We start from the raw sequence: 57,671 nt of genomic DNA, 5'->3' as shown, positions 1-57,671 counted from the left end.
TGTCTATACCAAGGGCGAGGAACACGCCAGGAGCCACGATACTGCAACGCCGGAGTCGGCCAAAGATTGCCGGATCATTCACACGCTGGTCAAGAATATGGACGGCGAGGTCATTGATACAGTGGCGCCCTTGCAAGATATTGTACTGGAGCTGAAGGCTGAAATTCTCAATGACAACGTGAACTGTTATTTCGGTTTTGCCCTGATGAAAGATCTGGAAGAGGTGCTGTCTTCCTATCTCGCAACCGACCGGCCAGATGTTGAAAGCGGCCCGTTCCGTAAAGGCGAAATAATCACCGTGCGTGTTACGCTTAGAAGCATGTGCATGCGAGTCGGGAGTTTTCATGTGTTAGGTGGTGTCGCCGACAGCAGCGGATTGCTGTGGTATGAAACTCGCTTGAGCAAGGAAGTGAAAATACAAGCCAACAAAGGTCTCGGTGCGTTTGTTATGAACGCAGACTGGTCAGTTATTCGCGATTGAAGATGTGCCTGTGGCCAAAGGGTCCTCCGCCCTGGCCGGCGCCACGTCTGGCAGCACAGCATAAGGATTGACTTTGAAAACTCGCGCCCGACTCTCTGCAGACACCACTTCCATCAATTGCATGTAGGCTCTGTTGTCCTGGACACGCTGCTCTGCTGATTCTTGATTATCGGTCCCGGCTTGCGAATCTTGCTCTTCCATAGCAGGATGGACATAGACAGAATAATACCGGGATGTGTTAAATCCCAACCAAGGTGACAGTTCTACCATTTTTTCCAATGGCACGATTTCGCCAATTTCACGTATCGTCCGAAAGTCCCTTTGCTCGCGGTAAGCAAAAATCTGCTCGACCAGCTCCTCGTCGACGCCAGGCAGTAGAAGTAATGCCTCCCGTGTAGCAAGATTGGGATTAACAGCTGCGGCACTGCCGTAAACGGTGAAGGCTGCGTCCAGGTTCACATCGGCAAAGAGTTCATCAAAGCCGCGAATCAGGCGAATCTCATCTACGGAATCGAGATCAGGCGTATTGCGTGGCGTGTAAGGCGGGTCCAATGACTGATAATAATCATCTTCTGCACCGCCCGGGGTTAACAGGCTGTTAAGGTCTGTCCAATCCGACCAGGCCGCCAGCAGCTCCTGAACCCGCCTGGGATCGAACGATGGTCCCAACTGCTTTTCGATAAGTAACTGTAACCTTTCGCGTGGAATGCGGTTCAGGTTAATTTTACCTGCATGATCAAAAACTCTGATTGTTATATTGTCATCAGAGGTATAATTCAATTGCAGTGATTGCCCATTAAACCGATACATGGGTATGCGAAACTCTCCCGTCTCAGTCAGCGTCATCTCCTGACCAACGGGCACCGGCATCCGCTCCATAATCAATTCCATCTCAGCGCGCGATAAGGCCCCCATTATGGCGGCCAGATCCTGGCTGCCTGTTTTGTGATGCATGGCGGTGGTAGCGGACAAGCGAATATTAGTAGCTAATACCGTCACTAGTACCGTTAACACCACGGCTGTCCACAGCACCATTATCAGCACGGCGCCACGCTGCCTGAGCGACCTCATCGAATCAGCTCCATATTGGGCCTGACCGTGCGGTGTTGCTGCACAGCCACGATAGCTACAATGTCGATTGGGTCTGTGTCATTGCGCGCTGTAGATTCCAGTTGAATATGCACCGCCAGCGGCAGCATATTGAAATCTGATCCCGGCCAGTCGTTACGCCAGACCCGGTTAAATTCCAGGTCTTCGTACAGATAGGTTACTCTCATTTGATAGCCCGGCAGCAACAGGCGCGCATCGGATTGCTGCAAACGATCCGCCGGGTTGTCAGTTAATGCCGGCACCAATTGCAAGAAGACGCCCTCACGCGGCTCCTGATACAAGCGCCACGCAGTCATGCCCGAGGTACGTTCTGGAGAAACGCTGGATACCCATGACAGCTCGCCCTGCTGCCCATCAAAATAAACACGACGCGCCAGAGTTTCAGTATCCCGATAACTGTGAGCAAAGGCACCGTGTAATGCCCGCTCGATCTGCAGGATTGCCACGGCTTGATCCAGATCACGCTCCAGTGCTTCAGCATTGTTATCCCAGTCATTAACAACACCATACACACCGGCTGTCAGCATCGATAGCAGCATGGCTGTCAACGCCAGGGCGATGAGGATTTCTAGCAGTGTGAAGCCTCGTTGTCTGACCATCTGCATCACCGAACTACCTTGGCAGATCTGATCGCACCCAGCGCACACCGGCGATTTGTTCGCCAGTCTGGGGATTGATCAGTTGAAAGGATTCAAGCAGGTCGTTCATCGGCTGGGTACGGCGCAGCGGATCTTCAAGCAGCCCGTGTGATTCTGTCGTGAAGCGCTCTTGTGAAAAAGCCGGCTGGATATCTCGATACTGGTTATCCAGCATGGCGAAATTGACGGCAGCGCGGGCGGCTGCGGTTTCTGTCAGCGTATCTTGTGTCCGAACGGCCAATTGCTTACTACCGGCTGCCAGTGTAAACAGGCCGCCAAGCACCATGGCTGTGATCGTCAGTGCAATAAGCACTTCCAACAAAGTAAAACCCTTCTCAGTATCAGTCATCAGCTTGCCTCTGCCGCACACGACCGGTAAAAGGATCGACATACAGCTCCGCATGGCGCTCGCCCTGCCGGAAGTGCAGAGTACCACCCGAGCTTCCCCCTTCAGGATAGAATTCCACGGTCACGGCCTCTGTGATTAACTCCGTGTCAAAATCAACCCAGGTAGTTTGGCCCCGAACAACCGCCTGCCTGCGCGCGCTGTTGAGCTTACCGATAGCTTCACGAATCTGCGCATTGAAACCAGGCGATTCCAGGGTGCGCAACCCCGGTCCAATCAGTGTTGCCAGCATAGCCATAATGCCTAGCACCAACAGCAGTTCCAGCAAAGTGAAACCCCGCTGCTTAACTGCCAATATCCTCGTCATTGCCTTCGCCACCTGAACGGCCGTCAGCACCATAGGAAATCAGGGTATAGTCACGACCGGTAGACTCGTAAACATAGGCATTGCCCCATGGATCAAGGGGCACATCACCTCGAAGGTAGGGTCCGTTCCAGGTCGATCGTCCACTGCGGTTAGTAATCAAGCCTTCCAACTCATCCGGATATTGTCCAACATCCAGACGATAGGCATCCAGCGCGCTGCCCAATGATGAAATCTGCGACAAGGCAGCATCGCGACGCGCGCCATCAGCCTGATTAAACAGATTGGGTGCCACCATAACTGCCAGCATTCCCAGAATGGCCATGACAATCAATAGCTCTATAATGGTGAAACCGGCTGCTCTTTTCATAGTCATTTCTTTTTCCTCTTCAATTCAGAAGTCTTCAATAAGCTCTACGGCCAACTCGAATCGTTCCAGAACCTCACGATAGCGATCTCTGCTGCGAGTATTCAGATTAATGATCTCGGGGCGAAGAACAATAAACAGCTCGCGGCGCTCATTATTATCCTGTTGATAACTGAACAGTCGACCAATCCCTGGCACTCTGTTCAAATAGGGAACACCGGTATTAAGTTGATCATTGGAATTTTGAATCAACCCACCTAAAACGACGTTCTCTCCATCTCTGACAACAACGGATGTCTCAATTTCCTGATTCTGGAATATAGGATTTTGATTAACCCCGGACGATCCGGAAACCGAAGACAACTCCTGCCGAATGGTCAAATTAACAACACCATCTTCATTGATACGGGGGGTGATCTGTAACTCAATGCCTGTTGGGCGATACTGGATATTGGTGGTTGCGGTTCCGCCGACACCTACCGTCTCACCCAACTGCACGGGAACTTCCGCGCCAATCCTGATTAAACCTTCCTGATTATTGATTACGGTGAGTGACGGCCTGGCCAACAACCTCACATCATTGTTAATGGCAATCGCCTCAAGGGTCGCTTCCACCCGTGCGGCTCCATCCAGGAACGCCCTGTTAAACAATAGTCCGCCCAGCCCGCCACTGCCATCTTCGGCGCGACCCGGCATAAATCCAGTGTCTATACGCGTCACACTCCCGCTGCTGGCATTTTCCAGAACGCGCGACCAATCCACACCAAAAGCGGTGTCGTCAGTTAGCACCACCTGCGCGATAACCGCACTGATCATTACCTGCAACGGTGCTGTATCAAGCTGGTTGATGGTTGCCAGCAACTGACGATAATCGCGAGGGTTGGCGCGGATCAACAAGCTGTTGGTCGACTCATCGGCCACGATCCCCACATTCAGATTTGCGGACACTGTCATACTGTTACTGGTTGCCGCGCTTGTTGTGCCCGTCGATGGCGCGGCCTCACTGCTCTCGGCTGTTTCAGCACTTGCGGTGTTTTCGTCAAAATTGCGATCGGGGCGACCAGGTTGATTGTCGTTTTCTTCCAGCCGAAATACTTCACTGAGCGTCGCAGCGAGGTCGATAGCATTCAGGTTCTTAACGCGGTATTGGAAAAGCTGCTCTGATTGTTCTTCGCGATCAGCATCCAGAATTCTGATCCAGCGACTGATCTCTTCAAATCCGCGGGTAGCAGGCGCTGTTACCAGCAGGGCATTGATACGATCCAGTCCCTGTATCTGGTAGGCAGGGTTATCACCTTCAATCAAAACAAGGATATCTGTCAGCTCCTGAGCGACGTCGGCGGCCAGAGCGTTTGAAAGTGGGTACAGTTGTAAACCTTGATTCAGGAAGGGATCATCATCTATAACATTTAACAGCTCATTCAGCCTGGATAATTGAGAACGGCTTGCGGATATCGCCAGAGTGTTGCTGTTTGAGAGACGAAGAATTCGGCCTGTAGGTTCCAAAAGAGGAGACAGAACCTCCAGTGCGCTGTCCGCATTGACATAACGCAGTGGGGTTATTTGCATGACCTGTGCAGCACTGCCTTCAGACAAAGTATCTGGTGTCACAATTTCAGTTGGCACAGCATTTCCATTAAGTGTTGCGTACCAGATTGATCCGACCTGCTCTAACGTGACCCCGTGAGATCGAGCTAGTAATCGAACCAATGGCCAGACATCATCGAAGTTCAAAGGGCGGTTGGCGGCGGTGCGTAAACTCACGCGTGCATCAATGGCCGGATCAATGATGATGGAGAGATCCAGCGCATCTGCCAATTCTTCCAGCACCTCACGCAAATCGGCCTGTTCGTAATTCAGTTCCAACGTATTGTCTGCTGGTGGCAGAACCGGCGCAGGCACAGCCTCGCGTCTGCCTTGCGACGGACTGGCACGACCATCACGATTAATTTCATCAATCAGAGCCTGCCTCTCCGCGGCCTCTCTGGCCGCCAACTCGACCAATGCGTCGTTATCCGGCTGCGTGGAATTGTTGCTACCTGCAGACTCTGACCATGCCTGGCGGCTCTGTTGTGCATCCGACGCAGAACTCGCAATGACATCCGGCCGGCTACTGGTAGCTGTACAGGCAGACAGCCAAAGCACGGTAAATGCCAGGCCTAATGGCGCTATTGTTACTCTCACAAGCGTGATCTCCTCATACACTGCCTCAGAATTGCACAGCGTTCATACTGAATACCGCGGACAGCATCGTGATGGTAATGCCACCGACTGCGATGCCCAGAACCAGAATCAGCGCAGGCTGCAACGCTGATACCAGTCTGTCCATTTGATTTTTTACGTTCTGATCAAAAGTTTCTGCGGTTTTAACCAGAATGCTCCCAGTGCGACCAGTCTCCTCACCCACGGCAACAAGCTGATGTAGTAACACTGGAAACACTGCCGTTTTTTCCAGTGCGGCTCCCAGACCAGTACCGGATCGCACATCTTCTTCGACTTTTTTGAGTGATTGCGTGAGCTCAGTGTTAGCCACCACTTCCTGGGAAACTCTTAGTGCCCGGATCAGCGGCACACCAGCCTGCAGCAAAGCACCCAGTGTCCTGGAAAACACCGCACATTCACGGTATAACAGCAATTGGCCCAGGATGGGTGTCGACAAAAGAAATCGATCTTTACGCTGACGATTCTGCGGATCTTTGTCTTGCCAGCGCCACCAGGCCAACATCCCTATTAACAACACTGGTATCAGCCATCCATACTGTTTTATGGCATCACTCATTGCCAGCAGAAAGGCGGCCGATGTCGGGATGTCCGTGCCAGCATCTTCGAACATGATGGCAAACTGCGGGATCACAAAAACCAACAACAGTAAAACTGAAATAATACCGGTGAAAACCAGCACAATGGGGTAGATCATGGCTGACAGAATAGCCTGGCGATTTCTGGTGCTGGTCTCAAGAAAATCAGCCAATCCTGGCAATAACTGGTGCATGATGCCACCTTCCTCTCCAGCACGTATTATGTTGATGTACATTTTTGAGAACACGTCCGGGCGAAGCTCCATTGCGTCTGCCAGACTCTGACCTTCTTTGACTTCCTTTCGCAGCGCCTCAACCAGTGTACGCATCTGTTCGGATTCCGTAATACCAGCCAGCAGGCGCAGTGCCTTATCAATAGGCACACGCGCCTCAACCAGCGTACGCAAACCGTTGGTAAAATCCAGCACATCGGTCGGGCGAATCTTACCGCCTTTACTCCGGCCAAGCCCTCGACGGGTACTTGCTGAGGCCAATTTTACCGGAACGAGCTGACGCCCCTGCAGTTGCCGAACGGCCTCTTTCTCTGACTCAGCGCTGATCTGCCCGGTCTGAATCTGGCCGTCTGCATCATACGCCTGATATCTAAAATGCAGGACACTCATGTTCCGGACACCGCGCGCGTGACACGTACAATCTCTTCAGGCGTGGTAATGCCGGCCGCGAGTTTCTCCAGAGCGTCTTCGCGCAGCGTTTTCATACCTTCTCGAATGGCCTGTTCGCGTATGACATTAGCATCTGAACCTATCGCAATCTCATGGCGGATCGTATCGCTCATCACCAACAGTTCATACAACCCAACGCGCCCCCGATACCCGGTACCGCCACATCGCTCACAGCCGCTGCCTTTACGAGCACCAGCAAAGTGCTGCGGCTCTACCCGCAGTACACGCAATTCGTCTTCAGTAAGCTGATGCGAAGAAGAGCAGTCCGGACAATTACGACGCACCAGGCGCTGAGCCTGGACACACAACAAACTTGAACTGATCAGATAACCTTCAACACCCATGTCCTGTAAACGGGTGATAGCGCCAGCAGCGTCGTTAGTGTGCAGTGTAGAGAATACCAGGTGTCCGGTCAGCGCAGACTCGATAGCTATTTCGGCTGTTTCATGGTCACGTATCTCACCCACCATGATGACATCCGGGTCCTGGCGCACTATTGACCTTAAGCCGGCAGCAAAACTTAAGCCAATCGCGGAATTTGCCTGGATCTGTGTAATACCTTCCATCTGGTATTCAACCGGATCCTCAACGGTGATTATTTTTGTAGACTGATCGTTTATCTTTTCTAGCGTCGCGTACAGTGTGGTAGTTTTACCACTGCCGGTTGGGCCGGTGATGAGAATCATGCCGTGAGGCTGGCTAATAAGGCCCTGATAGGTTTTTAGAATGTTCTCTGGCATGCCAAGTTGTTGCAGGCTCACCGCCGTATCACCGCGATCCAGAATTCGCAGCACTATGGATTCCCCGTGCACCCCAGGGAGTGTTGAAACCCGCATATCCAGATGTTTGTTACCCAGCTTGTAGTCTATACGACCATCCTGTGGGAGGCGTTTTTCACCAATATCCAGTTTTGCCATGAGCTTCAGGCGAGAAGCGACAGCCGTATTTATACGTGCTGGTAATCGTTCAATACGATGCATGATGCCATCAACCCGGCAGCGCACTTCCAGATGATCTTCGTTGGGTTCGAAGTGAATGTCGCTGGCGTTCAAGTCCAGAGCGCGAGCGAACAGATGATTGACCAGACGAATGATTGGTGCTTCCGATGCCAGGTCCTTCAGTTCTTCATCATCTTCGTAGCCGGATACAAACACATCTTCGGCGCCGGGGCCTATATCAGGCGACAGTTCAGCGCGCCAATGCTTCAACAAACGACGAATTTCGTCTGGCGCCGCCATTCTGAAAGTCACCGGCTGCTGCAGAGCAAAACGAATACGATGCCGCAACTCAACATCAGGCGCCACCTCGCACATCAATACCGGTTTATCCTGATAATCCTGCGCAGGTACGATGCCGGCCGGCTCGAGGAGCTGAGAGAACACTGGCAGGGTCATTGAGTAATCAGGCATCGCCAGCCTCCCGGCTGAAGCCAACCACCGTCAATTCACCAGTGAACTGATTACGTGCGCGTCGTAGGCTGAAATCAACGACGCCAAGATAAGGCTGTGAATTTTCCAGCTGCTGCAGCAGGCGCATAATCGCTGTCTGGTCAGTCGTTGTAAATGAGACGCTCTGCTGCATTTGGAGCCAGTCTCCGGACTGACTGGTCTCAGCGAGGCGGGTAGAAGTGATATTGACGCCAGCCTCACTTGCCAACTGTCGTAACTGGCGTTGAATCGCGGCAGTGAGCATTGCGGTTGAGCTGCCACTGAATACTTTATTCTGAAGATCTGGTTCCTGCGCCTCAGTTGACTGCCGACGTTGTGCCCACTGCTCAGCATCGTCAATCAGACGTTGTTCTCGGTCAATGCTGTCACGCAACTGACTAATGTTAAGCGCTCGTTCCTGATGAATAGACCTGAGTTGCGGGACACCATTGCTCACCAACCATAGTAAGGCCACCACCAGCGCGGCTCTCAATATGGTTTTTTCCCGGGCTGTTAACTGACGCATCATCGTTGATCTGACTCCGGGAAATACCATTCCTGATAAGCAGGGAAATTGACTGTGGCTAATCGCAGGTCGATATAATAGCGAGTATTGTTGGTCGCCCGGGCAAAATCCACCTCTGTAAACAGCTCATTCTGCTCCAGTCGCTCCAGCAGGTTCTGTGGATCCTGGCTGTCGCCTTCGATACTGATATACCCCGATTCAACATCGATTGCTGTCAGATATCCCGGAGCGATTACCTGTTGCAAGGCGATCATCACCTGGTCGAGATTCTGTTTCGGGAATTCGGTTAGCGCGCCCCATTCGGTCTCAAAGTTTCGAATGTAACGCTGATCTTCGCGTGCCGGTGCCGCCTGTTCTGCAAGGCTGTCATAAGCGCTCTCCAGCCGGTAAAGCTGCAGACTTTGTATGACAAAAGGCAAAGCACCTAATAGCAATATTGTTACGGCAGCAACTGCCAGCTTGCTACGCCATTTACCTATTGAGAATCGATAGGTCCTTTGCAGGGCGGCTCCGGGTATGATGCTGTAGGGAGCTGACAGATCAATCAGGCGCCGGCTTTCAATTCCACGCAAACTGGTTATTATCTGTTCGGCTGTATTACGCTCCGTGCTGTCGGCACGGTTGTGGTCTTCCAGCAACTTCTGCCATTCGTCTGCAAACTCGGCGTCAGCAAGGTCACTGGTCTGAGTCTGACGAAACGTCTTTACCACTCCTCCTTTCAACGTCAGCATTGAGCTGGTTTGCTCGTCTGACTCAATCAACAGCCATTCAGATTCAGACCGGCTACGGTTATGCTCAGCCATGGCCAACGCTACAGCTCTCGGTGTTATGGTCGCAAGTAAGAGCCCTTGCTCTGAAAAGGCTGTGAACAGGTCATCAACAAACGGCTGTGAGGCCCAGATAGCAATATCTGGCGTCTGCGTGTTAACAGCAAACACCAGTGGATCTTGAAATACTGGCAGGACATTGTGGCTTTGTAGTTTCAGAGCTGCCTGGATAGCGCCAGGGGCCATGCCCGGAAAGTTGACCTGCGTGCTAATGAACGCTGAGCTGGGAAGCAGGAGAGCAATCGTTCTGATTTCTTCACGATGTGCTTCAGCCTGGCTAAGCAGTTGTTTAGCGGCAGCGGCCAGACTATCTGATGATAACGAGTTGTCACCTGCAACAGTCACTGTGAGCCCGGCGCCCAGCTCTACCAGCTTGTCATCGCAGAGAACCAGTATATGGTCGATCTGCCGCAGCAGTGCATCTGCCGCCAATTGGTTACGCCGGGTTCTCATGTTGATCAGTATGTCGTCAAGCGTCATCCGCTGTTCCCTGTTGTTTTAATGCTTCAACATTAGTCTGACGCAGCCATCCACTGGAAAGTTTGACCGACAAACTCACCTCACGCGATGCACCCGGTTGCGGCCTTCCTGTTTGGCTTTGTACAGAGCCTGATCAGCGCGCTCAAAGATTGACTCTGGCGAGTCATCACGCTCAGCGGCAACCAGACCAAAGGACAAAGTAATTTCCACTTTCTCATCCTTGAAGTGGAAAGGAATAGCCTGAATCGCCTCACGTATTTTATTTAACACATGCTCCGCATCGGGCGGCCGCGTGTCGCTGAGGATAATAACAAACTCTTCACCACCATACCGAGCCGCAAAGTCACTGTCACGCAGGCGAGCGGCCATCTCTCTGGCGACTATCTTAAGAACTTTGTCCCCGGCCAGATGACCATAATTGTCGTTGATGCGTTTGAAATGATCGACATCTGCCACCGCCAGGCACAGGGCACGGTCGTCATCACGACGCTGGTTTGCAGCACCCTGGCGCCAGTTGTCCAGCAGTATCCGGATTCGCTGGTTGTAGGTATCACGATTGGGCAGCTCGGTCAGGGTATCGGTTGCGGCAGCCTCCTGTTGCCTGGCAAGGTGCAGGCGCAGTTCCCGCGATTCATCTTCGAGAGCGCCGATGCGCTTTACCAGTAACTGAATCTCTGCTGCCAGGGGTTCGGCCTGCTCCAGGCGCTGAGATTTAAATCCATCCAATGAGCTGATAATACCCTGAATCTGGGTCTGAACAGTTTGTTTGACCAGATTAAGGTCCAGACTTTCATTATCAATAACACTGGCAATCTCGGCGATCTGGGAGCGGACGGCCTTATCCATGGCATGATCTGTTGCGGTTGCCTGCGCTGAGCGTTGTTCTGAACTTTCGACAAAAATCTGCACTTGAGCCAGGCTTTCAGTCACTTCTGTGAGAAAACCCTGAAACTCCACTCGCTGCTCGTCGGCCGCCTGTCGTAATATTTTCAGAATTTCTTCCAGCACGGCTACAAAGTCGTACCAGTTAAGTCCTTTCAGGATATTCCGTCGGATGGCGTCGGCCAGGGCAAAAGACTCAGCACTGATATGAATGGATTCCAGGATGCGCAATAAAATGGGTTCGACATGGCCTGCAATGTAGGAGAACGCCGGCTCCTGCAAACCTGAGCGGTCGCGCAGTACTTCGCCTTCCAGACTGACCGTCTCCTGAGCCACCTGGATATCTGCTTCCTCTACCGACTCCAGTTCTGCCAGGTCTTCAGACGAATTATCACCGGCAGATTGATGATGAGATTCATGCGCCGGTCGCCTCGCATCATTCGGTGTTGCCTGCTGCTCTGCAGACACTTTGTGAGGAACCTCGGACTCTGTGTTGTCGGCCCTGGTATCTGATCGCGGACTGAGAAGCTCTCCTTCTATTGCCTGATCTGCCTGGTCGTTGCGTGCGTCAGGTGCTTCGTCATGCCTGAGATTATCACTACCGCGAGTACTGAAGATGCGCTGCCAGAAACCGTTCTGTGAGTTATCCTGATTATCTTGCTGTTCGCGTTGCTGCTCTCTCTCTACCATTGCAGAAATCGCTTCACGCAGCAGCTCGACAAATTGACGGATCAGGCCCTGATGCTGCTGCGGGTCATCCAGGCGAGGGTTGAGGCTACGGGAGAACTTCTTTAGCTGCCGTCGGGTGGAGGCGGGCAGGGGCAACTTTTCAAGCTCAGCGAGGCTGCTTGAAAAGGCTTCTTGAAGGGCTATATTGCTGGAGGTTTTTTCGTTATCCAGGCGGATAATGGACTTTTCGATATGCCCGAGTAACAATTCCAGTCCGGATTCGCGATCGTCCTTGCGGAGAATTTTGCGAAGCTGTTCGAGCTGTTTGTCCAGCTGTGGGTCATGGCCATCGCCCGCCAGGCTGACCCCAAGCAGACCTCGTCGCAACAGTCGGATTCTGTTGGCCAGCGTTTTTTCGCGCTGCTCGCTGTCTTCCAGCGCATCCAGAAACTTGCGCTTCCAGCGCTGCGCTTCTTCGCTGTCGTACGATCGCTGACCCATAGATGTGACACTCCGTATTCATTGATGTCTCAGTGAATACCTGGTCGGCCAGCCAATGAGTCATCCAGGGGCCGGCCGCCAATGTCACCTCAGCGTGCAGCGCGCTCCTGAGCGACCAGGAAGTCAACCACCGCCAGCATGTCCTGCTGAGTACGGACGGCCTCATTGGTTGTCACCAGATACTTACCATTCACGATGACATTCGGTGTACTGCGAATCTGGTAGTCGCGCATGCGAGCTTCTGCCTGATTCACCTTGGTGCGCACTTGAAACGAGTTAAAGGCCCGTGAGAAATCCTCTTCGCTCACACCATGACGGGCAAACAGAGTTGCCAGCTGGCGCTCATTCTGCAGACGGTTGTTTTGCAGATTAATCGCTTCAAAGATGGGCGCATGTACTGTATCGACCACTCCCAGACTTTCTGCAGTGTAATAAGCCTGAGCATGGACCTTCATCAGCTCATTCCAGATGGCCGGGTAGCGCAGGTAGTCAACGTCATCAGCAGCATTTTCTGCCCAGTGATCTACCAGCGGCTGAAAACGGAAGCAGTGTCCGCAGCCGTACCAGAAGACTTCCAGCACTTCGATTTTGTCGGCATCATTGGTACGAACGGCAGCTGGCAGCTCTTCATAGTGCGTTCCCGCGACATACAGAGCAGGCTGTGCCGAGACACCCGAACTGAACAGTCCCAGCAGGGCGGCGGCGGCTAATAGTTTGCTGAACGGCTTGATCATGTGCTACTCCAGGTTGATATCAGAGTGATCGGTTGTCATTGGTCTGATTACAGCGCAGTGTGCCTGAACTCTTGCTGAACAGCCAGACGGTTTGACTCTCGGGTCACACCGCCTGGCGTGTGATAAATTTAGTGCAGACCTGAAATATAACTGGCCAGGGCATCGATTTCCCGATCAGTCAGTCGCTCAGAAACAGCGCGCATCGGCATGGAATCGCCATCATTATCACGCGCACCTGAACGGAAGGCCTTCATCTGTGCAGCAATATATTCTGCATGTTGTCCACCCAGACGCGGGAATCCCGCCTGAGCGACGCCGGCACCGGTTGGCGAGTGACAGGCTGAACAGGCTGCAACGCCCAGATCAGCAACGCCATCACGGTAGATACGCTGGCCCAGTTCAACCAGTTCGGGATTTGCACCGCCCAGTGTAGACTCCTGAGCGGCATAGAATGCAGCGATATCAGCCAGATCCTGTTCGCTCATGTTATCCAGCAAACCTGTCATCAGCGCAATTTCGCGACGGCCGGACTTGATGTCCATCAGTTGCTTCAGCGTGTAACGCTCGTTCTGACCAGCCAGCTTGGGGTTGCTGCCAAGTTCACTGTTCCCGTCGGCACCGTGACAGGCTGCGCATACAGCCACTTTGCTCTCACCAGCAGCGGCATCGCCGTCAGCGTATGCAGTCAGACTGGCTGCAGCCATCAAAATGGTGGCCAGGGTAGATACTAATCTTTTCATGGATTATCGAAGTTCCTGAACAGTTGTAAATTCGGTTGGGTCATGCGGCGACAGAGTATATCACAGCTACTCTGCTTGTGTACGGCTGCAAAACACCGATATCGCTGGCTTCTGCGGGGAGCGCTCCGTTAGAATGCCCACCCATGAACTATCAACGAGCAGAATTTGTTATCAGTGCCGCAAAATTGCGGGACTGCCCACCAGACAGCCTGGCAGAAGTAGCCTTTGCCGGACGCTCCAATGCCGGCAAGTCCAGTGCCATCAACACTCTGACCCGTCAGGGTCAATTGGCCCGCACCAGTAAGACGCCGGGACGAACCCAGCTGATCAATTTCTTCAGAGTGGCCGAGGGTCGCTACCTGGTGGATCTGCCTGGCTATGGTTATGCCAAGGTGCCGTTGAAGGTCAAAGACGACTGGCAGGTGCATCTGGAGCACTACCTCAATACCCGCGAACCGCTGGCCGGACTGGTACTGGTCACCGACATACGCCATGTCTTTAAAGACTTTGACCTGATGATGATTGACTGGGCCCGGCAGAATCAGTTGCCCTTGCATGTGCTCCTGACCAAGTCCGACAAACTCAAACGTGGCGGGGTTCAGGACGCCCTGCAAAAGGCCCGTTTGGCATTGGAAGGCCTGGAAGACGCCAGTGTGCAGTCGTTTTCTTCACTGAAGCGCCTGGGTGTTGATGTGCTGAGTCAACGTCTGGACGAGTGGCTGGAACCGGCTCAGTGAGCCTGGTCCCAATTATCTCCCACGCCAATATCCACCACCAGCGGCACGTCCAGCGAAGCGGCACTTGCCATGCGGAATCGCACGCCGTCAGAGAGTAACGGCACGTCGTTGTCGCTCACCTCAAAAATCAGTTCATCGTGTACTTGTAGTACCAGTCGCGCATCCAGCACGCCAGTTTGCAGCCAATGGTCTATGTCGACCATTGCCTGCTTGATAATGTCGGCTGCCGTACCCTGCATGGGCGCGTTGATCGCGGTCCGCTGGGCGGCTTTGCGCAACATGCCATTGCCCGCCTTGATATCGGGCAAATACAGGCGTCGTCCAAACAGCGTTTCGACGTATCCCTGCGATTCTGCCAGTTCGCGCGTGCGTTCCATATAGTCCTGAACACCGGGGTAGCGTTCAAAATAGCGATCGACGTATTGCTGGGCGTCATGGCGTTCAATGCCCAATTGCCGGGCCAGGCCGAAGGCTGACATTCCGTAGATCAGTCCGAAATTGATGGCCTTGGCTCGCCGACGCTGTTCCGCAGTCACCTCATCCAGTGCCACGCCAAACACTTCAGACGCCGTCGCACGGTGTACATCCTGAGCATTGGCAAAAGCGGTCACCAAACCCTTGTCCTGCGATAGATGGGCCATGATTCGCAACTCAACCTGCGAGTAGTCTGCAGCCAGCAGTTTATAGCCTGGCGCTGCAACAAAGGCCTGTCGGATCTTCCGCCCTTCAACGCTACGGATCGGGATGTTCTGCAAATTGGGATCGGTGGATGACAGACGGCCAGTCGCTGCGACCGCCTGCTGAAAGGTGGAATGGATACGCCCGGTGCCGGCATTTATCTGCAAGGGCAGTTTTTCTGTGTAGGTAGACTTCAACTTGCTGAGACCGCGATGCTCCATGATCATGCCAGGCAGCTCGTAGTCCAGCGCCAGCTCCTGCAGTACCGCCTCGGCAGTAGATGGCTGGCCTTTCGGGGTTTTTTTCAAAACAGGCAGGTTCAACTTGTCATACAGAATTGCCTGCAACTGCTTGGGAGAACCCAGATTGAAGGTTTCGCCAGCGGCGCTGTAGACCTGCTCCTCCAGCTCCTTGAGGCGGGCACTCAATGCCCTGGACTGCTCATGCAGCCGCTGCGGATCAACGGCGATGCCAGTGCGCTCCATACGCTGTAGTACAGGACTCAGTGCCAATTCGTAGTATCGATACAGGCCCCAGAGTTCGCCGGTAGACTCCAGCTGACTGCGTAACTGATGGGCCAGACGCAGGGCCATGTCCACCCGTGGTGCCAGCCACTGCATGGCATCCTGGGCCGAAGTCTGACTGAGAGCCAGTTTCTGTCGGCCACTGCCAATCAGTGCATCCAGTTTTTCCAGCGATTTCTGGAGATAGTAGTGGCTGACATCTTCAAGTGAATGATTGCTGGCCACAGAATTCAGTACGTAGGACGCCAGATGCGTATCGAAACGCCAGCCATCAACATGAATATCATGATTCTGTAACAGGTGGGTCAGACGCTTGGTGTCATGCGCTGCCTTGTGGACGCCAGGATCTTCCATTAAAGGTTTCAGAAACTCCAGACAGCGGCGGCGATCCAGCGCGCCGGAGGACTCCAGACCATCATGCGCCAAAGGAATATATACAGCCTGGCCCGAAGCCCAGCTCAGCGCCATACCGATGATGGTGGCCTGCATATAATGTTCGCCACTATCCAGGACATCAATGGCCAGCAAAGACGCCTTTTTTGCATCGCCAGCGACTTTTTGCAGCACATCCAGACTATCAACAAGCGTAAAGTCCTTCTGATCTGTATCCAGATCCAGGGACGACAGGTCTGTTTGCGCAGCCTCTTCAACCTCCTCAATACCAAGATTGTCACGCATGGCGGCCATCTGTTCGACGCTTACTTCAATTCCGTCGGCTTCCAGCTCCTTGATCCAGGATTTGAATTCAAATTCTGTGAACAGGGCAAGCAACTGCTCGCGGTCGGGAGATTCCGGTATCAGCTCTTTGATCGTCACGTCCAGGTCCACATCCAGCTTGATGGTGGCCAGTTCGAAAGAAAGTCTGAGCTGATCAATATTATCGCGCAGCTTTTCACCGATCTTGCCGCCGATCTCGTCGGCGTTGGCAATGACACCTTCCACTGAGTCATATTCCTGCAGCCACTTTATCGCCGTCTTGGGGCCAACACCCGGTACACCCGGAATATTGTCGACCTTGTCCCCGGTAAGCGCCAGGAAATCGATGATGCGCTCGGGCGGCAAGCTGAATTTTTTCTGTACCCCCGGCGGGTCCAGGCGCTCTCCGGTCATCGTGTTGATGAGCACGACGTGATCACTTACTAACTGCGCAAGATCTTTATCTCCTGTCGACACCAGGGTATCGCGCTGCTGCGCCGTGGCCTGCGCGGCCAGTGTGCCAATCACATCGTCGGCCTCAACGTCTGGCACCACCAGCAGCGGCAACCCCATGGCCGTGATGATATGGTGTATGGGTTCTATCTGACTGCGCAGTTCATCCGGCATGGGTGGCCGATGCGCTTTATAGTCGGCGTAAACCTTATTGCGAAATGTTTCACCCTTGGCATCAAACACAACGGCTATAGGGCTATCGGGGTGTGATTTCTGCAGGCTGCGAATCATGCTTATCACGCCCTTGATGGCACCTGTCGGTTGACCTTTGCTGTTAACCAGCGGCGGCAGGGCGTGGAAGGCTCTGAACAGATACGAAGATCCGTCAATGAGGATTAGGGGGCTGTCCGCTGACATAAAAGGTGTCCGCTGTTGATTGAAGTCCGTTCTACTGACTCTGGCACTGCAAAAACGCGTCGGCCAGGTTGGAGATCATCTGTATATAAGCCTGTGGCGTTGAGGTCAAGGTCTGACCGGTGGTGTCTGCGGTTATACGTTTTACGGGATGATTGCCCAACAGAGCGCGGATGGTTGACGCCTGGGCGGTGACATCTTCCATAAGACAGGTGATCGGACGGTTAGCGATGGCCTGACGAACAGCCAGTGTATGCCGCACTCCGGGTTGCAGCTCTTCATTACCAACAAACACCAGGCTGTGACTCAGGCCGAACTCGCTCTCGAAGTACTGAAATGCGTCATGGTACACCGCATAATCGGTCTGCCTGAGTGGCTCAAGCTGCGTCTGCAGGCGAATTTCCAGTTGCGCCAGTTGCTGCTGGAATGTATCCAGGTTGTTCTGATATTGCGAAGCATTGTCAGCATCCAGCTGAATCAGTGCCGCTGTGATTGCTCTGGCTGTTAACAACGCGTTACGGGTATCCAGCCAGACGTGCGGATCCAGAAAGGCGCCATCCTTGTGCTGATGTCCCGCATGGCTGCCTTGCTCCGGAATCAGCACTTCCACGGCATCCTCATGGTCGTGACCTGAATGCTGCGTAATCAGGCCCGGCAATGACAAGACCTCTACAACCGTTTTTTGGCTGCCTGCCAGCTGCCCCTCCATCCACATTTCAAGCTCTGGCCCTATCCATACCACGAGATCAGCTTGCGAAAGTAATCTTACGGTTGAGGGCCGTAGTACAAAGTGATGATATGACTGATTATCAGGAATCAGTACCTCTGGCGCGGCGATACCGTCAGTAATAGCATGCGCTATCATCTGCAGCGGTTTTATGCTGGTCACTACCCGCACTTGAGCGGATACCGAAAAACTCAGTAGCAGGCTGGTAACTAACAAAAGACTGCTTAACAATTGTCTGTGAATCATCATGGTAGCAGGGAGAGGTTTGCAGCAAAAAGAAATGTTATGATATACCATTTTTTGCAGCATCACCATTGGCGGGATCATTGATGGACTCAAATATACTCATTCAGGCAAAGGACGTTGGCATCCAGCTTGGCGGTCGGCAGGTACTCAAGCATGTCGATCTGACTTTGCGCAAGGGAGAGTTGTTGACGTTGATCGGCCCTAACGGTGCCGGAAAAACGACGCTGGTGCGCATTGTGCTGGGATTGATGAAGGCCCAACAAGGCAGCCTGCGCCGGGCTGCAGGGCTTCGAATCGGTTACATGCCGCAGAAGGTTTTCGTAGAACCAACCCTGCCTCTGACTGTCAAGCGCTTTATTGAGTTAGGTGGCGCTGCCAATAGCCAAAAAAACTCCCTGTCTGCAGAGTCCGCACTTGCTGAGGTCAATGTGTCTCACCTGCTCGGCCAACAGGTCAGCGCCTTGTCCGGAGGTGAAATGCAACGAGTATTGTTGGCACGGGCACTGAGCCAGTCACCCGACATGCTGGTACTGGATGAACCGGCCCAGGGGGTCGATATCAGCGGACAACTGGAACTCTATGAACTGATTAACGGCATCAGAAAGGCGCACAACTGCGGCGTGTTAATGGTATCGCATGATCTGCATCTGGTGATGGCAGCAACGGATCAGGTGATTTGTCTGAACCAGCACATCTGCTGTCACGGCAAACCTGAGCAGGTCAGCAATGACCCGGCCTACCTGGCACTGTTTGGTCGCAAAGAGGCGGAAACGCTGGCTGTTTACACTCATCATCATAACCACAGTCACGATATTGCCGGGGACGTAGTGAGAACTCACAAACATGTATGACTTTATCATTTATGCGGTGATTGCCGGCCTGTTAATTGCCGGACTGGCCGGTCCGCTCGGCTGCTTTGTTGTTTGGCGGCGCATGTCCTATTTTGGCGACACGCTGGCACACTCGTCATTGCTGGGAGTCGCCCTGGCCATCGTGGCCAGTATAAATCTGCAACTGGCTATCATCTTAAGTTGCAGTGTGTTTGCCGGTGTGCTGCTATTGCTGGAGCGCCGTCAAATGTTGGCGACCGACACGCTGCTGGGCATCATTGCACATAGCACGCTGGCGTTTGGCCTGCTGATTCTGTCCCTGTCTGACATGGTGCAGGTGAATCTGATGGCATTTCTGTTCGGGGATCTGCTAACCATCACCGCCCAGGACCTTATCTGGATAGCAGTCACCTGCGCTGTGCTGGCCGCTTTATTGGCCTATTACTGGAATGCTTTTCTGGCACTGACCGTCCATAGAGAACTCGCACAGATTGAGGGTCTGCCTGTCGACCGGCTTTATGCCATGCTGGTGCTGATGATCGCCATGTTGATTGCGGTTGCGATGAAAATTGTGGGCGTTTTGCTGATCACCTCATTGCTGATCATACCCGCCGCGGCAGCCAGACGTTTGGCCAGTACACCCGAACAAATGGCGATGGGTGCCGGTATTGTCGGTTGCATTGCCGTGCTGGGAGGCATCACGTTGTCATTCTATTTTGACACGCCGGCCGGGCCATCCATTGTGGCCAGCGCTTTTGTCTGCTTTATGATGATTTACCTGAAGCCCGTCAAAGCTTGATCGCTTACAGAGCGCTTCTGATAATCTCGTAAGCCTGTGTAATATTATCCCGTTTGATATTGGGTTCCAGAAAGCCGCGATATCGCCCCTGTGGGTCAATAATCAGGATGTTGCCGCTGTGATCAACCATGAAGTTGCGCGGCGTGCCGCCATCGGGCGCAGGCACGGGCATGATGCCGTGGGCAATAAACAACTCACTGGCCAGCTTCGACACCACACCATAATCGCCGTTAACGCCCAGGAAGTCCTCATGATATCCGGCCATAAACTGAGCAATCTTGGCCGTATCATCTCTGAACGGGTCTACGCTGACCATGATCACTTGTGTGTCGTCCCGTAAGGGGCTGCCTTGCAGGTCATTATAAAACCCGGTCAATTCGAACATGGTCAACGGGCAGATATCCGGGCAGTTGGTAAAACCAAAAAACACCAATGTCCAGTTATCCTGAAAAGACTGCTCAGTAAAGGGTTGACCGTGATGATCCTGCAACTCAAAAGCACTGACCGCAACCGGCTCCGGATAGATCATGGCGCCAATTTCGCGTAACTCTTCCTCAGACACAGTTTCAGGCTGCGTCGGGTTGTTATTGTCCGCATAGCGCGCATAGGTCATGTAAAACACGAACGCTACCCAGATCAGACACACGATCAGGGTAATTTTCACGCCTCGTTTCATAAAATACCGCCTGTGAAATTCAGATCAGATATAAAAATAGTGATCAATCAACAGAACCGGAAACAGCACCATCAGGTAGATGATGGAATACTTGAAGGTATCCATTGCCGTCGATTGTTTGGGTCTGTACATGAGCAACAGGGACCAGACCAGGAAACCCAGACCCAGCACCACTGCAGCCAATAGATAAATCAACCCGCTCATGCCAATCAACCAGGGCATGACGCTGACCAGCAGCAGGATAACGGTATACAGAATGATATGTATTTTGGTCAGATGCTCACCATGTGTCACTGGCAGCATGGGAATCCCGGTCTTGGCATATTCCTCCTTGCGATGAATAGCCAACGCCCAGAAATGTGGTGGCGTCCAGGCGAAAATGATCAAAACCAGAATCAGTGCTCCCGGCTCAATAGTGCCGGTCACAGCCGACCAGCCCAACAGCGGCGGCATGGCACCAGATAACCCGCCGATCACGATATTCTGCGGTGTCGCCCGTTTCAGGTAGCCGGTATAGATAAAGGCATAACCCACAAATGAGGCCAGTGTCAGCCAGGCACTCAGGGCATTCACCCAGAGCAGCATAATGGCCATGCCCAGCACGCCGATAATCGCAGCGAACCATGCCGCCTGATGCGGCTGAACCCGGCCCTGCGGCATCGGGCGATTGATCGTGCGGCGCATAACGGCATCAACCTTGCGGTCAATCAGATGATTGACGACCGCACCGGAACCCGCCACCAGCGCAATGCCAATATTGCCGAGTATCAGAATATCCAGGGGCACCATGCCAGGAACAGCCAGGAACATACCCACCAAGGAGGTCAGTATCATCAGCATAACCACCCGCGGCTTGCACATCTCGTAATAGTCACGCCAGCTTGCTGTCTGCTTGTGTGTTAGCTCTGTCACAGGTGTCTCTCTTGAGTGCCGCCCGGTGCCAAAAGCAGGCCGTGCAGCAATTGTGTGAATGAGTCGGGGGTTGGATATTGTATCGTAAAAGCTTGTCATATAGAAAAAAACAAGACAAATTTATTTTGTAAGAGTAGATTGTTAATTGATAGATGTACGAACAGCGATCCAATAATTAAAGAAAGGAGAAGCTAGATGAGATGTATCTATTACTTGTCACCCACCTTGAAGAGCACCCATCAGATCTCAGATGATCTGCACGACATTGGTGTTGATGACTGGTTTCTGCACATCCACAGCAAGGATGAAAGCGGTCTGGTCAAAGAGCATTTGCATTCCAGCAATTACCTTGAAACACTGGATTTTATCCGCGAGGGTTTCATTGGTGCCGGTATCGGCTTTGTTGCCGGTCTGATATTGGCCGGCTTGGCAGCCGTTGCCGAACCTTTTGGCACACCCATTCCCTGGTACGCCTATGCAGCCATCGTGTTCCTGGTAACCTGCTTTGGCGCCTGGGTCGGAGGATTGACCGGCATTGCCAACGAAAATAAAAAAATCGCGCATTTCCACGACGATATTGCCGCCGGCAAATATCTCATTCTGATCTACGCGAAAGAGCCACAAGTCCAGAAGATCAAGGACATGATGGAAGCCAAACATCAAGAAGCCCAGCTGGCTGCCATTGATGCTCACTTCTTCAATCCATTTGCCGATCTGCAGATGGTGCGATCCTGAGCCATTTGAGTTGTTGCACTGATCTTTGCATTACTATACGATCCGATAGGTTGGCGGTGTTCATCGCCGCCAACCCAGATTGAATGTTTGATTGAACAAGTACGAAGTAACACGTTGAGTACCCATCCGAAAGATTAACAATAAAAGGGGGGGATCGCGTTGTGAGCGGAATTTGTTGTAGCGTTCGTAGTCAATTGCGTAACCAGAACATTCACCATCCGATGTGGCTGCTTCAGCAGTCCATCCGGCCTTTTATTATCTTTCGCTATACAGTTGCTGTATCCACTGTTGTCCGTGCTCGCACTTTCACAAGGATATCCCGCGTATGGCTATTGCAGTTGTTCTCGTCCTGTTGGTTGTCGGCTCCGTTGTTTTCCATTTTGCCAGCCCCTGGTGGTTCACTGAAATCGCCTCGCACTGGTCGAATATTGATTTCACCATCAACCTGACTTTCTGGGTGACCGGCACAGTTTTTGTACTGGTTAATCTGTTTCTGGCCTGGAGTGTTTACCGTTATCGCCAGCGCAAAGGCGCTGAGCATAAGGCAGTTTACGAGCCGGAGAATGCCCGGCTGGAAACCGGACTGACCCTGATCACAACAGTTGGGGTTGCCGCGATGCTGGCTCCGGGCCTGTTTGTATGGGCACAGTTTGTCACCGTTCCAGAAGAAGCAACCGAGTTCGAAGCGTTTGCGTCCCAGTGGCAATGGTCCTTCCGTTACCCCGGTGCTGACGGGCAACTGGGTACCGCGGACATCAACCATATCACTGAAACCAACCCCTGGGGCGTCAACCCTGATGACCCAAATGGTCAGGACGATATTGTTATCAAGCAACCATATATGGCGCTGCCACTGAATCAACCCACCAAGGCACTGCTTCGTTCACGTGATGTACTGCACAATTACACCGTACCGCAGTTCCGGGTAAAAATGGACATGGTACCGGGCATGGTGTCGTACATGTGGATCGAGCCCACCCGAACCGGTGTCTTCGAAATATTGTGTGAGCAATATTGCGGACTTGGCCACCATATCATGCGCGCGCGGGTTGAAGTCATGGAGCCACGGGACTTTGAGAACTGGCTGGCGGAACAGCCAACTTTCGCTGAGACCCAAAGTCGTGCTCCCGCCAATGTCACGGCTGGTCAGCAATCGTACGCCGTCTGTGCCAGTTGCCACGGACAGAACGGCGAAGGTAACCGTGCCATGAACGCCCCTAAACTGGCAGGCTTGCAACCCTGGTACATCGAACGTCAGCTGCGCTATTACTCCGAAGGTGTTCGCGGCGCTGATCCGGAAGACAGCTTTGGCCAGATGATGGCACCCATGGCGAATATGGTGAATACCGAAACCGCTCGCCGCAATGTTGCCGCTTACATTGAAACCCTGCCGGTCACGCCAGCAGCTACAACTATCAGCGGCGATGCTGAGCGCGGTCAGCGAATTTACACCGCAAACTGTGCTGCCTGTCACGGGGCAGACGGCAAGGGTAGCTGGGCAACTGATGCACCGGCGCTGGCCGGCATGGACGACTGGTATATGGCACTGCAACTGGAGAACTACCGCAGCGGCGTTCGTGGTGCACACCGTGAAGACGACTATGGTTACCAGATGACCTCCATGGTCAAAGCCATGCGGACAGCGCAACAGCAGGATGACGTGATCGCCTATATCAATACCCTGCGTTGAGCGTGTATTGAATAACAACAATTTGAATAGCAAGACAGCTACATACACCCGGAGGATGTTTTCATGGCCTATGTCCCATTAGCCGACCAGGATGATCCGCACGCGCTGCACGATCCTCACAGCTTCGTTACCAAATATATCTGGAGCCAGGATCACAAGGTAATCGCCATTCAATATGGTGGCGTAGCCATTTTTGTGGGTCTGATCGCCCTGGTGCTGTCCATTCTGATGCGCTTGCAATTGGGCTTCCCGGATACTGTCAGCTGGATCGACCCGGCTTTTTATTATCAGGCTGTGACCATGCACGGCATGATCATGGTGGTGTACCTGTTGACCGCCCTGTTCCTGGGCGGCTTCGGTAACTACCTGATCCCCCTGATGTGTGGTACCCGGGACATGGTATTTCCATTCCTTAATATGCTGAGTTTCTGGTTTTACTTTCTCTCGGTTCTCATTTTGCTTGCCAGTTTCTTTGTGACCGGCGGTCCGGCCGGGGCAGGGTGGACATTGTACGCTCCGCAATCGATTACTTCCGGTACCCCGGGCTCGGGTGGTGGCATGTTACTCATGCTCATTTCGCTGGCTGTATTCATCGTTGCCTTCACCATGGGCGGCCTTAACTATGTGACCACGATTCTGCAGGCCAGGACCCGCGGCATGACTCTTATGCGCATGCCACTGTCAATCTGGGGGATATTCACCGCAACAGTGCTCGGCCTTTTTGCCTTCCCGGCATTGCTGGTCAGCGCCATCATGCTGGGATTTGATCTGGTGCTGGGTACCAGTTTCTTTATGCCGGCAATGATGCAACTGGGTGAACAGCTCGATTACGACGGTGGCAGTCCGATTCTGTTCCAGCACCTTTTCTGGTTCTTCGGTCACCCGGAAGTGTATATCGTGGCACTTCCTGCTTTTGGTCTGGTTTCTGATGTTATCGCCACCCATGCCAGAAAGAATATATTCGGTTATCGCATGATGGTCTGGGCAATTATCGCCATTGGCGGTTTGAGCTTCCTGGTTTGGGCACACCACATGTATGTCAGTGGCATGAACCCGTATTTCGGCTTCTTCTTCGCCACTACTACGCTGATTATCGCTGTGCCAACCGCACTTAAGGTCTATAACTGGGTACTGACGCTGTGGCAGGGCAACATTCGCCTGAACACACCGATGTTGTTTGCCATTGGGTTCATATTCACTTTTGTGCATGGTGGGCTGACCGGGCTGTTCCTGGGTAATGTGATTATCGACGTGCCTCTGGCAGATACCTATTTTGTGGTTGCGCACTTTCATATGGTAATGGGTGTCTCGCCGGTTCTGGTTCTATACGCGGCGCTGTACCACTGGTACCCGAAGATGACCGGCCGTATGTTTAACGAAACGATGGGTAAAGTGCATTTCTGGTGCACCTTCCTTGGCACCTACGCTATTTACCTGCCAATGCACTATCTGGGGTTCCTGGGTGTGCCACGTCGATATTTCGAAATGGGCAATACCGATTTTGTACCCGCTTCTGCACAGGCACTGAATGCCAATATTACTCTGGCGGCAATTTTTGTAGCTGTTGCCCAGATTCTGTTCTTCATTAATCTTTTCTGGAGCCTGCGAAACGGCGAGAAAGCTGACGGTAACCCATGGGGTGCCACAACGCTGGAATGGCAGACCCCTGATACGCCGCCCAAGCACGGTAACTGGGGCCCGGAGTTGCCCAGCGTATACCGATGGGCTTACGACTACAGTGTGCCGGGCGCGGATAAGGACTTTATTCCACAGAATGAGCCCGGCGAAGAATACGAAAAGACGTTTCACCATAAGGACTGAATACCATGACCCTGTATCGTGATGTAACAGACAAGCCGTGGAATACCGTTGGATTGCCCGACGGCATCGACCCGAAACCGACTTTTCAGGCACCCAATGAAAAAGTGGCGTTGATTGTTTTTGTTATCGTTGCAAGTGTATTGTTTTCACTGCTCACCGTATCTTATTACCTGCGCATACTCTGGGGAGGTGGGGACTGGGTCCCGATAGCCGAGCCGGCGATGTTATGGGTGAATACGGGTGTTTTGATCGCTGCCAGTATCATGTTTCACCTGGCCCTCATTCAGGGGCGCCGACAGACATCGGTCCGTTTCCCATCGGCCGCTGCGCTGTCCTCCTTGACAGGTGGTATTCTTACACTGCTATTCATCATCGGCCAGAATGCTGTATGGCAGACTCTCGTTCAGAGTGGTTTGACCCTGCAGAGCAACCCCGCGAATTCATTTTTCTATTTGTTGACCGGCGTTCATATTCTACATTTGATCGGTGGTCTTTGGGTGTGGAGCCGTGCGCAACTTCGTATGATGCGAAAAAACGATATTGAGCAAACACGTTTGAGTCTGGAATTGTGCGCGTGGTATTGGCACTTTCTGTTGCTGGTCTGGTTTGGTCTGTTTTATGTATTGTCCACAACCTGATTGCATCACTTTCCAAGAGCACACTCATCCATTTGATTGGCATAACAAGAAGGACTAAACCATGAGTCAGAATGAGGCAGTAAGCAGCGGAATTCCGTCAGCGACTGGCATGACCGGCTTTGTTCAGGACTGGGCAGCTGACAAGCAGACGTACCAGGTCCCCTGGGGCAAGGCCATGATGTGGATCTTCCTGGTCAGCGATACGTTTATTTTCTCCTGCTTCCTGGTCGGTTACATGACGGTCAGAATTTCCACGGCAGATCCATGGCCCCTGGCAACAGAGGTGTTTGCGCTGTCATTTTTTGGTAGCGATCCAATCCCTCTAATATTGATTGCGATCATGACGTTTGTGCTGATCACCAGTAGTGGAACCATGGCTTTGGCGGTGAATTTTGGTTACCGACGCGATAAAAAGAAGACCGTTTTGTTTATGCTGGCAACCGCCGCTCTGGGTGCTACTTTTGTTGGCATGCAGGTCTACGAGTGGTCCAAACTGATAGGTTATGGTGTCAGGCCGTGGGGCAACCCCTGGGGTGCAGAGCAGTTTGGCGCGGTGTTTTATATGATCACCGGGTTTCATGGATTACATGTATCGGCAGGTGTGATTTACCTGTTGATCGTTGCGCGTAAAGTGGCACGCGGTGACTACGACAAAAAAGGTTACGAGATTGTCGAAATTACCGGACTTTATTGGCACTTCGTCGATCTGGTCTGGGTCTTTATATTTGCATTCTTTTATCTGTTATAAGGAGCTCTGCTTATGGCATCTGAAGCCGGACAACAACACCCTTTAGGCGTTTATTATAAAGTCTGGATACTGCTTTTTGTACTTAGCCTGTTCAGCTATATGGTTGACTACATGCATGTACAGGGCCCTCTTAGATGGACGCTGGTACTGATTTTTATGGCACTTAAAGCCGGATTCATCATGGCGATTTTTATGCACGTCATGTGGGAACGTATGGCGCTGGCTCTGACGATTCTTGGGCCACCAATGGTTCTGCTGTTGCTGATTTTCTTTATGGCGGTCGAGGGTAATTACACGGAAGGAGCGCGTGTACAGTACATGGGACAGGATGCGAACCGTGCGCCGTTGCATGTGGAGCATTGAGGAGTGTCTTGACTGATCAGCTTCGATATAGCGAATCAGTGAATAAAAAAGGCTGCCCTTTAAAGGCAGCCTTTTTTACGGGTATTAGTTGTATACGTTTTATCCCAGACTGGAGTGCCTGAGCAGTTTTTCCAGATCAGCTTTTATATCTGCGATGCTGTGTTCGCTGGTGTAATACATCATCACGTTGCCAACCGGATCGACAAAGAAAATATAGTTGTCATCGGCCAGCTGCAGATTTAATCCTTTTGCTGACAGATTGTTCTGAATTATCCCTGCATTGCCGAAAGCAACGCCCATACTCGGAAATTCAGCCCGGAAATGCTGGGCAGTCGGATCTGTAAGGTCTTCCGTCGCTGCATGCAGATAATAGCGCCGGACTCTTGGAGTATTTTTGTTCAGAGTAATATGCATTTGTCTCAATAGATGAACGCGCTCACGACAAGTCTCTTCACAATCCTGAGTATTCACATAAACTATGTGCCAGGGCTGGGCCTCATAATCGTCGTCGCTTTCCAACAGAGCGATGATTTCTTCGAAACTTTTAAAGATTGGTGAACCGTCAGCTGTTCGCATGTCCAGATCAGTAATATCAGCGGGTGGGTTTATCAGAAATCCCTTGTTGACAGTACCGCTCAGAAAACCGCCTTCACCTGCGTTTCTAAACGCAAATGTCGCGAGTGTAATGGGTACAAATGCAACCAATAACAAAAAGGCCAGTTTGATCTTGCTGCGCGTCATTTCTTGCATATCAGTTCTCCGAACGTCTGAAACTGAACGTTAAATATAAAATTACCAGCACCAGTGCCATAATAAACCACTGGATTGCGTAACCCCGGTGGGTTTCGGGGCGTGTATTTATGGCCTGCCAGTTATATTGCAGTAAGCCTGCAGCACCTTGTTCTAATCTTGCGCTATAGGGGAGCAGGCCTTCACCCAAAGCAGCAGACATTTTTTCAATATCAATTCGCTGTACAACCTTAGGCCAGTTAGTATCCTCCAGATTATCTTCAGCCAGCATCATCAACTCAGCTTCCGGGGCAAAAATATGGATGTTGATGAGCTGCCTCCCTTCGGGGGTAGGGATAGCCGGAAGTATTTGACGCGACGGCCCCTGTTGAATCCAGCCCCGGTTTACAAGTAAAGTTCCATAATCTGTACGAAATGGCGTGATGACCTCGTACCCAACTCGGGAATCGTAGATTTTGTTGTCCAGCAAAAACTGTTGCCGTTGTTCAAAGTAACCGCTGGCTTCTACACGCAGCCATGCAAGGTCATTACTGCGCCAGTCCACTCTGTCTATACCAAGCGGCTCTTGCTGCTGGCGTAATTCATAGCGGCGCTGAAGATCAATTTTTTGCTGCTCGCGATCCAGTTGCCACATGCCCAGGGTGATAAGCACAGGCAACAGCAATGCTGTAAACAGTGTGAGCTTCCAGTTGAATCTGAACAAGCCAACCTCATTTTATGCTGCTATCATGTTTCATCCATCCAGTAGTCTGAAGGACGCTTATGCTGAAAATCCTTATTGCATTGTTATTAGCAGGTATTGTTATCAGCCTTGTCGCCGGTTTTATCTTTTTCTACAAGGATCAGGGACGTTCACGACGGGTGATGTATGCCCTGGGCACACGGGTCACGCTGGCGATCATTCTTATGATTGTGGTTTTTTATGGACTCGTGACCGGACAGATGAACCTGTCGACGCCCTGGAATCCATGATTCTATCTTATTCAGCGGGTTTTCGCTCATCCAGACAGACAGACGGCCCGCATTCGCGAGCCGTCCATGGAGTTTTCTGATAAATCTCTATCAGATCAGATAGACAAATATAAACAGACCTACCCAGACCACGTCAACAAAGTGCCAGTACCAGGCCGCTGCTTCAAAGCCAAAATGATCATTCGGCTTGAAGTGCCCTTTCATGCAACGTAACAACATCACGATAAGGATAAATGTTCCCAGTGTTACGTGAAAACCGTGGAAGCCCGTCAGCAGAAAGAAAGTAGAACCATAGATGCCGGAATCCAGAGTGATTCCATAATGACCGTAAGCTTCTACGTACTCAAGAGCCTGAAGACCGAGGAAGATGATACCGAGCGCTACTGTCACAAACATCCAGCGGATCAGCTTCTGACGGTTTTCTTCTTTCAGCGCATGGTGTGCAATATGCAAGGTGTAGGACGACGTAATCAGAATGACCGTGTTCCAGAAGGGCAGGTAGCCAGCGAAAAAGCTCAGGCTCCATTCCTTGACATTGAGTCCTTCGTGAGGGTTTGTGTAAGCCGCAGGATCAGGGTTGGCAATCAGCGGCCAGGCAGCCTGAAACTCCGGCCACAAGACTTCACCCGTAATTCCTTTGTCTCCTTCGCCGCCCAACCAGGGCACCGCCAACTGGCGGACATAGAACAATGCACCGAAGAAGGCAGCAAAAAACATAACTTCCGAGAAAATGAACCAAACCATACCCCAGACGTAAGAGCGCTTGAGCTGATCATTATTCAATCCGGCATGGTTTTCGCGGATTACCGTTGCGAACCACTGGAAGATAATAAACGACAACAGGAAAAAACCTGCCAGTGCAATCCATGTTGAGACTGTGGCAGATTCACCCGCAGAAATGTTGTTCAGTAGGGCTCCTAAACCAAACACCATAAGGAACAAACCGATAGACGCAAAGAACGGATACTTGGTCTGTTCCGGTACGTAATACACACTATGGGAGCTTTCGCTGGCCATTTTTTCTCTCCAGAAATAACAATATTATTCTCGTTTACCTGCTGGCAACTGCCTGTGTTTTACTCTTTTCCGTGATGTCGTAAAGCGTGTATGACAATGTCAGCTTGCTGATATTGTCGGGCAGGCGCGGATCGACAAAAAAGCGCAGTGCCATGTCAACCGTTTCACCTGCCTGCAAGGGCTGCTCATTAAAACAGAAACACTCTATCTTGTTGAGATGTCCGGCAGCTGCGTTCGGTGCCACACTGGGAATAGCCTGGCCGACCATCAGTGACGATCTTGGATTGCTCACCCGATAGTGAATCACATGGACTTCACCCGGCTTGACCTTCATCTGATTGATTGAAGGTCTGAACTCCCACCCCATCTCGACATTCTGGTGAGCGATAAACTGGACTGTCACTTCACGCTCTTCTTCTACCAGCAAACCCGCCTCGGCAACTTCAACGCGTGATCCAGTCTTACCGTTCAGGCCAGTGACTTCACAAATCACATCATAAAGTGGTACCAGAGCAAATCCGAATGCAAACATACCGACTACCGCTAACAACAACTTCCCTGTGGTTTTTTTGTTATTAACTTTCGTTACATTTTCTTTCATGGTTTTTACTCCGGTACAACTTCAGAAAAACATACAGTACCTGGTTACCTGTTACTGAGCTTTGATCAGGCTTGGGTCAGGTGGTGTTTCAAAGGTGTGGTAAGGCGCCGGAGACGGCACTGTCCACTCCAAACCTTGTGCACCTTCCCATACTTCAGCAGTCGCCTTTTTGCCACCACGGATACACTTGATGACCACAAACAGCAGAATCAGCTGAGAGAAGCCAAACAGGAATCCACCGACACTGGAGATCCAGTTGAAGTTCGCAAACTGGAGTGCATAGTCAGGGATACGGCGGGGCATACCAGCCAGTCCCAGGAAGTGCTGCGGGAAGAACAGCAGGTTAACGCCGATGAACGACAACCAGAAATGCAACTTGCCCAGTGTTTCATCGTACATGTAACCGGTCCACTTCGGCAGCCAGTAGTAAGCAGCCGCCATCAGTGAGAATACCGCACCCGGCACCAGAACGTAGTGGAAGTGGGCAACTACGAAGTAGGTATCGTGGTACTGGAAGTCTACCGGTGTGATCGCCAGCATAACCCCTGTGAACCCACCGATGGTGAACAGTACTACAAAGGCGATGGCGAACAACATGGGTGTTTCAAAGGTCATCGCGCCACGGAACATGGTGGCAACCCAGTTAAACACTTTCACGCCGGTCGGAACCGCAATAAGCATGGTGGCATACATGAAGAACAGCTGGCCGGCCAGCGGCATACCGACTGTAAACATGTGGTGAGCCCACACGATGAATGACAGGAAGGCGATAGACGCGGTTGCGTAAACCATTGAGTCATAACCGAACAGACGCTTACGGGCGAACGTCGGGATGATGGCCGAGATCACACCGAAAGCCGGCAGGATCATGATATATACTTCCGGGTGGCCGAAGAACCAGAACAGGTGCTGGAACAGAACAGGGTCACCACCACCGGCCGCATCAAAGAAGCTGGTGCCGAAGTGGATATCAAACAGCATCATCGTAACCACACCCGCCAGTACCGGCATAACCGCAATCAGCAGGTACGCGGTAATCAGCCACGTCCAGACGAACAAAGGCATCTTCATCAGTGTCATGCCGGGGGCACGCATGTTCAGGATGGTTGCGATAACGTTTATCGCACCCATGATGGATGAAGCACCCATAATGTGCACGGCAAAGATGAAGAATGTCACCGAGTCAGGCGCATAGGTCGTCGACAGCGGTGCATAGAACGTCCAGCCGAAATTCGGACCGCCACCTTCCATGAACAGTGTCATAACCATCAACGTGAAGGCAAACGGCAGGATCCAGAAGCTCCAGTTGTTCATCCGCGGCAGAGCCATATCCGGCGCGCCGATCATCAACGGAATCATCCAGTTAGCCAGACCAACGAAGGCGGGCATGACCGCGCCGAATACCATCACCAGACCGTGCATGGTGGTCATCTGGTTGAAGAAGTTTGGCTCTACAAATTGCAAACCAGGCTGAAACAGCTCAGCACGGATTACCAGTGCAAACGTACCGCCCAGCAGAAACATTGCGAAGCTGAACCACAGATACATCGTGCCGATGTCTTTGTGGTTGGTTGTGAACAGCCACCGGGCTATGCCCTTGGCAGGACCATGATGATGGTCGTGATCATGTGCATGATCGATTGCAGCGCTACTCATGGCGTTTACTGTCCCCCTTGAATGAATTCGTTGACTTCAGCGGGCTGTACCATGTCACCAGTGCTGTTGCCAAAGGCATTACGCACATAGGTGATGATGGACGCGAGCTCAATCGGATTCAGCTGACGGCCGTAAGCGGCCATGGCTGTACCGGGCACACCATTAACCAGTGTGTCCATGGTGACCTGTATGTCACCGGTTGCTTTGGCACTGCCAGTGATCGCCGGGAATGCCGGTGGCATACCCTGGCCATTGGCCTGGTGACAAGCTACGCAGTTGCGTGTGTAAAGCTCACTACCCTGTGCCATTGCCTCATCCATGGAGAGCGCAGCGCCAGTCAGCTCACGAACACGCTGAGCGTTGGCTTGCTGCTCGGCATACCATGCCTCGTAGTCGGCCGGCTCCAGAACATGAACCTCGATAGGCATAAAGCCGTGGTCCATGCCACACAACTCGGCGCACTGGCCACGATAGATGCCGGGCTCTTCAACAATAACCCAGGTTTCATTAATGAAGCCGGGGATAGTGTCTTTCTTGATAGCAAACTCCGGTACCCACCAGGAGTGCAGCACGTCGGCCGCTGTCATCAGAAAACGAACTTTGGTATCAGAAGGAATGACCAGAGGATTGTCGACTTCCAGCAGGTAGTTTTCGCCTTTTTCTATGCCGTTGTTTATTTCTTCACGGGAAGTTGCCAGCGTGCTGAAGAATGAGACCGGTTCTGCATTGGGGTCGTCATCCATGTAACGATATTCCCAGCGCCACTGATAACCGATGATCTGCACGTCCAGCTCAGACTCTGTTGTGTCGTAAGCAGCTGTCAGTACACGTGTGGCGGGAATGGCCATTGCAATCAGGATCAGAAAGGGTATCAGGGTCCAGACGATTTCCACTTTGGTGCTCTCGTGGAAGCTGGCCGGAGTCGCTCCTTTTGATTTCCGGTGATTGAAGATGGACCACAACATGACGCCGAACACTACAACTCCGATGGCTACCATCCACCAGAAAATTGTCATGTGCAGGTCATAGGTATCGCGACTAATTTGGGTTACGCCCCTGGGCATATTCACTTCCCAGGCTGCATGCGCACCAGCGCTCCACAAAAGCAGAGTGCCGAAGGCAAGGCTTAACCACAGCTTTGCTTTGGACAACATTCGCCGTGTCTCCGTAATAGTAAGAAAAGGCTGTTACAACGTTTTTTGCTTCGTATTATTTATCTGACGCTCTAATCACGTGCCGATCTGGTTAACCCGCAGCCCGGGAGAGAAATGTTCCTTTGACTTTGAGGTCAAGGATTTCAATCGGAGCAGTTTTTGGGGCAGGATTTCGGGTGCAATGTAAAGCGCCGGGCATTATAAAAAATTTTTTCTTCAAATGCCATGATATCCGGCCGATTTTGGCAACACTGCACCTTTATAATCCGCGCCGACTATACTGGGCACAACTCACAAAAACCCTGCGCCAAATCAAATTTCTTCGAAATATCAAGCCTTCCTGAGACCGTCCTGAATCAGCAGCGCCGTCAGATCTGGCTCCCGCCCCATGAATCCTTTAAACAGCTCGAGCGCATTGGCACCGCCCCCTCTTGACAATATTTTGTCAAGAAATGCCTTGCCGGTATCCGGATCCAGTACACCGGATTGCTCGAATCGGGAAAAGACGTCCGCAGAAAGAACCTCGGCCCACTTGTAGCTGTAATAGCCGGCCGCATAACCCCCCGCAAAAATATGCGAAAAGCTGTTCTGGAACCGATTATAGTCGGGGACCGGATAAACTGCGGTTTTTGTGCGCGTCTGCTGCAGAATCTCAGCAACAAAATCACGCGCGTCATCGCAAGGCTGCTGGTGCAGGGCAAAATCAAACAGGGCAAATTCAAGCTGCCTGACACTTTTCATGCCCGACTGGAAGTTTTTGGCAGCAATCATCCTGTCCAGCATGGTCTTGGGCAGTGCTTCCCCGGTTTTGTAATGTCCCGATATCCACTGAATGGAGACCGGATCCCAGCACCAGTTTTCCATTAACTGACTGGGAAGCTCCACCGCATCCCACTCCACGCCGTTAATACCTGAACTTCCCAGATAGTTTTCGCGAGTCAGCATGTGATGCAGCCCATGGCCAAACTCATGGAACAATGTTGTCACATCGTTATGAGTCAGCAGCGCCGGCTCACTCCCGGACGGTGGCGCAAAATTGCAGACCAGATAAGCGACCGGAATCTGCCGTGTCACTGCTGCACCCTGTTCACTGATCAGGCGTCGGGAACGGCAGTCAGCCATCCACGCACCGCCACGTTTGCCCTCGCGGGTAAACAGATCGAAGTAGAAGCGCGCGATCAGTTCCGACTCTCGCCGGATGTTGAAGAACCTGACGCTGGGGTGCCACACTGGCGCACTGTGGTCTTGCTCAACCGTGACACCGTAAAGTGTCTCCACGATACGGAACAGACCTGCACAGACTTTGTCGACGGGAAACCAGGGCCGTAGCTCTTCCTGCGAAATATCAAAGCTCTGCTTGCGCAGCTTTTCACTGTAATAGGACACATCCCAGGCATTCAACTCAGACACCTGATACTGCTGTCGGGCGAAGTCCTTCAGCTCCTGATATTCCTGCTCCGCCGCCGGCCGGCTGTAACGGATCAGGTCGTCCAGAAATTCATTAACCCGATCCACGGATTTAGCCATCTTTCTGGCGACTGACAGGGCCGCATAATTCGGGTAATCCAACAAATCCGCCATTTCTTCGCGAAGTTTCAGTATTTCCCGGATATTGTCGTGGTTATCGAGCTTTTTATCGCCAAATTCAGATGCGCGTGTAGCATAGGCCTTATACATCTCCTCCCGCAGAGCAGCGTTATCGGCATAGGTCATGACGGCGTAATAGCAAGGAAAATCCAGCGTCAACAAATAGCCCGTTTTGCCTTTTTGTGTCGCTGTTTCTGCAGCCACACTGACAGTTGAGTCGGGTATTCCACTCAGTAAATCCGCCTCTTCGATGTGTTTGTGCCAGGCCATTGTGGCATCAAGCACGTTATTGCCAAATGTATTACCCAACTCACTCAGGCGTTTCTGAATCTCGGTAAATCGCTTTTTACGTTCCCCTGTCAGGCTCACACCGGCCAGACGAAAACTCAGCAGATTGTCCTGCAATATTTTCCGTTGCGAGCCATCAAGCTGCAGCTCGTCAGCTCGAGACTGGAGCGTTTCTATTAAGCGGTAAAGCTTTTCATTCTGACCCAGGGATGAATAGTACTCAGTGATCTTTGGTTGGCTTTCGTTATAAGCGGCCCTGATTTCAGGCGTATTGCACACCCCGTTGAGGTGACTGACCGTAGACCATACCTTGCTCAACCGATCTTCCAGATCATCCAGTACACCCATCACGGACTCCCAGACCGGTGCCGCCAGCACTTCCTGATCATCTTCCAGCGCCCGCAAGGTGGCATAGTTTTCACTCAGCACCTGCTCGACTGCCGGTTGTATATGAGAAGCATTGATCGTGGAAAAATCTGGCAAGCGGTCAAACGCCAAAAGCGGATTAGCTGGATTGGGCGTCTGCGACATAGATGACACTCCTTGATGACTGGTACTGAAATAAAGCATCATCATACCATTGTCAGCACAGCATTCCTTTCACCAGATGAACGAAGAGGCAACATGTCCGTCAGAGCATTTGAAGAACATCAACCGATCATGGGCAGCCGCGTATTCGTGGACGACTCTGCCGTTGTGATCGGCAATGTCGACATTGGTGAAGACTCCTCAATCTGGCCTATGGCTGTCATCCGAGGCGATATCCACCAGATTCGTATCGGCAAGCGCAGCAGTATCCAGGATGCGTCCGTCGTGCATGTCACCCACGATGGCCCCTTTAACCCCGGTGGGTTTCCCTGCAATATAGGCGATGATGTGACGGTCGGGCATAAGGTCATGTTGCACGGTTGCACAATTCAGGACCGAGTGCTTGTCGGTATGGGAGCCACTGTGATGGACGGTGCGATTGTTGAGTCGGAAGTTATCCTCGGCGCCGGCAGTCTGGTACCACCAGGCAAAACCCTGAAAAGTGGCTTTCTGTATGTCGGATCGCCGGCCAAACAGGCCCGGCCTCTCACCGAACAGGAGCGGGCTTTTTTCACTTATACAGCCAATAAGTACCGGGAGCTTAAAGACCGTTATCTGGCCAATTCAGCCTGAAGTGCCTTGATAACCGGCGCCGTCCTGGGCATGACGCCCCGCCAGATACGAAATGATTCAGCAGCCTGCTCAACCAGCATGCCACTGCCATCCAGCGCCAGCGCGGCTCCCCGTTCCTGTGCCCAATGCTGAAACACTGTGCCGCCAGGCGCATAAACCATGTCATAGCATCCAGTTTGTGGTCTGATCAAACTATCCGGCAACGGCGGCATCTCACCCTGCAGGCCACTGGAGCTGCCATTGATTATCCAGTCGGGTGAGAAACCTGAGGTACTGAGTTGCTCATACGACAGCACCCGCACAGGCATGAGATCTGCAAAGTGCTGCGCCAGTGCCTGCGCCCTTGCCAGAGTACGATTAACTACCGTCAGCGATTCCGGCCCCGCATCGATGAGCCTGGGAATAACTCCACGCACAGCACCGCCAGCGCCCAGAATCAATATGTTGCTGCCTTTAAGGCTGGACGCGTGATTTATTTCTAGGTCCCGTACCAGACCTGTCCCGTCAGTGTTATCGCCAGCCAGGCGACCATCATCCAGCATGTACAGCGTGTTAACCGCTCCTGCCAGCTCAGCATTCGGCGTCCGCCACTGGGCCAACTGCCAGGCACTCTCCTTGTGCGGCACCGTAACATTAAGTCCTTTGCCTCCCGCCGCAAAAAAGTCATTCACCCCATCAGGGAAGTCTTCCGGCGCCAGCTCGAGCCGCTCGTAGACCATTGATTGTCCGGTCTGTTTGGCAAACAGCGCGTGAATCATGGGTGATTTGCTGTGCGTCACAGGGTAACCAGTAACGGCGTAGCGGTCTGGCGTCAATGTCATCAGATCCAATCCCGCGCGCCCAGAAAGTCAGTGTACAGACGAGCTTCCTCACTGTCTGGCTCAGGGTGCCAATCATAAACCCAGCGCACCTCTGGCGGCAGCGACATCAAAATCGATTCCACACGACCCAGGCCTGATTGCAGACCAAACAGCGTTCCCCGGTCATACACCAGATTGAACTCCACATACCGGCCACGGCGGTAACGCTGAAACTGTTTGTGCTGTTCCGTAAATGGAGTGTTCTTGCGTGCCTCAACAACAGGCGCATAGGCTTCTACATAACTGTCAGCCAACTGCTGCACCATGGCAAAGCTCTGCTCAAAAGGCATCTCGTTGAAGTCATCGAAGAACAGACCACCAATGCCACGGGTTTCCTGTCGATGCGGCAGATAGAAATACTCATCACACTCTTTTTTGAAACGGGGGTAGAGGTGTTCGCCATGCGCGTCGCAGGCTGCCTTGGCAACCCTGTGCCAATGCTGACAGTCCTCGACATTACCGTAATAGGGCGTCAGGTCGTATCCACCACCAAACCACCATACTGGTGCCTCGCCTTCTTTCTCGGCAATAAAAAACCGGAAATTGGCATGAGATGTCGGTACAAACGGATTATCCGGGTGAATAACCAGCGAGACTCCCATAGCCTGAAAGCTGCGCCCGGCCATCTCCGGTCGACTGGCCGAGGCGGCTGGCGGCAGAGAATCACCAAATACATGCGAAAAATTCACACCGCCTTTTTCAAACACCGCACCATCACTGATCACCCGGGTAATCCCGCTTCCTCCGCTTTCGCGTTGCCAGGCATCCTCATGAAAAGTCTGGCGGCCGTCAATGCTCGCCAGGCGATCGCAGATTGAATTCTGCAAGCGCAGTAAAAACGCTTTGACAGCATCCGCATCGACTTGTTGAGACCTGGTATTTTCTCCCGACATTTGCGCTCTCCTGTTGCATCGCTGACATTATATCTGTCAGTCAGCCCGCATAACCCTGCCACTGGCAAGATCAATAATTTTTGAAGGTTTAGCCGCACCGCCAAGGCTGCCCGGCAAAATAAAATCCAGCTTGTGTCCCAGTTGCTTCTCCAACTGTACTCTGGTCCGTACCGCCGGTCGGCCCGCAAGATTTGCCGAGGTTGAAACAACCGGACCACCAACACGCTCGCAAAGTGCCTTCACCAGCGGATGACTGCTGACACGAACGGCCACGGCAGGATGCTGACCTTTAATCCACAGTGGAACCTGCGATGCCAGATCCGGCACAAGAAACGTCACCGGACCACTTTCTGCCTGATGTTGCCAGGCCCGGGCAAGTTGTTGTTGTTCTGAAGTGCTGAGCATTTTCAGCAGAAAGTCGAGCTGATCTGTAGACGCAGCTACCAGTATCATACCTTTTTCAACCGGTCGTTGTTTGATCTGCAACAAGTCGAAACAGGCTTGCTCATTATCGGGATCACAGCCCAGACCCCACACAGCTTCTGTCGGGTACGCGATGATACCGCCACTGTGGACAACAGAAGCCGCCTGACTTACCGCCAATTCATTAATACGCATTTCCTGTTTACCTTAACGATTCAAGGCCCATTTTCCAGCTGATCTGTAGATATGCCCACTGATTTCCAGTTTCAGAAGCCGCGCGGCAAGCTCAGCATGAGACAGACCCGACAGCCTCTGCAATTGATCTGTCGTGATGGGGTCATCACCGATCAATTTGAACAAATCGCGACAGCCTGAAGGCAGTCGCGCACGGCTGGTCTGTTCCTTAACCTTCTCCAAGAGCTCAATCTGACCTTGCAACAGCGGTTGCAAGGCGTCAATCACGTCGGCGGCATTTTCGGTCAGGGTGGCACCGTCACGCAATAGCTGATGACAACCTCGACTGCCTGGCATGTTGACTGAACCGGGCACTGCAAAGACGTTTCGGTTTTGCTCCAGCGCCAGTCGGGCTGTGATCAGGGAGCCGCTACGCAGACTGGCCTCTACTACGCATACGCCCAGACTCATTCCGCTGATTATGCGATTGCGCTGGGGAAAGTGAAAAGTATCAGGTGCCGTGTTCAGGGGAAACTCTGATACCACCGCGCCATTGACCTCACCACCTGTTATCTTTGATGCCAATTGACGATTAGCGAGTGGATACACATTCTTCAGGCCACTGCCCAACACCGCAACCGTTGGTCTGCAATTTTCCACAGCGGCACGGTGAGCTGCCGTATCAATTCCGCTGGCCAGGCCACTACTGATGACCAGTCCCGCGCGGCAGAGCTCACGACTGAGGGTGGCGGCAATATCACGGCCATAACGGGAGCTGTTGCGGCTGCCAACGATCGCCAGCATGGGCTGGCTTAGCACCTGCGGATCTCCTGCAACATAAAGCACCGGCGGAGGGTCGGCGATTTCCCGCAAAAGTGGCGGGTAGAATGCATCCGGCCAGCACAAAATATGATGACCGGGCTGCGTCAGCCAGTCCATATCAAGCAGCATGCGCTGATGCGCGACTGACTGCGGCTCCCTTGCGCGGCTGATGGCCTCTGCCAACGCAGGTTCCAGACCAGATGCTGTCAGCAATGACACCGGCTGATCCAGCACACGTCCCGGATCACCCAGGCTATGCAGCAGGCGGGATAGGCGGCGGCCACTGGCCTTCGCGCCGTGGTACAGCAATAACCAGTCCTGCAATTGCTCAGACTGCATCAATAGACTCCGTGTATTATTCGCTTTGAAATTTCCGGGGGTTCGCCCGGGTCTCGCTGTGCTACAATTTGTTATTCTTTTTATGGCACAGATCGCGCACGGTTGCCCGATCTGTCATCCGGTTTAGTGGAGTGAGCTATGGCCAGACTGGACATTCTAGAGTTCCCCGATGCCCGGCTGCGCACGATTGCGCAACCAGTCAAGACATTTGATGCCGCCTTGCAGCAGCTTATTGATGATATGTTCGAGACAATGTACGAGGCTCCGGGCATCGGTCTGGCAGCTACGCAGGTTAACGAACATATCCAGCTCATCGTCATTGATGTTTCGGAGGATCGTAGCGAGCCTCTGGTTTTTATCAATCCATCGATCAGCGTGGTCGACCAGGAGCTGGCCGAATACGACGAAGGCTGCCTGTCAGTGCCCGGTTTTTATGAAACCGTCAGTCGGCCGCGCCAGGTTATAGTTAAAGCTCTCGACAGACAGGGCCAGGCCTTCGAAATGACCGTTGAGGGTTTGCTGGCCACCTGTATTCAGCATGAGATGGATCACCTGAACGGCAAGTTGTTTGTAGACTATCTAAGCACTCTGAAGCGACAGCGCATTCGCAGCAAACTGGAAAAAGCACACAAACTGGCCGCCAGCGCCTGAAACGGAAATCATGTCAGATCTTAAACTGGTGTTTGCCGGTACACCGGCCTTTGCTGCTTCTCATTTACAAGCTCTGATCGATGCCGGGCATGAGATTGCGGCCGTTTATACACAGCCTGACCGGGCTGCCGGTCGCGGAAAAAAACTGCAGGCCAGCCCGGTCAAACAGCTTGCCGAAAAACATGGTCTCCCCGTGTTCCAGCCACCGTCACTGAAGGACTCCGAAGAACAGCGGAAACTTGCTGAACTGGACGCCGACCTGATGATTGTGGTGGCTTACGGCCTGATTCTGCCGCAGGCTGTTCTCGATACGCCCAGACTGGGCTGCATCAATGTGCATGCCTCATTACTCCCCCGTTGGCGCGGCGCGGCTCCCATCGAGCGCGCCATTCTTGCTGGAGACTCGCAAACCGGGATTACGATCATGCAAATGGATGTCGGCCTGGATACCGGGGATATGCTTTACACCCTGAAAACCCCGATTAAGCCGGATGATGATCGCGTTTCGCTGGAACAACGGTTGGCGACTCTGGGCCAGCAGGCATTGCTGCACTGTTTGCAGAGCTCGCAGAGCTTTAGCGAACTGGCCGCACACGCGCAAAAGCAGGACGATAACCTGAGCACCTACGCCCGCAAACTCGATAAAGCAGAGGCATTGATCGACTGGCAGGCATCGTCCGAGCAGATCAATCGCTGCATTCGTGCCGGCATCGGTCGGCATCCGGCATTTACTTTTTTGGGCACTGAACGGATTCGTTTTCTCAAGGCGACCTGCTGCCCTGACACCTCCCCGGCGACTCCTGGCACCATCATCAGCCACGACAAAAACTCACAGGGACAGGCCTTTATCACGATCGCCTGTAGTGACGGCACATTGCAGCTCGAAAGTCTGCAACTGGCCGGCAAAAATCCGATGCCCGTCGGCGAGGTATTAAACGCACGCCGGGCCATGTTCGCCATCGGTGAACAGTTCACCTCGCAAACGCCGGACCCGGCATGACACCAGCCAAAGTACGCGCAGAAGCTGCCCGCATACTGACTCACCTGATCAGCGGACAACAAGGCTCGCTGGCCAATCTGATGCCGCGAGGCACGTCAGCTGATGACGCGCAGGGACTACCGTTGCTGCAAGAGTTATGTTTCGGCACCTGCCGCTGGTTCTATCGGCTGGAAGCTCAGCTTCAAAACTTTCTGGACAAGCCATTAAAGAAAAAAGACGCCGATATTCATTGCCTGCTGTTGATCGGCCTCTATCAGCTGGAGTATTTGCGGCTGCCAGCCTATGCCGCCATTAATGAAACCGTAAATGCTGCCGTGGTATTAAAAAAGGTCTGGGCCAAGCGACTGATAAATGCTGTGCTGCGGCGTTATCAGCGTAGTCGGGATGAAAAACAGAACAGTGCTGCTCCGCCGCACAATACGGCGGAGCAGTATGCGTTTCCGGCATGGCTGGCCGATGCGCTTCAACAAGCCTGGCCAGAACACTACCCACATGTACTGGATCAGAGTAATCAACATCCACCCATGACCCTGCGTGTTAATCAACAGCATATATCCGCCGCGGATTACCTGCTGGAGCTGGAACAAGCCGGTTTTTCAGGGCAAGTCGGTAAATTTTCTGAAACCGCCGTGTATCTGGATCGGGCTGTAGCCGTGTCGGCTTTGCCGGGCTTTGCTGATGGCTGGGTCAGTGTTCAGGACGAAGCATCACAATTGATTCCGGGGCTGTTGCAGCTTTTACCGGGTTTGAGCGTGCTGGATGCCTGTGCCGCGCCCGGCGGTAAGACCTGCCATATCCTGGAGAACCAGCCCCGACTTGCCTCTATCACAGCCGTGGACATCGAAGAGCGCCGACTGAATCGTCTGCATCAGAATGTGCAGAGACTCCGCTTGCCGGAACATGCTTTGCGTGTGAAAGCCGCCGATGCCACCAAACCTGATCAGTGGTGGGACGGTAGTCCCTTTGACCGTGTTCTGCTTGATGCGCCATGCTCTGCAAGCGGCATTATCCGACGCCAGCCCGACATCAAGTTGCTGCGCCGGGCAGAGGATATCCCGCGCCTGGCGGCGTTGCAGGCGCGCTTACTGGATTCGCTCTGGAGCACCCTGGCACCTGGCGGCCTGATGCTTTACACCACCTGCTCGATCCTGCCCGCTGAAAACACTCTGCAAATAGCGGCATTTCTGCACCGGACTCCCGACGCCACAGAGATTCCCATATCCGGGGAGGGCAGCAGCGGACGGTGGGGCATACAATGCCTGCATGGCAGGCAGTTGCTGCCAGAAAATCATGGTCCGGATGGATTCTTCTATGCTTTGCTTCAAAAAGCCGCGGATCAGCCACAATAATGTCTTGTAAGTACTGACCAGCAAAAGGATAATTCCGCAGCAGCAGGATTAAACGGCAGGAGTCGGCTTTTTCATGAAAATAATCATTCTGGGCTGCAACCAGGTCAGCGCCTCTCTGGCTGAGAACCTGGCCAGCGAAAACACCGACATTACTCTGGTGGATCCCGATGCTGATGCTTTGCGTGAACTGAAAGACCGCCTGGATATTGGTATCGCGCAGGGCTGGCCTTCTCACCCTGATGTGCTGCGCGCCGCCGGCGCTGAAGATGCCGACATGATTATCGCCGTCACAGAAAACGACGAAATTAACATGGTCGCCTGCCAGATAGCCTACTCCATTTTCAAAACACCCAAAAAGATTTGCCGACTGCGCTCGGCATCCTACATTGCGCAAGAGGACTTGTTCCGTCCCGACGCCATCCCGCTTGATGTTGTGATCAGCCCGGAACTGCTAGTCTCCAATTATATTAAACGCCTGATCGACCTGCCGGGCTCACTTCAGGTGCTGGACTTTGCAGATGGCAACGCTCAGCTAGTCGCCGTGCGCGCCTACTATGGTGGCCCGCTGGTGGGGCAGGAAATTCGCTTTCTGCGGGAACACATGCCGAAGGTAGATGCGCGAGTAGCTGCAATATTTCGCCGTAACCGAGCCATTACCCCTGAGGGCTCTACCGTTATCGAAGCCGATGACGAGGTGTTTTTTATCGCTGCCCCCAAAAACATCAAAGCTGTTATCAGCGAACTGCGCCGCATGGATCGACCCTACCGACGTCTGATCATCGCCGGCGGTGGCAATATCGGGGCGCGACTGGCAGCTGCACTGGAGGCGCGTTACCAGGTCAAAGTTATTGAGTTCAATGCCGATCGCTGCACTTTCCTGTCAGAACATTTGAACAAGGCCGTGGTACTCAACGGTATGTCGTCGGATAAAAAATTACTTCAGGAAGAAGGCATAGCCGACACCGATGTGTTTCTGGCGCTGACCAATGATGACGAGGCGAATATCATGTCCGCCTTACTGGCCAAAAGACTCGGGGCACGAAAGGTCATGTGCCTGATCAGCAATCCGGCATACGTGGACCTGGTGCAGGGGGGCGAAATTGATATCGCGATTTCACCACAACAGGCATCTATAGGCAGTCTGTTGACCCATATCCGCAAAGGCGACATTGTTAATGTGCACTCACTTCGTCGTGGTGCAGCAGAGGCCATGGAGGCCATTGCCCATGGCGATGCGCACTCATCCAAGGTTGTAGGCCGCGCTCTGGAGGATATTGATTTGCCAGCGGGCACGACCATCGGAGCAATCGTCCGTGACGAGGAAGTTCTGATTGCTCACGACGATATCGTCATCGAGCCGGAGGATCACGTCATTCTGTTTCTAACCGACAAAAAACGCATTCCCGAGGTGGAGCGCTTGTTTGCTGTCGCCTTTACCTTCTTCTGATGCGAGGCCAGAACTGAGTCATGCACTTTTCTGTGGTTGCGCGCATTCTGGGTGTCCTGCTGATGTTATTCAGCATTCTGGCGAACCTGCCGGCCATCATTGTCTCGGTCATTTACAGTGACGGAGAAGTGCAGTCTTTCTGGCAATCGATGATGATCACCTTTGCGGTGGGGTTTGCTCTGTGGCTCCTTACCCTGCGCTCCAGAAAAGAAATGCGTACCCGTGATGGATTTCTGGTCGTGACGCTGTTCTGGACAGTACTCAGTACCTTCGGTGCATTACCCTTCCTGTTTTCTCTGGATGTGCGCCTGTCCATTACCGATGCTGTGTTTGAGTCCTTCTCAGGCCTGACGACCACCGGTGCAACAGTGATGACGGGCCTGGAAATGCTGCCAAATTCCATTCTGTTTTACCGCGCCCAGCTCCAGTGGCTTGGTGGTATGGGTATTGTGGCTCTGGCTGTCGCCGTGCTGCCCATGCTCGGCATTGGTGGTATGCAGCTATATCGTGCCGAAAGCCCGGGGCCGGTAAAAAACGACAATCTGGTGCCACGGCTGGCAGAAACTGCCAAAGCGCTCTGGTATATCTACCTGAGTCTGACGGCAGCCTGCACACTGGCGTACTGGGGCGCAGGCATGTCTTTGTTCGACGCCATCTGCCACAGTTTTACAACCGTAGCCATTGGTGGCTTTTCTAACTACGACGCCAGCATCGGCTATTTTGACAGCAATACTATCAACCTGATTGCTGTATTTTTTATGTTCATTGCCGGTATCAACTTTGCGCTGCACTTTACCGCCTGGCAGCGGCGCAGCCTGATTCAGTACCTGCAGGATCCGGAAACCAAGTTTTATGCAGGTGTGTTGGGCGGCGTTGCGCTGTTCACAATCACAGTGCTTTATGCAACGCAGACCTACGATATACAGAATGCGCTGGTGCATGGATTGTTTCAGACAGTGTCTATTGCAACGACTACTGGTTACTCGACAGCTGACTTCAACAGTTGGCCCTATGCTCTACCGTACCTGCTGATCTACGCATCCATCATCGGCGCCTGCGCTGGCTCTACCGGTGGGGGCATGAAAGTGATTCGTATCCTGCTGATTTTTAAGCAGGGTATTCGTGAGATCAAACGGCTTATCCATCCCAATGCCATTATTACGGTAAAACTCGGCCGGCGTATGGTACCCGACAATGTTATCGAAGCGGTCTGGGGTTTCTTTGCCGTTTATGTAATGGTCTACATGGGCCTGTTGATTGTCCTGCTGGCCATGGGTATGGAGGTGTTGACTGCCTTCAGCGCGGTTGGAGCCTGTCTTAACAACCTGGGACCAGGCCTGGAAGGCGTGGCTGCTAACTACGCTGACATTTCGGATCCAGCAAAATGGGTACTGTGTCTGGCCATGCTGCTTGGCCGACTGGAAATTTTCACCCTGCTGGTACTCTTTATGCCCATGTTCTGGCGGCGCTGAGCGGACCATACCCACTCAATAGAATCGTTCAGATTCCTCTTCGGGCCGCTTTCGGAAGCGTTTGTATTCCCATTGATACTGGCTCGGCAGGGAGCGCACACATTTCTCCACAGACCTGTTCATCGCGGCAGCCGCCAGTTCGACATTTTTGCTATTGATTTCGGGGTCAGCCGGTTCAAATACTATCCGGTAGCCACGACCAGCCGGAAGTCGTTCAGCGTAAGCGAAAATAACAATTGCGCCGGTTTTTGCGGCCAGTTTTGGCAACAGCGTCATGGTGTAAGCCGGAATGCTGAAAAATGGTGCAAATACGCCACCTTCCGATTTGGGTTGCTGGTCCGGCAGGATGCCGGCTGCGCCGCCCTGCATCAGGGTTTTATTCAGCCGCACCACGCCATGTCGATCCGTTGCAACCAGTTCAGCACCTGCCTTGGCCCGCGAATTGGCAATCAGCGAATTGAGTCCTTTGATTTTTGGCGGTTTATATAAGGTAGTGAGGGGTGCCAGGGTGGACACATAGATACCCAATAGCTCCCAGCTTCCCAGGTGAGGCGCCGCATAAATGATGCCCTTGCCGCTTTGCTGTGCCTGCGTGACATGCTCCATGCCATCCACTTTTGTGACCAGCGCCATAATCCGATCCAGTTTGCCGTACCACATATGACCCAGTTCCAGGCCGGTTTTTATGGTTTCACAGATGCTGCGTCGGGCCAGCCGACGTCGCTCCTGTTCAGACACTTCTGGCATGGCTCTACGCAGATTGATCAGTGTAACCCGACGTGTCTCCGTCGGCAGTAGATAGATCAGCGTACCTGCCAGGGCTCCCAACAGGTGCAACAAGCGCAGCGGCAAAAAAGCCAGCAGTTTCAGAAAAGCCTTGATGATGGTTGTCTTCAGGGTATCGATGTTACTCACTCCGGTCCGGGCTTCAGTTGAGGTTGCTCATTTTAGCGCAGTGGATATTAACTGCCTAATCCAGCATAATTGCGCCTTTTCAACCGATTGAGATTGGGGTGAGTTGTGTCCGTAAAAACCTTCCAAGGATTGATTCTGGCGCTTCAGGAATTCTGGGCCAGGCAGGGTTGTGTTGTTTTACAGCCTCTGGATCTGGAAGTGGGGGCCGGTACGTTTCATCCAGCCACTTTTTTGCGCGCCATCGGGCCAGAGAGCTGGCGAACCGCCTACGTGCAGCCTTCGCGGCGACCAACTGACGGGCGTTACGGCGAAAACCCAAATCGGTTGCAGCACTATTATCAATTTCAGGTGATTTTGAAACCATCGCCGCCGGATATCCAGGATCTGTATATTGCCTCTCTTAAACACCTGGGCATTGATCCCAATATTCACGATATCCGTTTTGTCGAAGATAACTGGGAGTCGCCCACACTGGGCGCCTGGGGACTGGGCTGGGAAGTCTGGCTGAATGGCATGGAGGTGACACAGTTCACCTACTTCCAGCAGGTTGGCGGACTGGAATGCTTTCCGGTCAGTGGAGAGATCACCTATGGTCTGGAGCGGATCGCTATGTATTTGCAGGGCGTGGACAGCCTGTATGATCTGGTCTGGACTGAAGGCCCGGACGGTGTCGTGACCTATGGCGATGTCTTTCACCAGAACGAGGTGGAAATGTCCGCCTACAACTTTGAACATGCCAATGTAGAGTCTCTGTTCCGTAATTTTGATGAGTGCGAGGCTGCATGTTCGGCCCTGATCGAAAAAGGTCTGCCACTGCCTGCCTATGAGCAGGTGCTGAAGGCTTCTCATTACTTCAACCTGTTAGATGCTCGTCAGGCAATTTCTGTTACTGAGCGGCAGCGTTTTATTTTGCGGGTACGAACCCTGTCCCGCCAGGTTGCTGAGAGTTACTTTGAAAGTCGCCGCCAGTTGGGCTTTCCGCTGGCACCCGAAGAGCTGCGTGAAGCGGCTCTCAATGCATAAATAATTTTCCGGGCAGAATTAGTTATCACCATGACAAGTAAAGATTTTTTAGTAGAAGTAGGGTGTGCCGAACTACCACCCAAGTCTCTTCGTGGACTGTCTGAAGCATTCACTAACGGGGTCAGGGCAGGCCTGGAAGCCGCTGGACTGACCTACGAGTCGATTGTTCCCTTCGCAAGTCCGCGACGTCTGGCTGTCCGGGTCGAGAACCTGGCCGTACGCCAGGATGACGTGCAACAGGAAAAATTCGGGCCGGCGGTCAAAGCCGCCTTCGACGAAAACGGCAAGCCAACCCCGGCCGCAGCCGGATTCGCGCGCGGCTGTGGCGTTGAGGTGTCGGAGCTTGGCCAGGAAGAAAAAGACGGAACCCTCAAATTGGTCTATCGAGCTGTGCAGGCCGGCGCGGCTACAAGCACGCTTCTGCCCGGCATTGTGCAACTGTCGCTGGCCAAATTGCCCATCCCCCGCAAGATGCGCTGGGGAAGTACCCGCGATGAGTTTGTTCGACCTGTTTACTGGCTGGTCATGTTGTTTGGTGATGAGCTAATCGACACGGAACTGTTTGGTGTGCGCAGTGCCCGACTTACCCGGGGGCATCGCTTTCATTGCCAGGAACCTATCGAGCTTCTGTCACCAAAGAGCTATGAGCAGCAATTGCTCAATCCAGGCTTCGTAATCGCCGACTACGAGCAGCGCAAAGACCAGGTCCAGGCTCAGGTATTGGCGAAGGGTGAAAAGCTTGGTGCCCAGGTGAAAATAGATACTGATCTGCTGGACGAGGTTACCAGCATGGTCGAATGGCCAGTGGCCTTGACCGGGCGTTTCGATGAGCATTTTTTGTCAGTGCCCGCCGAGGCTCTGGTTTCTTCCATGAAAAACCATCAAAAAACGTTCTACGTCGAGGACGACAAAGGTCAGTTAATGCCATTTTTTGTCGCCGTCGCCAACCTTGAAAGTAATGATCCCGACCAGGTGGTGGCGGGTAACGAACGGGTGATCCGGCCTCGTCTTGCGGATGCAGCGTTTTTCTATGAGACGGATCGCAAAGAACCTCTGGGTAATCGCCTGCAGCAATTGGGCAATATCGTCTTTCAGCAGCAACTGGGCACTGTCGAGCAAAAAAGTCGGCGTGTGGCGCTGCTTGCGCTTCAAATCGCAGATGCGCTCAATCTTGACCCGGCTCCCTGCGAGAGAGCAGCGTTGCTTGGCAAATGCGACCTGGTTACGCAGATGGTTGGCGAGTTCCCGGAGCTGCAGGGTATTATGGGTTATTACTATGCTCTGCACGATGGCGAATCTGCTGAGGTCGCACAGGCAATCAATGAGCAATACCTGCCGCGCTACGCCGGGGATGCTGTTGCTGATACTCTGACCGGCGCCGTGCTGGCGATCGCCGAGAAACTGGATACCATTTGCGGTTTGTTTGCCATCGGCCAGCCACCGACCGGCTCAAAAGACCCCTTTGCCTTGCGTCGCGCGGCATTGGGTGTACTGCGCACGCTGGTTGAAAAATCGCTGGACCTGGACCTGTCAAAGGCGATTCATGACTCCCTGGATAGCTACCTGAAGCAGGGTGTGTCTGTTCCGCAGGAAACAGCGCAACAGGTATTCGATTTTATGTTGGAGCGCTTCAGGGCATGGTATCTGGGCGAAGGCGTTTCTGCGGAAGTCTTCCAGTCCGTTATGGAACTGAAACCCGTCAAGCCGCTGGATTTTGCCTTGCGTGTCCACGCCGTCAATCGCTTCGCACAACTGCCCGAGAGTGGTGCACTGGCGGCCGCGAATAAACGCGTTTCCAATATTCTGCAGAAGTTCGATGGCACACTGCCTGCCACAATAGACCCGTCATTGCTCGCGGAAGATGCAGAAATCAAACTCGCTGATGCATTGGTCGACACCCTGGCGCTGGTTCAGCCCCTGTTTGAACAGCGCGAATACACCAGCGGGCTTGAGAAGCTGGCAGCCATTCGTGATCACGTTGATGCATTCTTTGATCAGGTGCTGGTAATGGCAGATGATCAGCAAGTTCGTGCGAACAGATTGACTCTGTTATCTGAGCTGCGCAACATCTTCCTACAGGTTGCGGATGTATCCTGCCTGCACAGAAGCTAATGCTTATGGCATCACAACAAAGCAGGCTGATTATCCTTGATCGCGACGGGGTGATTAACGAGGACTCGGACGCCTTTATCAAGTCAGTGGATGAGTGCACGCCCATTCCTGGCAGCATTGAAGCTATAGCACGCCTGAGCCAGGCTGGCTTTACTGTCGTGGTTGCCACCAATCAATCCGGAATCGCCAGAGGCCTGTTAAATGAATTCGCCCTGGCCTGCATTCATCAATATCTTTCCGACCTGGTGGAGGAGCAGGGAGGTCTGATTTCTGGCTTTTTTTATTGCCCCCACGGACCTGAATCCGGTTGCGTATGTCGCAAACCCGAACCCGGGCTGCTTGATCAGATTAGTGCCGAGTATGGACTTGAATTATCTGGCGTACCGATGGTAGGTGATAGTCTGCGCGACTTACAGGCCGCAATCGCAGCCGGCTGTACACCAATCCTGGTTCGGAGCGGCAAAGGGGAACGTACCATATCGGAAGGTTTGCCCTCAGCGTTTTCCAACTGCGCGATTTACCGGAACTTGAGCGAATTTGTAGATGTCATTCTTGCCACTCAGGTGGACAGGGAGCTGTTTCCAAGATGTTGATGAAAATACGTTCATGGTTGTTTTTTGTTGGTTATGCAGCGCTAACCTTCATCGTCTCCACTCTGATATTCCTGTTGTTCTGGCTACTGCCAGCAAAACGTCGTTTCTATCTGTACGCGCTGTGGTGTCGACTGGTGCTAGGCTGGTTGCGCATCACCTGTGGTATCAGTTATCGCATACAGGGACTGGAGAATATCCCTGCCACGCCCGTGGTTGTCCTGAGCAATCATCAAAGTACCTGGGAAACTATTTTTCTGTATCAGTTGTTTACCCCGGTTTGTCCGATCCTCAAAAAAGAATTGCTGGATATTCCGTTCTGGGGCTGGGCGCTGAAATTACAGCAACCAATCGCAATCGACCGAAGTAAACCAAGAGAGGCTGGCAAGTCCTTACTGACCCAGGGGAGCGCAAGAATAAAGGATGGAATCTCAGTATTGGTTTTTCCTGAAGGCACTCGTGGGACAGCCGGCCGTTTGGGAAAATTTTCCCGAGGTGGTGCACAACTGGCTGTGGCGACCGAAACCATGGCTATTCCGGTACTTCACAATGCAGGAAGATGTTGGCCGCCAGGCACAATTATCAAGAATCCCGGAGTCATTGACGTTGTGGTCGGCAAGCCGCTGACAGTCGAGGGCAAGTCTTCAAAGGAACTTGCCGCCGACTTTGATCAATGGGTGGCGAACCATAAGGACAGCCTGGGACTGTCCTGACTACTTTTAAATATCCAGGTTCTGAACGGCCAGAGCATTTGATTCGATGAATTCACGGCGTGGATCAACCTGATCACCCATCAGTGTTGTAAATAGCTGATCTGCACTTATCGCATCTTCGATGGTCACCTGTAACATACGGCGACTGTCAGGATCCATGGTGGTTTCCCATAGTTGATCGGGGTTCATTTCGCCTAATCCCTTATAGCGCTGCAGATAGTGACCCTTCATTGCGTCGTTGGTGAGCCATTGCAAAGCATCCCCAAACGATTGAATTTCCTCGGTTTTTTCTCCGCGCTTCACAAAGGCACCGTCTTCGATCAGGCCGTCCAGCATTTGCCCTAGCTTACGCAGTGCACGATACTCTCCTGAACCGAAGAAGTCCTTGCTGAAGCGGAAATCGCGAGTCAGTCCATGCAGGCTATGAATCACATTTGGCAGGAAAATGTGTCTTTCCGGATCCTCATAAGGAGTCATGATGTAGCATAAGGAAGTCTTGGGGTGAATGATTTTCAGTTGCTCATGCAACTTTGATAGCCAGGCAGTTATGGCCTCCTGATTATATTCCTCTGGCGTCAGTGGCGTCGTGTAAATCATGGCTTCCAGAATTTCACTGGGATACAGACGCTCCAGGCGCTTAATCATGGCATAAGTGGAATGGTATTGCTTCACCATGGCTTCCAGGGCATCACCAGAAATAGCCGGAGCATCCTTGTTCACATGCAGGCTGGCACCTTCAAGTGCGATCTGAGTCTGATAACGAGCCAGTTCATCGTCATCTTTCAAGTATTGCTCCTGCTTACCTTTTCTCACCTTGTAGAGCGGTGGTTGGGCGATATAGACATAGCCACGCTCCACAAGCTCACGCATTTGCCGGAAAAAGAAGGTTAGCAATAGTGTACGGATATGGGATCCATCAACATCGGCATCGGTCATGATGATGATGCGGTGATATCGCAAGCTGTCTGCGGAGAACTCTTCCTTGCCAATGCCACAACCGAGAGCCTTGATCAAGGTGCCAATTTCAGCGGAGCTTAACATCTTGTCAAAGCGCGCTTTCTCCACATTCAGGATTTTACCCTTCAGTGGCAGGATTGCCTGATTCTTGCGATTCCTGCCTTGCTTGGCAGAACCACCCGCGGAATCACCCTCCACAATGTAAAGTTCAGAGAGTGCCGGGTCCTTTTCCTGACAATCAGCCAGTTTGCCCGGGAGCCCGGCCATGTCGAGAGCGCCCTTACGACGAGTCATTTCTCTGGCCTTACGGGCTGCCTCACGGGCTCTTGCCGCGTCTATCATCTTGCCAACAATCTGCTTGGCTTCATTGGGGTTTTCCAGCAAGAAATCCGTGAAATGAGAAACCATCTCTTGTTCTACTGCGGTTTTCACCTCAGATGAGACCAGTTTATCCTTGGTCTGAGATGAGAATTTCGGATCGGGAACCTTAACTGAAATCACCGCTGTCAGGCCTTCACGGGCATCATCGCCTGTGGTTGTGACTTCCTTGCCTTTTTTGGCTGCGACTTCCTTATCAATATAGGTTTTCAGTACGCGAGTCAAAGCACTGCGAAAGCCGGCCAGGTGGGTACCGCCATCACGTTGGGGGATATTATTGGTATAGGGAAATATGTTTTCCTGGTACGTATCATTCCACTGTAGCGCGACTTCAACGCTGATGCCGTCGTCCGGACGCTCGGCCTGGAAGTGAAATATTTTGTTTATAGGCGTTTTATTCGTGTTCAGATATTCAACAAAGGCTCTCAAGCCTCCATCATATTTATAAGTATCCTGCTTGCCACTGCGTTCATCTTTCAGATTGATCGTGACACCAGCGTTCAAGAAGGCCAGCTCGCGTAGCTTTTTGGCCAGAATGTCATAGTGAAATTCAATATTCTTGAAGGTGTCAGCGGAGGGCTTGAAAAACGTTTCTGTGCCCGTCACGTCAGTATCGCCAACCACTTTTAAAGGTGCCTGCGGTACGCCATGAGCGTAGTACTGTTCGTGGACCTTGCCGCCCCGGCGAATAGTCAGTTTTAGCTCTTCGGATAGGGCGTTAACTACAGATACGCCGACCCCATGCAAGCCGCCTGACACCTTGTAGCTGTTGTCGTCGAATTTTCCGCCAGCGTGCAGTACCGTCATAATGACTTCGGCGGCTGAAACGCCTTCGGCGTGCATTTCCGTAGGAATACCACGTCCGTTGTCATAAACGGAGATAGCTTCACCCACATGAACAACCACGGTGATCTCGTCGCAATGCCCAGCCAGCGCTTCGTCGATGGAGTTGTCCACAAGCTCAAACACCATGTGGTGCAGACCTGTGCCATCTTCGGTATCGCCAATATACATGCCAGGGCGCTTTCGTACGGCATCAAGGCCTTTAAGCACTTTAATGCTGGACGAATCGTATGTTGATTCCGTAGTCATTTCATTCTCCATATTGGATTTTCACGCACTGCGTATTTTACCATGTTCCACGTGGAACTTGCCTGAGGTCTTGAGACTTATTTCTGCCACTTCGGGCAGATCTTCTGCTTCAATCGCTGTGAAAAAGCACTGGGCACCTGACTTCGCCAATCTTTCGATGACTTTCGCCCGATTCTCTCGGTCGAGTTCTGACGCAAGGTCATCTATAAGATAGGTACATCGATTAACTTGCTCAGTCTTCTCAAATCTCAGCCTATCAATCAATTGGCCTGCCGCCAACTTGAGAGCACATACCAATAATTTGATCTGACCTCGACTCAATATCTCTGCTGCAAGCACACCATCACTTCTAATTTGAAAGTCTGCACGATGCGGCCCATATAGCGTCATGCCGTATTGAAGCTCTCGCGGCCTTGCATCTCTAAGTGTATTGGCGAGTGATTCTGAATTATCCCAACCCGACTTGAATTCAAAGCCCAGCTCATAGTGCGGAAGAAAGTCCTTGGCTATTTCCCGGAAATAGGGCAGTAGCAAGTCAAACAGCAACCGTCTATCAGAGTCAATGAGCTCACCCAAAGTCGCAATTTCATGCTCCCATACTAGAAGCAGCCCTTCCTGTTCAACCCTACTAAGAGCCCCGAACCCTTCGCGTGACATTGATTTGAGAACAGCGTTCCTCTGACTCACAGCCCTTCGATAATCCCGCCATCGAGAAATAAAAGAATGTTCCACGTGGAACATCATCCAATCAAGAAAACGTCGCCGGAGCTTGGCACCACCCTCTAGTAATGAAAAGCTATCTGAATTAATTAACTGAAGGGGTAGAAGTTCAGCGACTGTCTGAAAGTTCTTTTGACTCTCTGAAAAAACTCTCAGATCAAGTAAGCCTTGACGGCTCTTGCTCAGGCCGATGCGACCTTCTTTCCCCTCAATGCCTGCAACAATCAGAAAGCTTTGCTGATCCACTTGCAGCAACGGAGATATTTTATGTGTACGAAAAGAACGGCCGACACTAAGATAATGAATGCTCTCGAGAAGGCTGGTTTTACCGCTGCCGTTAGGACCACAGATCAGATTAAAGCCAGGAGAGGGTTTAAAGTCGACTGCCTTCAAATTACGAAAGCAGTCAACTGAATAACTCGTCAGGATGGACATGCTGCCCTGGTAAAATTCGTTACAGACGCATGGGCATAACAACATAGAGAGCGTCAGACGGAGAAACTGCTTCCACTAGGGCGCTACTATTTGAATCTGAAAGTGTAAATTTCACTTTATCACTGTCCAATACGTTTAATACATCCAGAAGATAACTGACGTTAAATCCTATCTCAAGTCTATCGCCGTCATACTCTACTGCAACCATATCTTCGGCTTCTTCCTGCTCAGGGTTGTTCGCAAGAATGGTCAGTTCCTCACCGTTAAACTGCAAGTGCACACCGCGATACTTTTCGTTAGACAGAATGGACGCTCTATTGAATGCCTGCCGTAAGGTGCTCTTGTCACCCAGCACTGTTTTGTCACCGCCCTTAGGTAGGACCCGCTGATAATCCGGGAATTTCCCATCCACCAACTTGGAAGTAAAGGTAAAGTCTTTTAGTTTTGCCCGGATATGACTCAAACCAATCAGCAACGCCAAATCTTCATCACCAGGTTCCGCCAGAAGCCTTGATAACTCCAGGACACCCTTTCGGGGAACAATCAACTGCTGAACCTCAGTCGCCCCAGTCTCCAGTCCTGTCGTATGCATAGCCAGACGATGACCATCTGTTGCAACAACTCTGAACCAGGACGGCCCTACCTCAAACAACATACCGTTAAGATAATAACGGACATCCTGCTGTGCCATGGCAAAGGCACATGAATCAATCAGGGCCTTGAGCTGACTACGCTCAATGTGAACCTCAAAAGTACCAGGCTCATCCACAGTTACTGGAAAATCAGAGGCCGGCAGGGTAGCCAACGTAAAGCGGCTGCGACCTGCCTTAACGATGAATTTATTCTCTTCCAGGAGAAAATCCAGTTGCGCTTCTTCAGGCAAAGACTTGCAGATATCCAACAACTTGCGTCCGGGTACTGTTACTTCCCCCTCACGGCTTCCATCGTTTACCCTGACGCGCCCGATAAGCTCAACTTCCAGATCTGTACCCGTAATCTCAAGCACACCGTTTTTTAATGTGAGCAGTACGTTAGCCAACACGGGCAAAGTGTGTCGTCGCTCGACCACACCGGCCGCCAACTGCAGTGGCTTAAGAATCGCATCCCTGGTTATTGTAAATTGCATAATCCAATCTCGGTTAAGTCAAAGATTTCAGTTAATTGTTAGCTTTCATGTCGCTAAGGCGCGCAGCAAATTATTGTAGTCCTCGGCAAGATCCTGCGAACTGCCTCGCAGATTCTTGACCTGCTTACACGCATGCAACACCGTTGTATGGTCACGGCCACCAAATGCGTCACCAATTTCCGGCAGACTATGGTTGGTCAGTTCCTTGGCCAGGCTCATCGCTATTTGCCTTGGCCGCGCAACAGAGCGGTTACGTCTTTTAGACAACATATCAGACATCTTGATTTTATAGTACTCAGCCACTGTCCGCTGAATATTATCTACAGAGACCAATTTATCGTGCAACGCAAAAAGATCCCGTAATGCCTCTCTAACCAGATCCAGATCAATCGGTCTACCCACGAAATTAGCGTGAATAATCACTTTCTTCAACGCGCCTTCCAGCTCTCGAACATGAGAACGAAGACGCTGGGCAATAAACATGGCCGCATCTCCCGGAAGATCGACATTACTCTGTGCTGCCTTGTTAATAAGGATGGCCGCCCGCGTCTCCAATTCTGGTGGTTCTACGGCAACACTCAGACCCCAACCAAAACGAGACTTGAGCCTCTCTTCCAACCCATTGATTTCTTTATGGTATCTGTCGCTGGTCAGGATAATCTGCTGACCACCTTCAAGCAGAGCGTTAAAGGTATGAAAGAACTCCTCCTGAGAACGCTCTTTGCCTGCAAAAAACTGAATATCATCAATCAACAGTGCATCCACCGATCGATAATATCGCTTAAACTCATTGATGGCGTTAAGTTGCAGCGCGGTCACCATTGTTGCCACGAAAGTTTCGGAATGCAGATAAACCACTCTGGCGTCAGGTTTATGCGCCAGCATATGATTCCCGATAGCGTGCATAAGGTGGGTTTTACCAAGACCGACACCACCATAGATAAAAAGCGGGTTATAGGCACCACCGGGATTTTCGGCAACCTGCATGGCAGCCGCACGCGCCAGTTGATTAGACTTACCCTCGATAAAATTATCAAAGGTATTTTCGCTGTTCAGTGAACCCTTGTGTCGAAGCTTCCCCTCAATTATCAGATCCATCTTTTTAGCAGTAGCACTGCCACGTCGATCATGCGTCGATTTCGATAGCGACGACTCCTTAGCACGATCTTTGCTGAAACCTTTCAGCACCTCGCCTCCAAGACGACCCAACTCCTCAGAGTTTTTTTCCGCAGCATCCGGAATCTCCATCTTGCGAGCGGTTTCCGGACTCCGGCTCAACGCTGCTGATTGGATGCTGTTACCACCCCCCACTTCAATATCAACGGTAAGTTGATCATTGCCTGTCTGTGTTTTGACAAACTCAATGATCCTGCTATGAAACTTGTCTCTGACCCAATCCTGAACAAAGCGGTTAGGCGCAAACAAAATCAGTTGATGAGAATAGAATTCCGCCTGAAGAGGCCGGATCCATGTATTAAACTGTTGAGAAGGAAGCTCATCCCTTAGGTGCTCAACGCACTGCTGCCAGGTTGTCTGTAGCACGACTTTCACTGCCCTGTAGTCTGTTATTGATATAAATTTGATCAAGCGATGGCCAATGATTCTACAGCGCAGATTTATACTTATCCACACCTTAAGATAACTTTTTACCTATAATTTATTATTAAATATTAATATACTTTTCAATTGCTTATGATTAATAAAAACAAAATATATGACAAAAACAGAGGCTTA

The 57,671-nt window shown here is 52.2% G+C and carries 54 protein-coding genes (1 of these 54 running past the window's edge); 21 read left to right on the top strand and 33 right to left on the bottom strand.

What is annotated here, in order from left to right:
* Nucleotides 1-481: the 3' end of an ABC transporter ATP-binding protein gene (locus tag PS2015_RS00270; protein ID WP_058020287.1), read on the top strand. 725 nt of this gene lie to the left of the window's left edge; the window shows 481 of its 1,206 coding nt (coding positions 726-1,206); the start codon falls outside the window, past its left edge; the stop codon is at nucleotides 479-481.
* Here PS2015_RS00270 and PS2015_RS00265 read toward each other — a convergent pair.
* The 13 genes from PS2015_RS00265 to PS2015_RS00205 all read right to left on the bottom strand — a co-directional run bounded on the left by PS2015_RS00265 (nucleotide 464) and on the right by PS2015_RS00205 (nucleotide 13,573).
* Complete coding sequence (locus tag PS2015_RS00265; RefSeq protein WP_058020286.1) at nucleotides 464-1,552, bottom strand: type II secretion system minor pseudopilin; 1,089 nt, start codon at nucleotides 1,550-1,552, stop codon at nucleotides 464-466. The genes PS2015_RS00270 and PS2015_RS00265 overlap by 18 nt on opposite strands.
* A complete protein-coding gene (locus PS2015_RS00260; protein ID WP_058020285.1) occupies nucleotides 1,549-2,196 on the bottom strand; it encodes a prepilin-type N-terminal cleavage/methylation domain-containing protein in 648 nt (215 codons plus the stop codon). The genes PS2015_RS00265 and PS2015_RS00260 overlap by 4 nt, the downstream gene beginning before the upstream one ends.
* Nucleotides 2,197-2,203: 7 nt before the next feature.
* Complete coding sequence (locus tag PS2015_RS00255) at nucleotides 2,204-2,578, bottom strand: prepilin-type N-terminal cleavage/methylation domain-containing protein (RefSeq protein WP_058020284.1); 375 nt, start codon at nucleotides 2,576-2,578, stop codon at nucleotides 2,204-2,206.
* A complete protein-coding gene (locus PS2015_RS00250) occupies nucleotides 2,571-2,942 on the bottom strand; it encodes a prepilin-type N-terminal cleavage/methylation domain-containing protein (RefSeq protein ID WP_169792247.1) in 372 nt (123 codons plus the stop codon). The genes PS2015_RS00255 and PS2015_RS00250 overlap by 8 nt, the downstream gene beginning before the upstream one ends.
* Nucleotides 2,920-3,315 (bottom strand): type II secretion system major pseudopilin GspG, encoded by a 396-nt coding sequence (gspG, locus tag PS2015_RS00245; RefSeq protein WP_058020282.1) that lies wholly within the window; start codon nucleotides 3,313-3,315, stop codon nucleotides 2,920-2,922. The genes PS2015_RS00250 and gspG overlap by 23 nt, the downstream gene beginning before the upstream one ends.
* An 18-nt stretch (nucleotides 3,316-3,333) precedes the next feature.
* Complete coding sequence (gene gspD, locus PS2015_RS00240; RefSeq protein WP_169792246.1) at nucleotides 3,334-5,490, bottom strand: type II secretion system secretin GspD; 2,157 nt, start codon at nucleotides 5,488-5,490, stop codon at nucleotides 3,334-3,336.
* A 25-nt stretch (nucleotides 5,491-5,515) separates the two neighbouring features.
* Entirely contained in the window at nucleotides 5,516-6,727 is a 1,212-nt protein-coding gene (locus PS2015_RS00235; protein ID WP_058020280.1) for a type II secretion system F family protein, read from the bottom strand.
* A complete protein-coding gene (locus tag PS2015_RS00230; protein ID WP_058020279.1) occupies nucleotides 6,724-8,196 on the bottom strand; it encodes a GspE/PulE family protein in 1,473 nt (490 codons plus the stop codon). Before PS2015_RS00230 ends, PS2015_RS00235 begins: the two co-directional genes overlap by 4 nt.
* Nucleotides 8,189-8,743 (bottom strand): type II secretion system protein GspM, encoded by a 555-nt coding sequence (gene gspM, locus PS2015_RS00225; RefSeq protein WP_058020278.1) that lies wholly within the window; start codon nucleotides 8,741-8,743, stop codon nucleotides 8,189-8,191. The genes PS2015_RS00230 and gspM overlap by 8 nt, the downstream gene beginning before the upstream one ends.
* Nucleotides 8,740-10,047, bottom strand: coding sequence for a type IV pilus biogenesis protein PilM (locus PS2015_RS00220; RefSeq protein ID WP_058020277.1), 1,308 nt, complete (start codon nucleotides 10,045-10,047; stop codon nucleotides 8,740-8,742). The genes gspM and PS2015_RS00220 overlap by 4 nt, the downstream gene beginning before the upstream one ends.
* Nucleotides 10,048-10,122: 75 nt before the next feature.
* A complete protein-coding gene (locus tag PS2015_RS00215; RefSeq protein WP_058020276.1) occupies nucleotides 10,123-12,099 on the bottom strand; it encodes a GGDEF domain-containing protein in 1,977 nt (658 codons plus the stop codon).
* 89 nt (nucleotides 12,100-12,188) lie between these two features.
* Nucleotides 12,189-12,833: a thiol:disulfide interchange protein DsbA/DsbL gene (locus PS2015_RS00210; RefSeq protein WP_058020275.1), complete on the bottom strand. Its 645-nt coding sequence runs from the start codon at nucleotides 12,831-12,833 to the stop codon at nucleotides 12,189-12,191.
* A 128-nt stretch (nucleotides 12,834-12,961) separates the two neighbouring features.
* A complete protein-coding gene (locus PS2015_RS00205; RefSeq protein WP_058020274.1) occupies nucleotides 12,962-13,573 on the bottom strand; it encodes a c-type cytochrome in 612 nt (203 codons plus the stop codon).
* 143 nt (nucleotides 13,574-13,716) lie between these two features.
* On the opposite strand from PS2015_RS00205, the gene yihA reads away from it, so the two are divergent.
* On the top strand, nucleotides 13,717-14,310 hold the full coding sequence (gene yihA, locus PS2015_RS00200; RefSeq protein ID WP_058020273.1) for a ribosome biogenesis GTP-binding protein YihA/YsxC: 594 nt from the start codon (nucleotides 13,717-13,719) through the stop codon (nucleotides 14,308-14,310).
* Here yihA and polA read toward each other — a convergent pair.
* Nucleotides 14,304-17,078 carry a DNA polymerase I gene (gene polA, locus PS2015_RS00195; RefSeq protein WP_058020272.1) on the bottom strand — a complete coding sequence of 925 codons (2,775 nt, stop codon included), beginning with the start codon at nucleotides 17,076-17,078 and terminating at the stop codon, nucleotides 14,304-14,306. The genes yihA and polA overlap by 7 nt on opposite strands.
* A gap of 31 nt (nucleotides 17,079-17,109) precedes the next feature.
* Nucleotides 17,110-17,964, bottom strand: a complete 855-nt coding sequence (locus tag PS2015_RS00190) for a zinc ABC transporter substrate-binding protein (protein ID WP_169792245.1) — start codon at nucleotides 17,962-17,964, stop codon at nucleotides 17,110-17,112.
* A 167-nt stretch (nucleotides 17,965-18,131) separates the two neighbouring features.
* Between PS2015_RS00190 and znuC the strand changes: the two genes are divergently transcribed.
* Nucleotides 18,132-18,899: a zinc ABC transporter ATP-binding protein ZnuC gene (gene znuC / locus PS2015_RS00185; RefSeq protein ID WP_058020270.1), complete on the top strand. Its 768-nt coding sequence runs from the start codon at nucleotides 18,132-18,134 to the stop codon at nucleotides 18,897-18,899.
* A complete protein-coding gene (gene znuB / locus PS2015_RS00180; protein ID WP_058020269.1) occupies nucleotides 18,892-19,677 on the top strand; it encodes a zinc ABC transporter permease subunit ZnuB in 786 nt (261 codons plus the stop codon). The genes znuC and znuB overlap by 8 nt, the downstream gene beginning before the upstream one ends.
* 4 nt (nucleotides 19,678-19,681) lie before the next feature.
* Here znuB and PS2015_RS00175 read toward each other — a convergent pair whose 3' ends face one another.
* Nucleotides 19,682-20,353, bottom strand: a complete 672-nt coding sequence (locus tag PS2015_RS00175) for an SCO family protein (protein ID WP_058020268.1) — start codon at nucleotides 20,351-20,353, stop codon at nucleotides 19,682-19,684.
* A 24-nt stretch (nucleotides 20,354-20,377) separates the two neighbouring features.
* Complete coding sequence (cyoE, locus tag PS2015_RS00170; protein WP_257721206.1) at nucleotides 20,378-21,265, bottom strand: heme o synthase; 888 nt, start codon at nucleotides 21,263-21,265, stop codon at nucleotides 20,378-20,380.
* Between the two features lie 195 nt (nucleotides 21,266-21,460).
* Between cyoE and PS2015_RS00165 the strand changes: the two genes are divergently transcribed.
* From PS2015_RS00165 to PS2015_RS00140, 6 genes are all read left to right on the top strand, one after another.
* Nucleotides 21,461-22,000 carry a hypothetical protein gene (locus PS2015_RS00165; RefSeq protein WP_058020266.1) on the top strand — a complete coding sequence of 180 codons (540 nt, stop codon included), beginning with the start codon at nucleotides 21,461-21,463 and terminating at the stop codon, nucleotides 21,998-22,000.
* A 325-nt stretch (nucleotides 22,001-22,325) separates the two neighbouring features.
* Nucleotides 22,326-23,690 (top strand): c-type cytochrome, encoded by a 1,365-nt coding sequence (locus tag PS2015_RS00160; RefSeq protein WP_058020265.1) that lies wholly within the window; start codon nucleotides 22,326-22,328, stop codon nucleotides 23,688-23,690.
* Nucleotides 23,691-23,753: 63 nt separating this feature from the next.
* Nucleotides 23,754-25,511, top strand: coding sequence for a cytochrome c oxidase subunit I (locus PS2015_RS00155; RefSeq protein ID WP_058020264.1), 1,758 nt, complete (start codon nucleotides 23,754-23,756; stop codon nucleotides 25,509-25,511).
* A 5-nt stretch (nucleotides 25,512-25,516) separates the two neighbouring features.
* Nucleotides 25,517-26,149: a cytochrome c oxidase subunit 3 gene (locus PS2015_RS00150; RefSeq protein ID WP_058020263.1), complete on the top strand. Its 633-nt coding sequence runs from the start codon at nucleotides 25,517-25,519 to the stop codon at nucleotides 26,147-26,149.
* Between the two features lie 61 nt (nucleotides 26,150-26,210).
* Entirely contained in the window at nucleotides 26,211-26,897 is a 687-nt protein-coding gene (locus PS2015_RS00145; protein ID WP_058020262.1) for a heme-copper oxidase subunit III family protein, read from the top strand.
* Nucleotides 26,898-26,909: 12 nt separating this feature from the next.
* Nucleotides 26,910-27,260, top strand: coding sequence for a cytochrome C oxidase subunit IV family protein (locus PS2015_RS00140; protein ID WP_058020261.1), 351 nt, complete (start codon nucleotides 26,910-26,912; stop codon nucleotides 27,258-27,260).
* 99 nt (nucleotides 27,261-27,359) lie between these two features.
* Here PS2015_RS00140 and PS2015_RS00135 read toward each other — a convergent pair whose 3' ends face one another.
* A complete protein-coding gene (locus tag PS2015_RS00135; protein WP_058020260.1) occupies nucleotides 27,360-28,010 on the bottom strand; it encodes a redox-active disulfide-containing membrane protein in 651 nt (216 codons plus the stop codon).
* 1 nt (nucleotide 28,011) lies between these two features.
* A complete protein-coding gene (locus PS2015_RS00130) occupies nucleotides 28,012-28,662 on the bottom strand; it encodes an SURF1 family protein (protein ID WP_156412608.1) in 651 nt (216 codons plus the stop codon).
* 110 nt (nucleotides 28,663-28,772) lie between these two features.
* Between PS2015_RS00130 and PS2015_RS00125 the strand changes: the two genes are divergently transcribed.
* Nucleotides 28,773-28,982: a DUF2909 domain-containing protein gene (locus PS2015_RS00125; protein WP_058020258.1), complete on the top strand. Its 210-nt coding sequence runs from the start codon at nucleotides 28,773-28,775 to the stop codon at nucleotides 28,980-28,982.
* Between the two features lie 90 nt (nucleotides 28,983-29,072).
* Here the strand turns inward: PS2015_RS00125 and PS2015_RS00120 are convergent, their stop codons facing one another.
* The 5 genes from PS2015_RS00120 to PS2015_RS00100 all read right to left on the bottom strand — a co-directional run bounded on the left by PS2015_RS00120 (nucleotide 29,073) and on the right by PS2015_RS00100 (nucleotide 35,816).
* A complete protein-coding gene (locus PS2015_RS00120) occupies nucleotides 29,073-29,999 on the bottom strand; it encodes a cytochrome c oxidase subunit 3 (RefSeq protein WP_058020257.1) in 927 nt (308 codons plus the stop codon).
* Nucleotides 30,000-30,033: 34 nt separating this feature from the next.
* Nucleotides 30,034-30,600: a cytochrome c oxidase assembly protein gene (locus PS2015_RS00115; RefSeq protein WP_058020256.1), complete on the bottom strand. Its 567-nt coding sequence runs from the start codon at nucleotides 30,598-30,600 to the stop codon at nucleotides 30,034-30,036.
* 51 nt (nucleotides 30,601-30,651) lie between these two features.
* Nucleotides 30,652-32,256 (bottom strand): cytochrome c oxidase subunit I, encoded by a 1,605-nt coding sequence (gene ctaD / locus PS2015_RS00110; RefSeq protein WP_058020255.1) that lies wholly within the window; start codon nucleotides 32,254-32,256, stop codon nucleotides 30,652-30,654.
* A gap of 5 nt (nucleotides 32,257-32,261) precedes the next feature.
* On the bottom strand, nucleotides 32,262-33,410 hold the full coding sequence (coxB, locus tag PS2015_RS00105; protein ID WP_058020254.1) for a cytochrome c oxidase subunit II: 1,149 nt from the start codon (nucleotides 33,408-33,410) through the stop codon (nucleotides 32,262-32,264).
* 330 nt (nucleotides 33,411-33,740) lie between these two features.
* A complete protein-coding gene (locus PS2015_RS00100; RefSeq protein ID WP_058020253.1) occupies nucleotides 33,741-35,816 on the bottom strand; it encodes a M3 family metallopeptidase in 2,076 nt (691 codons plus the stop codon).
* Between the two features lie 93 nt (nucleotides 35,817-35,909).
* On the opposite strand from PS2015_RS00100, the gene PS2015_RS00095 reads away from it, so the two are divergent.
* Nucleotides 35,910-36,446 (top strand): gamma carbonic anhydrase family protein, encoded by a 537-nt coding sequence (locus PS2015_RS00095; RefSeq protein ID WP_058023060.1) that lies wholly within the window; start codon nucleotides 35,910-35,912, stop codon nucleotides 36,444-36,446.
* Here PS2015_RS00095 and aroE read toward each other — a convergent pair.
* Genes aroE through dprA form a run of 4 tightly spaced genes read right to left on the bottom strand, consistent with a single transcriptional unit; the run spans nucleotide 36,425 to nucleotide 39,957 of the window.
* The gene (gene aroE, locus PS2015_RS00090; protein WP_058020252.1) at nucleotides 36,425-37,267 is read right to left on the bottom strand and encodes a shikimate dehydrogenase; all 843 of its coding nucleotides are present in this window, start codon (nucleotides 37,265-37,267) and stop codon (nucleotides 36,425-36,427) included. The two genes, PS2015_RS00095 and aroE, sit on opposite strands and share 22 nt — an antisense overlap.
* Complete coding sequence (gene hemF, locus PS2015_RS00085; protein WP_058020251.1) at nucleotides 37,267-38,199, bottom strand: oxygen-dependent coproporphyrinogen oxidase; 933 nt, start codon at nucleotides 38,197-38,199, stop codon at nucleotides 37,267-37,269. The genes aroE and hemF overlap by 1 nt, the downstream gene beginning before the upstream one ends.
* 36 nt (nucleotides 38,200-38,235) lie before the next feature.
* A complete protein-coding gene (gene tsaC, locus PS2015_RS00080) occupies nucleotides 38,236-38,817 on the bottom strand; it encodes an L-threonylcarbamoyladenylate synthase type 1 TsaC (RefSeq protein ID WP_058020250.1) in 582 nt (193 codons plus the stop codon).
* A 12-nt stretch (nucleotides 38,818-38,829) separates the two neighbouring features.
* Nucleotides 38,830-39,957 carry a DNA-processing protein DprA gene (gene dprA, locus PS2015_RS00075; protein ID WP_058020249.1) on the bottom strand — a complete coding sequence of 376 codons (1,128 nt, stop codon included), beginning with the start codon at nucleotides 39,955-39,957 and terminating at the stop codon, nucleotides 38,830-38,832.
* Nucleotides 39,958-40,095: 138 nt separating this feature from the next.
* On the opposite strand from dprA, the gene def reads away from it, so the two are divergent.
* From def to PS2015_RS00050, 5 genes are all read left to right on the top strand, one after another.
* The gene (gene def, locus PS2015_RS00070) at nucleotides 40,096-40,608 is read left to right on the top strand and encodes a peptide deformylase (RefSeq protein WP_058020248.1); all 513 of its coding nucleotides are present in this window, start codon (nucleotides 40,096-40,098) and stop codon (nucleotides 40,606-40,608) included.
* A 7-nt stretch (nucleotides 40,609-40,615) separates the two neighbouring features.
* Nucleotides 40,616-41,608, top strand: a complete 993-nt coding sequence (gene fmt / locus PS2015_RS00065; protein WP_156412607.1) for a methionyl-tRNA formyltransferase — start codon at nucleotides 40,616-40,618, stop codon at nucleotides 41,606-41,608.
* Nucleotides 41,605-42,957, top strand: a complete 1,353-nt coding sequence (gene rsmB / locus PS2015_RS00060) for a 16S rRNA (cytosine(967)-C(5))-methyltransferase RsmB (RefSeq protein WP_058020246.1) — start codon at nucleotides 41,605-41,607, stop codon at nucleotides 42,955-42,957. Before fmt ends, rsmB begins: the two co-directional genes overlap by 4 nt.
* Before the next feature lie 73 nt (nucleotides 42,958-43,030).
* Nucleotides 43,031-44,404, top strand: coding sequence for a Trk system potassium transporter TrkA (trkA, locus tag PS2015_RS00055; protein ID WP_058020245.1), 1,374 nt, complete (start codon nucleotides 43,031-43,033; stop codon nucleotides 44,402-44,404).
* Nucleotides 44,405-44,424: 20 nt separating this feature from the next.
* Nucleotides 44,425-45,876 (top strand): TrkH family potassium uptake protein, encoded by a 1,452-nt coding sequence (locus tag PS2015_RS00050; RefSeq protein WP_058020244.1) that lies wholly within the window; start codon nucleotides 44,425-44,427, stop codon nucleotides 45,874-45,876.
* Between the two features lie 15 nt (nucleotides 45,877-45,891).
* Here the strand turns inward: PS2015_RS00050 and PS2015_RS00045 are convergent, their stop codons facing one another.
* A complete protein-coding gene (locus tag PS2015_RS00045; RefSeq protein ID WP_058020243.1) occupies nucleotides 45,892-46,791 on the bottom strand; it encodes a lysophospholipid acyltransferase family protein in 900 nt (299 codons plus the stop codon).
* Between the two features lie 105 nt (nucleotides 46,792-46,896).
* Between PS2015_RS00045 and glyQ the strand changes: the two genes are divergently transcribed.
* Genes glyQ through PS2015_RS00025 form a run of 4 tightly spaced genes read left to right on the top strand, consistent with a single transcriptional unit; the run spans nucleotide 46,897 to nucleotide 51,229 of the window.
* Nucleotides 46,897-47,814: a glycine--tRNA ligase subunit alpha gene (gene glyQ, locus PS2015_RS00040; protein ID WP_058020242.1), complete on the top strand. Its 918-nt coding sequence runs from the start codon at nucleotides 46,897-46,899 to the stop codon at nucleotides 47,812-47,814.
* 30 nt (nucleotides 47,815-47,844) lie between these two features.
* Nucleotides 47,845-49,926 carry a glycine--tRNA ligase subunit beta gene (gene glyS / locus PS2015_RS00035; protein ID WP_058020241.1) on the top strand — a complete coding sequence of 694 codons (2,082 nt, stop codon included), beginning with the start codon at nucleotides 47,845-47,847 and terminating at the stop codon, nucleotides 49,924-49,926.
* A gap of 5 nt (nucleotides 49,927-49,931) precedes the next feature.
* Nucleotides 49,932-50,519, top strand: a complete 588-nt coding sequence (gene gmhB, locus PS2015_RS00030) for a D-glycero-beta-D-manno-heptose 1,7-bisphosphate 7-phosphatase (protein ID WP_058023059.1) — start codon at nucleotides 49,932-49,934, stop codon at nucleotides 50,517-50,519.
* On the top strand, nucleotides 50,513-51,229 hold the full coding sequence (locus PS2015_RS00025; protein ID WP_058020240.1) for a lysophospholipid acyltransferase family protein: 717 nt from the start codon (nucleotides 50,513-50,515) through the stop codon (nucleotides 51,227-51,229). The genes gmhB and PS2015_RS00025 overlap by 7 nt, the downstream gene beginning before the upstream one ends.
* A gap of 6 nt (nucleotides 51,230-51,235) precedes the next feature.
* Here PS2015_RS00025 and gyrB read toward each other — a convergent pair whose 3' ends face one another.
* From gyrB to dnaA, 4 genes are read right to left on the bottom strand one after another with little or no spacing between them, the layout of a single operon-like run.
* Complete coding sequence (gyrB, locus tag PS2015_RS00020; protein ID WP_058023058.1) at nucleotides 51,236-53,656, bottom strand: DNA topoisomerase (ATP-hydrolyzing) subunit B; 2,421 nt, start codon at nucleotides 53,654-53,656, stop codon at nucleotides 51,236-51,238.
* A gap of 21 nt (nucleotides 53,657-53,677) precedes the next feature.
* Nucleotides 53,678-54,811 (bottom strand): DNA replication/repair protein RecF, encoded by a 1,134-nt coding sequence (recF, locus tag PS2015_RS00015; protein WP_169792244.1) that lies wholly within the window; start codon nucleotides 54,809-54,811, stop codon nucleotides 53,678-53,680.
* Between the two features lie 19 nt (nucleotides 54,812-54,830).
* Nucleotides 54,831-55,937 (bottom strand): DNA polymerase III subunit beta, encoded by a 1,107-nt coding sequence (gene dnaN / locus PS2015_RS00010; RefSeq protein WP_058020238.1) that lies wholly within the window; start codon nucleotides 55,935-55,937, stop codon nucleotides 54,831-54,833.
* A gap of 45 nt (nucleotides 55,938-55,982) precedes the next feature.
* Nucleotides 55,983-57,479 (bottom strand): chromosomal replication initiator protein DnaA, encoded by a 1,497-nt coding sequence (dnaA, locus tag PS2015_RS00005; protein WP_058023057.1) that lies wholly within the window; start codon nucleotides 57,477-57,479, stop codon nucleotides 55,983-55,985.
* Nucleotides 57,480-57,671: the final 192 nt, after the last annotated feature.

Source organism: Pseudohongiella spirulinae (assembly GCF_001444425.1).
In the GTDB taxonomy this organism is placed as follows: Bacteria; Pseudomonadota; Gammaproteobacteria; order Pseudomonadales; family Pseudohongiellaceae; genus Pseudohongiella; species Pseudohongiella spirulinae.
This window is presented reverse-complemented; position numbering and strand designations above follow the sequence as displayed.

Bases quoted from the DNA above. Each gene is read 5' to 3' on its own strand.
- PS2015_RS00265 (WP_058020286.1), bottom strand. From the start codon at position 1,552: ATGAGGTCGCTCAGGCAGCGTGGCGCCGTGCTGATAATGGTGCTGTGG.
- PS2015_RS00260 (WP_058020285.1), bottom strand. From the start codon at position 2,196: ATGCAGATGGTCAGACAACGAGGCTTCACACTGCTAGAAATCCTCATC.
- PS2015_RS00255 (WP_058020284.1), bottom strand. From the start codon at position 2,578: ATGACTGATACTGAGAAGGGTTTTACTTTGTTGGAAGTGCTTATTGCA.
- PS2015_RS00250 (WP_169792247.1), bottom strand. From the start codon at position 2,942: ATGACGAGGATATTGGCAGTTAAGCAGCGGGGTTTCACTTTGCTGGAA.
- gspG (WP_058020282.1), bottom strand. From the start codon at position 3,315: ATGACTATGAAAAGAGCAGCCGGTTTCACCATTATAGAGCTATTGATT.
- PS2015_RS00235 (WP_058020280.1), bottom strand. From the start codon at position 6,727: ATGAGTGTCCTGCATTTTAGATATCAGGCGTATGATGCAGACGGCCAG.
- PS2015_RS00230 (WP_058020279.1), bottom strand. From the start codon at position 8,196: ATGCCTGATTACTCAATGACCCTGCCAGTGTTCTCTCAGCTCCTCGAG.
- gspM (WP_058020278.1), bottom strand. From the start codon at position 8,743: ATGATGCGTCAGTTAACAGCCCGGGAAAAAACCATATTGAGAGCCGCG.
- PS2015_RS00220 (WP_058020277.1), bottom strand. From the start codon at position 10,047: ATGACGCTTGACGACATACTGATCAACATGAGAACCCGGCGTAACCAA.
- PS2015_RS00215 (WP_058020276.1), bottom strand. From the start codon at position 12,099: ATGGGTCAGCGATCGTACGACAGCGAAGAAGCGCAGCGCTGGAAGCGC.
- PS2015_RS00210 (WP_058020275.1), bottom strand. From the start codon at position 12,833: ATGATCAAGCCGTTCAGCAAACTATTAGCCGCCGCCGCCCTGCTGGGA.
- PS2015_RS00205 (WP_058020274.1), bottom strand. From the start codon at position 13,573: ATGAAAAGATTAGTATCTACCCTGGCCACCATTTTGATGGCTGCAGCC.
- yihA (WP_058020273.1), top strand. From the start codon at position 13,717: ATGAACTATCAACGAGCAGAATTTGTTATCAGTGCCGCAAAATTGCGG.
- polA (WP_058020272.1), bottom strand. From the start codon at position 17,078: ATGTCAGCGGACAGCCCCCTAATCCTCATTGACGGATCTTCGTATCTG.
- znuC (WP_058020270.1), top strand. From the start codon at position 18,132: ATGGACTCAAATATACTCATTCAGGCAAAGGACGTTGGCATCCAGCTT.
- znuB (WP_058020269.1), top strand. From the start codon at position 18,892: ATGTATGACTTTATCATTTATGCGGTGATTGCCGGCCTGTTAATTGCC.
- PS2015_RS00175 (WP_058020268.1), bottom strand. From the start codon at position 20,353: ATGAAACGAGGCGTGAAAATTACCCTGATCGTGTGTCTGATCTGGGTA.
- PS2015_RS00165 (WP_058020266.1), top strand. From the start codon at position 21,461: ATGAGATGTATCTATTACTTGTCACCCACCTTGAAGAGCACCCATCAG.
- PS2015_RS00160 (WP_058020265.1), top strand. From the start codon at position 22,326: ATGGCTATTGCAGTTGTTCTCGTCCTGTTGGTTGTCGGCTCCGTTGTT.
- PS2015_RS00155 (WP_058020264.1), top strand. From the start codon at position 23,754: ATGGCCTATGTCCCATTAGCCGACCAGGATGATCCGCACGCGCTGCAC.
- PS2015_RS00150 (WP_058020263.1), top strand. From the start codon at position 25,517: ATGACCCTGTATCGTGATGTAACAGACAAGCCGTGGAATACCGTTGGA.
- PS2015_RS00145 (WP_058020262.1), top strand. From the start codon at position 26,211: ATGAGTCAGAATGAGGCAGTAAGCAGCGGAATTCCGTCAGCGACTGGC.
- PS2015_RS00140 (WP_058020261.1), top strand. From the start codon at position 26,910: ATGGCATCTGAAGCCGGACAACAACACCCTTTAGGCGTTTATTATAAA.
- PS2015_RS00135 (WP_058020260.1), bottom strand. From the start codon at position 28,010: ATGCAAGAAATGACGCGCAGCAAGATCAAACTGGCCTTTTTGTTATTG.
- PS2015_RS00125 (WP_058020258.1), top strand. From the start codon at position 28,773: ATGCTGAAAATCCTTATTGCATTGTTATTAGCAGGTATTGTTATCAGC.
- PS2015_RS00120 (WP_058020257.1), bottom strand. From the start codon at position 29,999: ATGGCCAGCGAAAGCTCCCATAGTGTGTATTACGTACCGGAACAGACC.
- PS2015_RS00115 (WP_058020256.1), bottom strand. From the start codon at position 30,600: ATGAAAGAAAATGTAACGAAAGTTAATAACAAAAAAACCACAGGGAAG.
- ctaD (WP_058020255.1), bottom strand. From the start codon at position 32,256: ATGAGTAGCGCTGCAATCGATCATGCACATGATCACGACCATCATCAT.
- coxB (WP_058020254.1), bottom strand. From the start codon at position 33,410: ATGTTGTCCAAAGCAAAGCTGTGGTTAAGCCTTGCCTTCGGCACTCTG.
- PS2015_RS00100 (WP_058020253.1), bottom strand. From the start codon at position 35,816: ATGTCGCAGACGCCCAATCCAGCTAATCCGCTTTTGGCGTTTGACCGC.
- PS2015_RS00095 (WP_058023060.1), top strand. From the start codon at position 35,910: ATGTCCGTCAGAGCATTTGAAGAACATCAACCGATCATGGGCAGCCGC.
- aroE (WP_058020252.1), bottom strand. From the start codon at position 37,267: ATGACATTGACGCCAGACCGCTACGCCGTTACTGGTTACCCTGTGACG.
- hemF (WP_058020251.1), bottom strand. From the start codon at position 38,199: ATGTCGGGAGAAAATACCAGGTCTCAACAAGTCGATGCGGATGCTGTC.
- tsaC (WP_058020250.1), bottom strand. From the start codon at position 38,817: ATGCGTATTAATGAATTGGCGGTAAGTCAGGCGGCTTCTGTTGTCCAC.
- dprA (WP_058020249.1), bottom strand. From the start codon at position 39,957: ATGCAGTCTGAGCAATTGCAGGACTGGTTATTGCTGTACCACGGCGCG.
- def (WP_058020248.1), top strand. From the start codon at position 40,096: ATGGCCAGACTGGACATTCTAGAGTTCCCCGATGCCCGGCTGCGCACG.
- rsmB (WP_058020246.1), top strand. From the start codon at position 41,605: ATGACACCAGCCAAAGTACGCGCAGAAGCTGCCCGCATACTGACTCAC.
- trkA (WP_058020245.1), top strand. From the start codon at position 43,031: ATGAAAATAATCATTCTGGGCTGCAACCAGGTCAGCGCCTCTCTGGCT.
- PS2015_RS00050 (WP_058020244.1), top strand. From the start codon at position 44,425: ATGCACTTTTCTGTGGTTGCGCGCATTCTGGGTGTCCTGCTGATGTTA.
- glyS (WP_058020241.1), top strand. From the start codon at position 47,845: ATGACAAGTAAAGATTTTTTAGTAGAAGTAGGGTGTGCCGAACTACCA.
- gmhB (WP_058023059.1), top strand. From the start codon at position 49,932: ATGGCATCACAACAAAGCAGGCTGATTATCCTTGATCGCGACGGGGTG.
- PS2015_RS00025 (WP_058020240.1), top strand. From the start codon at position 50,513: ATGTTGATGAAAATACGTTCATGGTTGTTTTTTGTTGGTTATGCAGCG.
- gyrB (WP_058023058.1), bottom strand. From the start codon at position 53,656: ATGACTACGGAATCAACATACGATTCGTCCAGCATTAAAGTGCTTAAA.
- recF (WP_169792244.1), bottom strand. From the start codon at position 54,811: ATGTCCATCCTGACGAGTTATTCAGTTGACTGCTTTCGTAATTTGAAG.
- dnaN (WP_058020238.1), bottom strand. From the start codon at position 55,937: ATGCAATTTACAATAACCAGGGATGCGATTCTTAAGCCACTGCAGTTG.